General features: G+C 61.2%; 52 protein-coding genes (2 of these 52 only partly in view). 20 read left to right on the forward strand and 32 right to left on the reverse strand.

What is annotated here, in order from left to right:
* Nucleotides 1-1899, reverse strand: the 5' portion of a protein-coding gene (locus QN222_RS14755) for a DUF1217 domain-containing protein (RefSeq protein WP_283964903.1). 279 nt of this gene lie to the left of the window's left edge; only the first 1899 of its 2178 coding nucleotides appear in the window; it begins with the start codon at nt 1897-1899; its stop codon lies beyond the left edge, outside the window.
* Between the two features lie 314 nt (nt 1900-2213).
* On the opposite strand from QN222_RS14755, the gene QN222_RS14760 reads away from it, so the two are divergent.
* A complete protein-coding gene (locus QN222_RS14760; RefSeq protein WP_180940363.1) occupies nt 2214-2780 on the forward strand; it encodes a DUF6101 family protein in 567 nt (188 codons plus the stop codon).
* A gap of 510 nt (nt 2781-3290) precedes the next feature.
* On the opposite strand, the gene ubiA is transcribed toward QN222_RS14760, so the two are convergent.
* From ubiA to QN222_RS14775, 3 genes are all read right to left on the reverse strand, one after another.
* Entirely contained in the window at nt 3291-4250 is a 960-nt protein-coding gene (ubiA, locus tag QN222_RS14765; RefSeq protein ID WP_284005488.1) for a 4-hydroxybenzoate octaprenyltransferase, read from the reverse strand.
* Nucleotides 4251-4421: 171 nt separating this feature from the next.
* Nucleotides 4422-5225 (reverse strand): MipA/OmpV family protein, encoded by an 804-nt coding sequence (locus QN222_RS14770; RefSeq protein WP_283961876.1) that lies wholly within the window; start codon nt 5223-5225, stop codon nt 4422-4424.
* Nucleotides 5226-5492: 267 nt separating this feature from the next.
* Nucleotides 5493-6308: a helix-turn-helix transcriptional regulator gene (locus QN222_RS14775; RefSeq protein WP_283961875.1), complete on the reverse strand. Its 816-nt coding sequence runs from the start codon at nt 6306-6308 to the stop codon at nt 5493-5495.
* A 109-nt stretch (nt 6309-6417) separates the two neighbouring features.
* Here QN222_RS14775 and QN222_RS14780 point away from each other — a divergent pair, with 109 nt between their 5' ends.
* The 5 genes from QN222_RS14780 to QN222_RS14800 all read left to right on the forward strand — a co-directional run bounded on the left by QN222_RS14780 (nt 6418) and on the right by QN222_RS14800 (nt 13367).
* Nucleotides 6418-7614, forward strand: coding sequence for an MFS transporter (locus tag QN222_RS14780; RefSeq protein ID WP_283961874.1), 1197 nt, complete (start codon nt 6418-6420; stop codon nt 7612-7614).
* A gap of 146 nt (nt 7615-7760) precedes the next feature.
* Nucleotides 7761-8801, forward strand: coding sequence for a spermidine/putrescine ABC transporter substrate-binding protein (locus QN222_RS14785; RefSeq protein ID WP_283961873.1), 1041 nt, complete (start codon nt 7761-7763; stop codon nt 8799-8801).
* Entirely contained in the window at nt 8798-11170 is a 2373-nt protein-coding gene (locus QN222_RS14790) for a bifunctional diguanylate cyclase/phosphodiesterase (protein WP_283961872.1), read from the forward strand. Before QN222_RS14785 ends, QN222_RS14790 begins: the two co-directional genes overlap by 4 nt.
* Nucleotides 11171-11273: 103 nt before the next feature.
* Nucleotides 11274-12545 (forward strand): phosphoribosylamine--glycine ligase, encoded by a 1272-nt coding sequence (gene purD, locus QN222_RS14795; RefSeq protein ID WP_283961871.1) that lies wholly within the window; start codon nt 11274-11276, stop codon nt 12543-12545.
* A 303-nt stretch (nt 12546-12848) separates the two neighbouring features.
* Nucleotides 12849-13367, forward strand: coding sequence for a plant virulence effector HPE1-like domain-containing protein (locus QN222_RS14800; protein WP_283961870.1), 519 nt, complete (start codon nt 12849-12851; stop codon nt 13365-13367).
* A gap of 177 nt (nt 13368-13544) precedes the next feature.
* On the opposite strand, the gene QN222_RS14805 is transcribed toward QN222_RS14800, so the two are convergent.
* From QN222_RS14805 to QN222_RS14835, 7 genes are all read right to left on the reverse strand, one after another.
* Complete coding sequence (locus QN222_RS14805; protein ID WP_283961869.1) at nt 13545-14030, reverse strand: DUF523 domain-containing protein; 486 nt, start codon at nt 14028-14030, stop codon at nt 13545-13547.
* A gap of 45 nt (nt 14031-14075) precedes the next feature.
* Nucleotides 14076-14693 carry a LysE family transporter gene (locus QN222_RS14810; protein ID WP_284005489.1) on the reverse strand — a complete coding sequence of 206 codons (618 nt, stop codon included), beginning with the start codon at nt 14691-14693 and terminating at the stop codon, nt 14076-14078.
* Nucleotides 14680-15060, reverse strand: coding sequence for a cupin domain-containing protein (locus tag QN222_RS14815; protein WP_283961867.1), 381 nt, complete (start codon nt 15058-15060; stop codon nt 14680-14682). Before QN222_RS14815 ends, QN222_RS14810 begins: the two co-directional genes overlap by 14 nt.
* A gap of 183 nt (nt 15061-15243) precedes the next feature.
* Nucleotides 15244-16110 carry an AraC family transcriptional regulator gene (locus QN222_RS14820; protein WP_283961866.1) on the reverse strand — a complete coding sequence of 289 codons (867 nt, stop codon included), beginning with the start codon at nt 16108-16110 and terminating at the stop codon, nt 15244-15246.
* A gap of 82 nt (nt 16111-16192) precedes the next feature.
* Nucleotides 16193-18358 carry a glycine--tRNA ligase subunit beta gene (gene glyS, locus QN222_RS14825; protein WP_283961865.1) on the reverse strand — a complete coding sequence of 722 codons (2166 nt, stop codon included), beginning with the start codon at nt 18356-18358 and terminating at the stop codon, nt 16193-16195.
* A 103-nt stretch (nt 18359-18461) separates the two neighbouring features.
* Nucleotides 18462-20402: a DUF2207 domain-containing protein gene (locus QN222_RS14830; RefSeq protein WP_283961864.1), complete on the reverse strand. Its 1941-nt coding sequence runs from the start codon at nt 20400-20402 to the stop codon at nt 18462-18464.
* A 22-nt stretch (nt 20403-20424) separates the two neighbouring features.
* A complete protein-coding gene (locus QN222_RS14835) occupies nt 20425-20973 on the reverse strand; it encodes a LemA family protein (protein ID WP_180940348.1) in 549 nt (182 codons plus the stop codon).
* Nucleotides 20974-21221: 248 nt separating this feature from the next.
* Here QN222_RS14835 and QN222_RS14840 point away from each other — a divergent pair, with 248 nt between their 5' ends.
* Nucleotides 21222-21425, forward strand: a complete 204-nt coding sequence (locus QN222_RS14840) for a hypothetical protein (protein WP_283961863.1) — start codon at nt 21222-21224, stop codon at nt 21423-21425.
* A gap of 38 nt (nt 21426-21463) precedes the next feature.
* Here QN222_RS14840 and QN222_RS14845 read toward each other — a convergent pair whose 3' ends face one another.
* The 5 genes from QN222_RS14845 to QN222_RS14865 all read right to left on the reverse strand — a co-directional run bounded on the left by QN222_RS14845 (nt 21464) and on the right by QN222_RS14865 (nt 24924).
* Complete coding sequence (locus QN222_RS14845; RefSeq protein WP_283961862.1) at nt 21464-22426, reverse strand: glycine--tRNA ligase subunit alpha; 963 nt, start codon at nt 22424-22426, stop codon at nt 21464-21466.
* Between the two features lie 102 nt (nt 22427-22528).
* On the reverse strand, nt 22529-22720 hold the full coding sequence (locus QN222_RS14850; protein WP_180940345.1) for a hypothetical protein: 192 nt from the start codon (nt 22718-22720) through the stop codon (nt 22529-22531).
* Nucleotides 22721-22923: 203 nt separating this feature from the next.
* On the reverse strand, nt 22924-23790 hold the full coding sequence (locus QN222_RS14855) for a S49 family peptidase (RefSeq protein ID WP_283961861.1): 867 nt from the start codon (nt 23788-23790) through the stop codon (nt 22924-22926).
* Between the two features lie 86 nt (nt 23791-23876).
* Entirely contained in the window at nt 23877-24650 is a 774-nt protein-coding gene (locus QN222_RS14860; RefSeq protein ID WP_283961860.1) for a tRNA1(Val) (adenine(37)-N6)-methyltransferase, read from the reverse strand.
* A gap of 52 nt (nt 24651-24702) precedes the next feature.
* Entirely contained in the window at nt 24703-24924 is a 222-nt protein-coding gene (locus QN222_RS14865; protein ID WP_283961859.1) for a DUF2007 domain-containing protein, read from the reverse strand.
* A 109-nt stretch (nt 24925-25033) separates the two neighbouring features.
* On the opposite strand from QN222_RS14865, the gene QN222_RS14870 reads away from it, so the two are divergent.
* From QN222_RS14870 to moaB, 4 genes are all read left to right on the forward strand, one after another.
* Nucleotides 25034-26050: a polyprenyl synthetase family protein gene (locus QN222_RS14870; protein WP_283961858.1), complete on the forward strand. Its 1017-nt coding sequence runs from the start codon at nt 25034-25036 to the stop codon at nt 26048-26050.
* Nucleotides 26051-26201: 151 nt separating this feature from the next.
* Entirely contained in the window at nt 26202-28025 is a 1824-nt protein-coding gene (locus tag QN222_RS14875; RefSeq protein WP_283961857.1) for a tetratricopeptide repeat protein, read from the forward strand.
* 4 nt (nt 28026-28029) lie between these two features.
* The gene (locus QN222_RS14880; RefSeq protein ID WP_283961856.1) at nt 28030-28959 is read left to right on the forward strand and encodes a 4-(cytidine 5'-diphospho)-2-C-methyl-D-erythritol kinase; all 930 of its coding nucleotides are present in this window, start codon (nt 28030-28032) and stop codon (nt 28957-28959) included.
* Between the two features lie 87 nt (nt 28960-29046).
* Nucleotides 29047-29589, forward strand: a complete 543-nt coding sequence (gene moaB / locus QN222_RS14885) for a molybdenum cofactor biosynthesis protein B (RefSeq protein ID WP_283961855.1) — start codon at nt 29047-29049, stop codon at nt 29587-29589.
* A gap of 582 nt (nt 29590-30171) precedes the next feature.
* Here the strand turns inward: moaB and QN222_RS14890 are convergent.
* On the reverse strand, nt 30172-30702 hold the full coding sequence (locus tag QN222_RS14890; RefSeq protein ID WP_283961854.1) for a glycosyl transferase: 531 nt from the start codon (nt 30700-30702) through the stop codon (nt 30172-30174).
* Between the two features lie 181 nt (nt 30703-30883).
* Here QN222_RS14890 and QN222_RS14895 point away from each other — a divergent pair, with 181 nt between their 5' ends.
* Both QN222_RS14895 and QN222_RS14900 read left to right on the forward strand, forming a co-directional pair.
* Nucleotides 30884-32041 carry a PA0069 family radical SAM protein gene (locus QN222_RS14895; RefSeq protein WP_283961853.1) on the forward strand — a complete coding sequence of 386 codons (1158 nt, stop codon included), beginning with the start codon at nt 30884-30886 and terminating at the stop codon, nt 32039-32041.
* A gap of 198 nt (nt 32042-32239) precedes the next feature.
* The gene (locus QN222_RS14900; RefSeq protein ID WP_283961852.1) at nt 32240-32890 is read left to right on the forward strand and encodes a ribonuclease HII; all 651 of its coding nucleotides are present in this window, start codon (nt 32240-32242) and stop codon (nt 32888-32890) included.
* Nucleotides 32891-33239: 349 nt separating this feature from the next.
* Here the strand turns inward: QN222_RS14900 and QN222_RS14905 are convergent, their stop codons facing one another.
* The 12 genes from QN222_RS14905 to QN222_RS14960 form a co-directional block, all read right to left on the reverse strand.
* On the reverse strand, nt 33240-33725 hold the full coding sequence (locus QN222_RS14905) for a F0F1 ATP synthase subunit B (protein WP_283961879.1): 486 nt from the start codon (nt 33723-33725) through the stop codon (nt 33240-33242).
* 13 nt (nt 33726-33738) lie between these two features.
* Nucleotides 33739-34350 (reverse strand): F0F1 ATP synthase subunit B, encoded by a 612-nt coding sequence (locus tag QN222_RS14910; protein WP_283961851.1) that lies wholly within the window; start codon nt 34348-34350, stop codon nt 33739-33741.
* Nucleotides 34351-34427: 77 nt separating this feature from the next.
* The gene (locus QN222_RS14915) at nt 34428-34655 is read right to left on the reverse strand and encodes a F0F1 ATP synthase subunit C (RefSeq protein ID WP_012707029.1); all 228 of its coding nucleotides are present in this window, start codon (nt 34653-34655) and stop codon (nt 34428-34430) included.
* 84 nt (nt 34656-34739) lie between these two features.
* Entirely contained in the window at nt 34740-35492 is a 753-nt protein-coding gene (locus tag QN222_RS14920) for a F0F1 ATP synthase subunit A (protein ID WP_283961850.1), read from the reverse strand.
* A gap of 60 nt (nt 35493-35552) precedes the next feature.
* Entirely contained in the window at nt 35553-35912 is a 360-nt protein-coding gene (locus QN222_RS14925; protein ID WP_136507290.1) for an AtpZ/AtpI family protein, read from the reverse strand.
* A 292-nt stretch (nt 35913-36204) separates the two neighbouring features.
* Entirely contained in the window at nt 36205-37347 is a 1143-nt protein-coding gene (locus QN222_RS14930; protein ID WP_283961849.1) for a cell wall hydrolase, read from the reverse strand.
* Nucleotides 37348-37598: 251 nt separating this feature from the next.
* Complete coding sequence (locus QN222_RS14935) at nt 37599-39500, reverse strand: potassium transporter Kup (protein WP_283961848.1); 1902 nt, start codon at nt 39498-39500, stop codon at nt 37599-37601.
* Between the two features lie 17 nt (nt 39501-39517).
* A complete protein-coding gene (locus tag QN222_RS14940) occupies nt 39518-40495 on the reverse strand; it encodes a magnesium transporter CorA family protein (RefSeq protein WP_283961847.1) in 978 nt (325 codons plus the stop codon).
* A 302-nt stretch (nt 40496-40797) separates the two neighbouring features.
* Nucleotides 40798-41955, reverse strand: a complete 1158-nt coding sequence (gene apbC, locus QN222_RS14945; RefSeq protein ID WP_283961846.1) for an iron-sulfur cluster carrier protein ApbC — start codon at nt 41953-41955, stop codon at nt 40798-40800.
* A 671-nt stretch (nt 41956-42626) separates the two neighbouring features.
* A complete protein-coding gene (locus QN222_RS14950; RefSeq protein ID WP_336621029.1) occupies nt 42627-43382 on the reverse strand; it encodes a LuxR family transcriptional regulator in 756 nt (251 codons plus the stop codon).
* A gap of 156 nt (nt 43383-43538) precedes the next feature.
* Complete coding sequence (locus tag QN222_RS14955) at nt 43539-44279, reverse strand: autoinducer binding domain-containing protein (RefSeq protein ID WP_283961845.1); 741 nt, start codon at nt 44277-44279, stop codon at nt 43539-43541.
* 198 nt (nt 44280-44477) lie between these two features.
* Nucleotides 44478-45290 carry an IclR family transcriptional regulator gene (locus QN222_RS14960; protein WP_283961844.1) on the reverse strand — a complete coding sequence of 271 codons (813 nt, stop codon included), beginning with the start codon at nt 45288-45290 and terminating at the stop codon, nt 44478-44480.
* 128 nt (nt 45291-45418) lie between these two features.
* Between QN222_RS14960 and QN222_RS14965 the strand changes: the two genes are divergently transcribed.
* The 6 genes from QN222_RS14965 to QN222_RS14990 all read left to right on the forward strand — a co-directional run bounded on the left by QN222_RS14965 (nt 45419) and on the right by QN222_RS14990 (nt 51656).
* Entirely contained in the window at nt 45419-46189 is a 771-nt protein-coding gene (locus QN222_RS14965; RefSeq protein WP_284005490.1) for an SDR family oxidoreductase, read from the forward strand.
* On the forward strand, nt 46189-47106 hold the full coding sequence (locus QN222_RS14970) for a 2-dehydro-3-deoxygalactonokinase (RefSeq protein ID WP_283961842.1): 918 nt from the start codon (nt 46189-46191) through the stop codon (nt 47104-47106). Before QN222_RS14965 ends, QN222_RS14970 begins: the two co-directional genes overlap by 1 nt.
* 13 nt (nt 47107-47119) lie before the next feature.
* Nucleotides 47120-47755, forward strand: a complete 636-nt coding sequence (locus QN222_RS14975) for a 2-dehydro-3-deoxy-6-phosphogalactonate aldolase (RefSeq protein ID WP_283961841.1) — start codon at nt 47120-47122, stop codon at nt 47753-47755.
* The gene (locus QN222_RS14980; protein ID WP_283961840.1) at nt 47755-48639 is read left to right on the forward strand and encodes an SMP-30/gluconolactonase/LRE family protein; all 885 of its coding nucleotides are present in this window, start codon (nt 47755-47757) and stop codon (nt 48637-48639) included. Before QN222_RS14975 ends, QN222_RS14980 begins: the two co-directional genes overlap by 1 nt.
* 82 nt (nt 48640-48721) lie before the next feature.
* Entirely contained in the window at nt 48722-50446 is a 1725-nt protein-coding gene (locus QN222_RS14985; RefSeq protein WP_283961839.1) for an IlvD/Edd family dehydratase, read from the forward strand.
* Between the two features lie 574 nt (nt 50447-51020).
* A complete protein-coding gene (locus QN222_RS14990; RefSeq protein ID WP_283961878.1) occupies nt 51021-51656 on the forward strand; it encodes a PRC-barrel domain-containing protein in 636 nt (211 codons plus the stop codon).
* Between the two features lie 69 nt (nt 51657-51725).
* Here the strand turns inward: QN222_RS14990 and QN222_RS14995 are convergent, their stop codons facing one another.
* Nucleotides 51726-53774 (reverse strand): NADH:flavin oxidoreductase, encoded by a 2049-nt coding sequence (locus QN222_RS14995; protein WP_283961838.1) that lies wholly within the window; start codon nt 53772-53774, stop codon nt 51726-51728.
* A gap of 28 nt (nt 53775-53802) precedes the next feature.
* On the reverse strand, nt 53803-55350 hold the full coding sequence (locus QN222_RS15000; RefSeq protein ID WP_283961837.1) for a trimethylamine methyltransferase family protein: 1548 nt from the start codon (nt 55348-55350) through the stop codon (nt 53803-53805).
* Nucleotides 55351-55440: 90 nt separating this feature from the next.
* On the opposite strand from QN222_RS15000, the gene QN222_RS15005 reads away from it, so the two are divergent.
* Nucleotides 55441-56412, forward strand: a complete 972-nt coding sequence (locus QN222_RS15005; RefSeq protein WP_283961836.1) for a LysR substrate-binding domain-containing protein — start codon at nt 55441-55443, stop codon at nt 56410-56412.
* On the opposite strand, the gene QN222_RS15010 is transcribed toward QN222_RS15005, so the two are convergent.
* Nucleotides 56385-57671 carry the 3' portion of a bifunctional diguanylate cyclase/phosphodiesterase gene (locus tag QN222_RS15010; RefSeq protein WP_283961835.1) on the reverse strand. 60 nt of this gene lie beyond the right edge of the window, so the window shows 1287 of its 1347 coding nt (coding positions 61-1347); its start codon lies off the right edge, out of view; its stop codon occupies nt 56385-56387. The two genes, QN222_RS15005 and QN222_RS15010, sit on opposite strands and share 28 nt — an antisense overlap.

Genomic DNA, 57671 nt, shown 5'->3' on the forward strand with positions numbered 1-57671 from the left:
GCTGTCGGCAAGAAGGTCGTAAACCGTGTTGACGTCGGAAGCCATGCGCTTGAAATAGAGTGCCAGGCGGACACCGGCATTGTCCGCGCCGGCGTTTTCTTCCAGCGTCTGGTTGAGGTAAAGATCCATCGTGGCAATGATCCCGCGGCGGGTCTGGATCTGACCTGCGGCTCCGCGAGCAAGCTTTCCCTCGATATCGAAATTGAAAGAGGCGACGAGCTCGCGATAGCGGGTATCGCTCTCCGTGTTGATAAAGCTTTCCGGATCATCGAGATCGGAGAGAAACATGTCCCTGAGGTAGCTGGTCTCGACAGTCTCCGGGTCGATGCCCGCGGCGACAAGGACGAAATCAACCAGGCGCCGGTTACCGAGCAGGTCGTCGAGCGTTTCGATCTTCTGGATCTCGGCGCTATAATATTTCGCCTCTTCCTGCGCCTTGGTCTTGTCTTCGTCAGTGCCAAAGCGGCTCTTTTCGATGACATAGGCCTTGGACGTATTGAGGATTTCGGCCTCGGACTGTGCAAGCTTCGGCGCGCCAAGCGAGCCGTCGGGCTCGAAGTTGAACGCCTTGGCAAGCTTAACGTAACGCTCGTCCTTGAGCGAGTTGGCATAGCTGTCGGGGTCGCTCAGATCGCTCGTCAGGACCTTTCTCAGCTTGCGCACGCTGTCCCCCTCCTCCTCAAGGCCGAAGGCGCGCAGCGTAAGCGTCATCATGCTGGGATCGTTTAGCAGATTATCGACGCTCGTCAGCGCGTTGATCAGCATCTTGAAACGCGAAATCAGCGCCTCGTCCGCGGCATCGTCCTTGTCGTTGTAATGGACCATATAGCCATCGGACGTGGTGGCCATCTGCGCTGCCGTCTGCGCGCTGTCGCCGCTCGCGAGCGTCCCGTCGGTCTGGAAATTGAAGGCGGCTGCCATGGCCTTGTAGGCCTTGTTGTACTCGCCGCCCATCGTGTTGGCGTAGCTGTTGGGATCGTCGAGGTCACTGGTCAGGATGTTCTCGACGGTTGTCGTCAAGGTGCTCGGCGGCAGCCCGAAGGCGGTCACCACGTAGTTGAACAGGCGCGTATCGGCCTTCAATGCGGCGACCGTCGTGATGCTGCCAATCTTCGCCTCGTAGTAGCTCTTGTTGAGCAGAGCTTCGGCCGAGGTCACGCGGTCGCTGGCGTTAAGGATGTAGCTCTCGTTGATGGCACTCTTCTGCGTCGCGCTCTGCGGCAGCGTGTTGGCGGGCAGGCTCCCGTCGGTCTGGAAATTGAACGCCTTCGCGAAATTCAGCGCAGAGCTGCTGCCCAGCTTGTTGACGTAGCTGTTCGGATCGTTGACGTCGCTGGTCAGAATCTGTCTCAAATGGGAATAGGATGTATATTTGGGATCGAACCCGAAGGCCTTCATCGCATAGGTCCTGAGGCGCTCGTTCCCCAGGAACTGATCGACATTCGTCACGGTATCGATCACCGCGTTGTAATAGCTCGTCTCGGCATTGAGCACGTTCGACTGGTTGGCGATCGTCTCGCTGTAAAGCCCGATCAGTGCATCGGTCTGGGCGTCGGTCTGCGCAACGGCGGTCGACGAGCCAAAACTGAACGCTTCGGCGAAGTTGCGGTATCGCTCGTCCGTCAGGCGATTGGCAAAGCTGTTGTCGTCCTTCAGGTCGCTCTCGAGCACCTTGCGCATGAAGGCCACCGCGTAGGTCATGTCCTCAAGGCCGTGGGCCTTCATGGCGTAGGAATAGAGACGGTAATCGTCGAGAAATTCGTCGACCGAAGTCACCTTGCCGATGTTCGCTTTGTAATATTCGGCCTCGCGCGCAACCAGCGGCTGGATCGACACCCGATTGAGACTGGCCCTCATGTCGCGGGTGATGAGATTGTAGTCGATATAGGTCGAAACCATGCCGCCGCCTTGTCGATTGCCAGAGGGCCAAGCCCACCAAAACAGAATTCTGACGCCGCATCATGTCGCCGGAGACTTGTGTGTGGCTTTTCCGGCATGCGTTTGCGGTTCAAAAAAATCCCGGCAATTTCGTTGACGAAGAAGAAACCTTGGCGGGTCGACTTTTGCTAACCATGGGGCCACGCAAGGTCTTTTTAACCGCAATTTTTAAGCCGTCCGGAAGAGCGGCTGCCTATCCTGCTGCCCATAGAGGACGAAAAGTCCCGACGAGAAGACCGGGAACCGGCTCTCAAGGAAAAACAAGGGCGATTGAAATGCGCAACACACTTTCTCAACCGGCCTGGGTTGAAAACAAACTGAGGCTCGATCCGAAGCGTTTTCCGCAGCATGCAACCTACGCCTTGCGCGGCCATGCGGGTAATGTCACCATCAGCCTCGACGAACGTGGCGCTGTTTTGCGCAAGGTGCTACCATCGAGCGGCTTGCCGCTTTCGATCGCGCTGCCTGCGCGGGCGTTCAAGGGTGTTGCAGCGCGGGCCATCGACCACGGCGACGGAGAGGTTACAGTGACGCTCGAACTCCATCATGACGATCCGGATCTTTGCATCCCGCTGCTCGTCGCCCACGACCTTTCCGACATTGCAGCCGACTGGCGGGCCTGGGCGGAAGCCTACCGCATCCCGATGCTGATGGTGGAAGCCGACGGTGTCGCCCGCCCGCTGGAAGAGCACCTCGGCGATGTTCGCACCGCTCCGGCGAAACCGCGTCGCCGCCACTCTTTTTTCGCCGAGCGCCGCCCGCGCTTTCTCGTGCGCCGCTCGACCGGGACACTCGGCGTTCACATGAAAATCGACGGGCGCGAGATTATCGCCCGGACCTGATTTCCTCTCCGATCGACTCCAGTGCGAGGACCGGCCGAGCCCCTGCGGCCGGCCTTCGTCTTTTCGCGTTGGCGATGCCGCTCCCGCCTGCACGCTACTGCATGTTTCCTTAAATCGTAGCCGATTTGCGGATAAAAACATGCAGCAATTCAAAGTGCTACAGCGTCCTTTGCGCGTCTGATCAGATGCGCGGCGCTGTAGTGGAATTTGCCGTGGAGGTTTTCCACATCTTGCGGGCAAATGTTACCGCAGAAACAGTGGGTTCGCCTTCTTCGTGCCATATGCGCTCCATAGCCAAAGGCACGAATGAAGGAGATATCGCATGCGCAAGCATCTGCTCGCCGTCCTCATCGCCATTCGGGCCGCTTTCCGCGCGCGTGCTGCCGTCAAGCCGCGCAAGCCCGATAGCGGACCAAGCTGGGCATAAGGAGGCCCCGCCAATGGATTGGCTTGACCGAATGCCGGTCGCACGAAAGTCCACACGTCCTCCGGACCCAGCCGGAGGATTTTTCATATGAGGCGTACGAGAAGCGTCAGCACAAGGCCGGCAAAAACAATGAGGCCGACGACGCTGTTGAACTTGAACAATGCCAAGCATTGCAACGGGTCATGGATATTCAGCACCAGGATCTGATAGCCAAGCATCACCGCCGCGACCAGGAGAGCCGCATAAGCGAAGAAGCCCGCGCCCGCCGCGACAAAGGCCAGCAGCATCAGCAAGACGGCTAATCCGTAGAGCCCGATCAGCCATGGCCGCGGATTGTCACCGAACCGGCGCGCGGTCGAACGGACGCCGATCAGTTCGTCATCCTCCCTGTCCTGATAGGCGTAGATGGTGTCGTAGCCAATGGTCCAGGCGATCGCGGCACCGTAGAGCAAAATGGACGCAAGCGAGAGTTCGCCGAACTCCGCCGACCAACCCATTATGGCGCCCCAGGAAAATGCGAGGCCGAGGAAGAATTGCGGCCAGTCCGTGAAACGCTTGGCAAAGGGGTAGACCGCCACCAGGGCCAGCGACAGAATACCGAGGAAAACGGTGAAGCCGTTGAACTGCAGCAGGACGAGAAGACCCACAAGGGCCTGCAGCACCATGAACGCCTTGGCCTGGAAACGCGTGACACGCCCGGAAGGCAGGGGACGCGACCGCGTGCGCGCCACTTCCATGTCGATATCGTGGTCGACGATGTCATTGTAGGTGCAGCCGGCACCGCGCATCGCGATCGCGCCGACCGTGAAAAGAACAACGTGGAGCAGGAAACGGCTTGCCGAGAAGCTGCCGAGGCTTGCCGCCGCCGTGGACGCCAGCGCGGCCGACCAGAGGCACGGCCATAACAAAAGCTGCCAGCCGATCGGCCTGTCCCAGCGGGCAAGCTGCGCATAGGGCCAGAATACGCGCGGCAATACGCGATAAACCCAGTTGTTGGACGGTGCGTCGTGAACGCGGCCGGAATCTAAAGAGGAAGTGTTCATCGCTCCTGTTTGGCTCCCCGAGGCCGGGCGGTCAAGCGGCGGCACTCCGTTCCACAGTCGGTGCCGCATGTTTCCTTAAATCGTAGCCGATTCAAGATAGAAACATGCAGGAATTCAAAGTGGTCCAGTGTCCTTTGCGCGTCTGACAAGACACGGGGGCGCCGTCGGCCGTCAAGGAAGCGTGAAGTCGAAGCGGTAGGTCGCTGAAACCCCGACCAGAAGCTGATTGCGGCTGCCGCGTTCACGTACCAGGCTCGAATCGGCGGCGGGACCCATCAATCGCCGGTATTCGGTATAGGCGCTGGTCTCCAGTTTCTCGGTCGCCTGCCAGGTAATCGCCGCGCCGACGCCGGCGGAGTGGATGCCGCCTCCCGGATCATAGGCGCTCAGGCCGGATGCAGCCGATTCCCTGTTGTTTACACCGTAATAGGTGTCGAAATAATCACTCGTCGCCGCCGTCAGCCGCGGCCCGCCGGAAACCCGTACTGTGTCGCTGACATCGACGAAGGCGTCTGCCGCAACGTCCGCGACGACACCGTGATGACTGCGGATACCCTGGCGGACCTCGGCGCGCAGACGCATCCAATCGGTCGGATAAACCTCGGCGAAGCCGCCGAGTTCGCCACCGAACTTGACTGGATCGAGGCCCTTGAGATCGCTCGACCTATCCTCGTCACGCTCGAAGATCAGCTTGCCCACGACGCCTGCCCGGAACCCGCCCTGATCGAGGAGCGCGTAGGACATATTGTCGTTGCGCGACGAGAAACGCACGCTGCTGCCGGCTTTGCCGAGCGAAACCAGCGGCGCTGCCTGGAACATCCGATCCGAAGCGCCTTCATATTTCGGGCCGATGAAGCCGGTGGCACCGACTTTCAGATACCAATCGCCCGACCATATGAAGCGACCGTCTTCGGCCGACGCCGCGCTGGCCACCAGAAGAAATGTTCCAGAAAGAAAAGCAAGATGGATACGCAATGAACAACTCCGGGTGAATCATTCGCGACCGCATGATTCCTTAAATCGGAATCGATTTAAGGACAAAATCATGCAGCAATTCAAAGTGCTACAGCGACCTTTGCGCGTCCGATTGGACGCGCGGCGCTGTAGGCGGGTGGATCGCGCCGGGGCACGAGCCAGGGAGAAAGCTCGGATGTAATACAACCGCCGCTTTATCTGTGGTCTGTTCCTACGATTCCGTTAACCAGGTCAACCCAGCTTTCGTTTCCCATGGCACGTTATCGGTCAGCCTGACTGGTCACGCAAATAGAGGCTTGGCGGCGCGCCAAGCATGCGCCGGAACATGGTCGTGAACGCCGCGACATTCTCGTAGCCCGCGTCGAGCGCCACGGTGGTGATCGGCTCGCCATCGGCAAGGCGCGGCAGCGAGCCGAAGATGCAGGCCTGCTGCCGCCAGGTGACGAAACTGATGCCGGTTTCGTGCCGAAAAAGGCGCGTGAAGGACCGGCGGCTGATGCGCATGCGATTGGCCCATTGATCAATCGTTGCTGTCGCCGAGGGTACCTTCAGGAACTGCCGGCACAGGGAGGCAAGCCGCTGGTTCTGCGGGAAAGGCAAGCCCAACGGCCGCTCCGCGAGCCGCGGAATCTCCGCGAGCAACAGATCCATGATCAATTGCTCCCGTCGCTCGGACGACGCTTCGTCCCGAGCACAGACCAAAGCGTCAATAAGGCTGCCGACGAGCGCGGTGATCTCGACCACGAGCGGGCGATCGGCGCGGCTGGCGGCCGCGGAAATGTAGATCGAATGCATCCGGACATCGCTCACCATTTCTGCCGAGTGGTCGGTGCCGGCCGGAATGAGCAAGGCGTGCCCCGGAGGGATCATCCAGCGCCCCCTTGGCGTATGTACAAGGACGACTCCGCAACGCGCCCACCACAACTGCGTCCGGCTATGGCTGTGGGGAGGGATCCTCAAGCCAGCGGCGTAATCCTTGCCAATCGCCAGGACGGAAGCGTTCGCGCTCTCGATCCACTCCAGGCTTCTGAAATGATCCGCATCCGGCAATTGCGACAGGTAATCTCTTCTCGTTTTCGGCATTTGGCCCACTCGCGAAAGAATTGGACCAAATCACAAAAGCAGGCCAGCAACAAGCCGTCTAGAGATGATCGGCAGCTCAACCGGTGAGCCGTTCGCAGGGAAACATCTCATGGCTTCAGTAACATCGACGGGCAGCATCAGTCCCGAAAAGACCGCCTTCTCCGTCATTCTTGCGGTCAGCTTCTGCCACATGCTGAACGACATCATGCAATCCCTGCTGACCGCACTGTACCCGTTGCTGAAGGCGAATTATGCGCTCGACTTCGTCCAGATCGGTCTCTTGACCTTCACGTTTCAATTGACCGCATCGATGCTGCAGCCGGCTGTGGGCATTGTTACTGATCGATGGGCCCTGCCCTATTCCCTGCCGGTGGCCATGCTTTCAACCTGTTCGGGCCTCATTCTCCTTGCAAACGCCAGTCACTTCTGGGTTCTGCTCTTGGCGGCGAGCCTGATCGGCGTCGGTTCCGCGATTTTTCATCCCGAATCTTCGCGCGTGGCCCGGCTCGCGTCCGGTGGCCGCCACGGACTGGCGCAATCGCTCTTCCAGGTTGGCGGCAATGCCGGCAGCGCGCTGGGACCGCTGCTTGCGGCCTTCATCGTCATTCCGTTCGGCCAGGGCAGTCTCGCCTGGTTCTCGATCGTGGCGATTACCGGCTTCTTCGTGCTTTCCTGGGTCAGCACGTGGTACGTACGGCACCGCCGCATGACCATGAACCGACCCGCTCCAAACCGGACGCTTCCCTTGCCGAAAGGCCGGGTTCTCTGGGCAATCGCTATCCTCGTCCTGCTGACCGCGACGAAGAACGTCTATCTCGCCTCCATATCCAGCTACTTCACTTTCTTCGTGATCGAGAAGTTCGGCACGAGCGTGCAGCAGGCCCAACTGATGCTGTTCCTGTTCCTCGGCTCGGCGGCCGTCGGAACCTTCCTCGGCGGCCCGATCGGCGACCGATATGGCGCACGCTTCGTCATCTGGTTCTCGATCCTCGGCGTCATTCCGTTCGCGCTCATGCTGCCCTATGCAAGTCTGTTCTGGACGTGCGTCCTGAGCGTTCTCATCGGCCTCATCTTCTCGTCCGCCTTCTCCGCCATTGTCGTCTTCGCGCAGGAACTCGTTCCCGGCCGCGTGGGCCTGATCGCCGGTGCCTTTTTCGGCTTTGCCTTCGGCTTCGGCGGCATGGGCGCCGCGGTGCTCGGCATCTTCGCCGACCGGCAGGGCATCGCGTTCGTCTACGAGATCTGCTCCTACCTGCCGCTGCTCGGCATCCTGACGGTCCTGCTGCCAAAGCTTCCGGCAAGATAGGACGCGGCTCATGCAGTCCCGGCGGAGGACATCCGTCCAGTTACCGGTCGCGTCGACGTCAGTATCCGCCGACGCGACCCTCTGTAATCATTCATAAATTATTGCGCGGTACCGTTATCGGATGGGGGCTTGGGCAGAGGCATGAAATGAGAGGGCGCGCGGTCTTTTCCGTCTTCCTGGCGACGCTGGCATACGCGTCCACTGCTCGCGCCGAAACGCTCAACCTGCTCATCTGGGAATCCTACATCGACCAGGAAATCGTCGACCGCTGGACGGCAAAGACCGGCGTCGCGATTCATCAGGTCAACTATGACAGCGGGGACGCCCGCGACGAGATCCTGGCGGATCCGGGCAGCAACATAGATATCGTCGTCGTCGGAGAAAACGGTGCGGCGCTTTTCGGCAGGAAGGGTATTCTCGAACCGCTTACCGAGGCCAATGTCCCCTCCCTCAAGGACTATGCGCCCGAATGGCGCAAGCGCTGTGCCGGACACGGCCTGCCCTATCTTTGGGGCACGATGGGCATTCTCTATCGTTCCGATGTCGTGAAGGAGCGCCCGACCTCCTGGCGGGACCTGATGCGCCCGAAGCCGGCGTTGAAGAAGCACATCGCCATGTTCGACGACCACAACGAGACCTTCGTGGCCCCTTTGATGCTGCTCGGCGCGTCCATCAATGCCAACGACAACGAGACGCTGAAGGCCGCCTTCGACCTCATGAAGGAACAGGCACCGTCCGTATTGACCTACGATTATGTGATCACCTCAATCCAGAACCCGGCGATCGGCAGAAACATTCACATGGCGCTTGGCTACAGCGGTGACCAGCTTGTGCTCAACGACAAGGTTGGCACTCCCGATCTCTGGCACTACTCGGTCCCGAACGAAGGCACGCTTTCCTGGCTTGATTGCATGGCCGCGACGGCAGGGTCGCCGAACAAGCGACTGGCGCTGGAATTTCTCGACTTCATCGGTTCCGCGGACAGCGCTGCCGCAAACGCCGTGGCACTGACTATGCCTACAGCAAGCAGCGCAGCGCTCAAGCTCCTGCCCGAAGCGATGCGCTCCGACCCGGCGGTCTATCCCCCTGCGGAAATACTGGCGAAAAGCCAATATCAGCAAGAACTCTCTGTCCAGTCGGTCCAAGCACGCCGACGCATCATCAGTACGTTGGCGAATTTCCAGTGACACTCGGCAAGCGCGCGCTCATCCTCATCTTCCCTGTGGTGCTTGCTGGCTACCTCCTCGCTGCCTTTTCGGTTCACGTCGCCCAGAGCCGATCGATCCGGGCGCTGGAACACGCCAAGCTGTCGCAAAGGCTCGAGCATGCGGCCGCGGTCTTTCAGAACGAAGTCCGACGAAGCAAAAGCTTCCTCAACGCTCTGCTGAACAGCAATGCGCTGCGCCAGTTCGTATCCGAAACGGACAAGACCTTTCGCGCCAACGCGCTCGGCGTACGTCTGCAGGAAAGCGTAAAGTCGCTCTCGGACGACCCAATGGGTTTCGTCTCGCTGGTCATCCTGACCTCCAAGCTGGAAACGGAATATTACTTCGAAAACAGCTGGGATCCGTTCGCGGAAGTCGACCAGGCACAGGTCGAACTCGCCAGGCAACTCGTCAAGGGCAGCAAGCTTACGGATTGGACCTACCTCCACGACGTCGGCGGACGTCCCAGAATCGTCTACTCCCAGTTCATCGATCCGATCACCTTGGGCCGCCCCCTGCCCAGCAACAAGGCGAACGCGCTTCTGATGCAGGTCGCCGTGCAACCCGACCGGTTCCTTCAGATGCAGACCGCGCTGAAGAAGGAATATGAGTCCGACATCGTTCTCCAGCCATGGCCCCTCGCCGTTACCGATGACCTTTCGGCAAGCGCACCTCTCGGACCGGCGCTCTATGCGACGCTGACCATTTCGGACGCGCATTTCGACAGCCAGATGCTGCGCCAGAAGACGTTGCTGGCGCTTGGTGCGGTGGCCATGGGCCTTTTCTCCATTTGGCTGATCGTCGTCCTGATCCGCCGCTTCATTACCGAGCCGATCGCCACGCTCGACGCCAATGTCATGGCGGTCATGGTCGGGGCACGCGACGAAATCGTCGATCACGACGAAGCGGGCGAAATCGGCCGACTGACCCAGAACATCCGTGAATTGCACCGCCAGTCGGTCCAATCGCTGGAGCTCGTGCAAAAAAGCTCCTGGACGGACACGCTTACCGGCATCAGCAATCGCGCACACTTCAACACGCTTGCTACCGATGTCGTGCAGGACGCCATGTCGTCCGGCGAAAAATGCAGCTTGCTGTTCATCGACATCGACAACTTCAAATTTGTCAACGACAAGCATGGGCACGCGGTCGGCGACGAACTCCTCAAGACGCTTGCCGCCCGACTCGCAGACCATGTCGACGCCATCACGCGGAGGCGCGGACAGAAGCCGGCGATCTTCGCCCGCCTGTCCGGCGACGAATTTGCTGTCCTGGTGCGTTCACGACCGGGTGACGGCACCGTCAGGGAGATCGCGGCAGCAATTCTCGCTCTGTTCGACGACGGCTTCGAGGTTTCCGGCAAGCGCTATCCGGTGACGGCGAGCATCGGCGCCGCAATCTGTCCGGACGACGCCGGCAATGTCGCCGAACTGATCTCCAATGCCGACGCCGCCATGTATCAGGCCAAGAGTGCCGGCAAGAACCGCTCCAGCCGTTTCTCGCGCGCCCTCCATGACAAACGCACACGGTTGCGCCAGATTCAGGAGGAACTGCGCTCTCTCGATCCGGATGAGCAGTTTCACCTGGTCTACATGCCGATCGTCGACACGAAAGGCCGCGTCACCGGCTGCGAGGCCCTACTGCGCTGGCACTCCCCCATACTCGGCAATGTCACTCCGGACGAATTCGTGCCGATCGCGGAAAGCTCCGGCCTGTTTTCCAAGATCGACTGGTGGGTCATCAACCAGGCGATGTCCGATTGCCGCGAGTTGAAAGCGCTTTTCGGATCCGACACTGTGCTGGCGATCAACATTTCCTCCGCTGAACTGCATTCACGCTCGATCAGTGACTACTTTTCCGATTGTGTCGAACGCCATGGACTTCAGCCGCAGTCGATCGATATCGAACTGACGGAAACCTTCGCGGTCAAAGTGAGCGATCAGCTGCGGCGGAACATCGAGGAACTGCGCCAAAAGGGCTTCCGCCTCTCCATCGACGACTTTGGCGCAGGCTACACTTCGGTTCAGCAAATCATCGACTATGCCGCGGACACGATCAAACTCGACAGAGCGCTCGTCTCCAACCTGACCGCATCACAGTCCCTGCCGGTCCTCAAGGCCGTCGTCGCGCTCTGCCACGCGAAGGATATGGCCGTGGTTGGCGAAGGCGTGGATACGCCGGAAAAGCTCGCGATGCTGACCGCAGCCGGCTGCGACCGGTTTCAAGGCTATCTGATCAGCAAGCCGCTTTCGCTCGACGATCTCGGAATCTGGGCACTGACGCGAACGGCGCGCCCCACGGCCGAAGCGGTTGATGGCAATGCCGAGGAATGGCGCACGGCCGCCGGCTGACCCGGTGTCGATTTGAATCCATCGCGGAACCGCTTTTTCCTTGACCTTACCCCGCCTGCCGTCCTAACCGCAGCGCAGCAATTACCTGATGGCGAGGTTGGCAATGAAGGTTCTTCTGATCGGATCGGGCGGCCGCGAACATGCGCTTGCGTGGAAAATCGCACAATCTCCGAAACTGACCGCGCTTTATGCCGCGCCGGGAAATCCCGGTATCGCCGAAGAAGCGACAATCGTCGTCCTCGATGTCGACAACCAGCAGTCAGTGGTCGATTTCTGCCAGCGGACGGCGATCGATTTCGTCGTCGTCGGCCCGGAGGCGCCGCTCGTCGCGGGGCTTGCGGACGCGCTCCGTGCTGCAGGCATTGCGGTCTTCGGTCCGTCTGCAGCCGCTGCCCAGCTCGAAGGCTCCAAGGGCTTCACCAAGGATCTCTGCGCGAAATACGGCATTCCGACCGGGGCCTACAAGCGGTTCACCGAAGCGGCAGCGGCCAAGGCCTATGTGCGCGAACAGGGTGCGCCGATCGTGATCAAGGCCGACGGGCTCGCTGCCGGCAAGGGCGTGACGGTTGCGATGACGCTTGAGGAGGCGCTGGCCGCCATCGACGAGTGCTTTGCAGGCGCCTTCGGGTCCGCCGGCGCCGAAGTCGTCGTCGAGGCCTATCTCGACGGCGAGGAAGCGAGCTTCTTCTGCCTCTGCGACGGCAAGAACGCCCTGCCGCTTGCTTCGGCACAGGATCATAAGCGCGTCGGCGACGGCGACACGGGACCGAATACCGGCGGCATGGGCGCCTATTCGCCGGCGCCGGTGATGACGCCAGAAATGGTCGAGCGCACGATGAAGGAGATTATCGAGCCGACGATGCGCGGCATGGCCGAAAGCGGCTATCCGTTCGCCGGCGTCTTTTTCGCAGGGCTGATGATCACCCGGAACGGCCCGGAACTCATCGAATACAATGTCCGCTTTGGCGACCCCGAATGCCAGGTGCTGATGATGCGCATGAAGAGCGACCTGTTGCCGCTGCTCTACGCGGCAGCGACCGGGACGCTGGGCGAGATGAGCATTGAATGGCGCGACGACGCCGCGCTGACGGTCGTCATGGCCTCGCGGGGTTACCCAGGCGCTTACGACAAGAACACGCCGATCACAGCCCTTCCCGGCGAGTCCGCGACGACCAAGGTGTTTCATGCTGGCACGGCGGTGAAGGACGATCAACTGGTTGCGACGGGCGGCCGCGTATTGAACGTCACGGCCATGGGCGAAAGCGTCAGCAAGGCCAAGGACGCCGCCTATGAAGCGCTGCGCAGCGTCTCATGGGAAAACGGATTCTATCGTCGCGACATCGGCTGGCGCGCCGTCGCGCGGGAAACCGCCTAAAGCGCGCGCCGTTCAATCGGACTCCTGCGTCGCGCGTTAGGTCATTGCTTTTATGCATGTCGTTGTCCCAAAACCGCTGCACACTTTGGGCGACATGCATTAGAGCAATTCCAGGAAAAGTGTGTAACGGTTTTCCGTCCGGAATTGCGTAGTTTCAACGAGTTAGATCATTTCATTGTTTCAATGAAACAATGAAATGATCTAGGCGAAAAACGCGGCATCATTCAATTTTTACCAATCCCCCTGACGGGAAGGTAAGGGAAAACGCATACTGTCGCTCTCGATAGTTTCGAGGAGAATCCAATGCGCTCCCTGCTTATCTCTGCTGCTTTCGCGCTTCTCGCCGGTACGGCCGCCGCGTCCTCGATCGAAGACGTCGTCTCCGGCAAGGCGGTCAACTCCAGTGTCGCTGCGGTTTCTTGCGCGGACTGCCCGCCGCTGCAGCCGAAGAAGAAGTCCTCCTATGTCGTCCCCGAGATCGCCCCCGGCACCGACAAGGTCGAACTGAAGCAAATCGACGGCGAGGTGAAGCTGGTGCGCACGGAAGCCTGGCTCGGCGGGTCACCGGTCGTCTTCGTCAGCAAGGCACCCGAGGAAGTCGTGAGGGCGGCGGCGATGAAAGTCGAGCCGGCAACGGCGAATGCCTCCGCAAGCATCGATCTCAGCCGGCCCGGCACGCATGAAGTCGTTTCCTCGGAAATCGATGAGACGGCCAAAACCGCCGCCGTTCATGCGGTCTCGCGCGCGGAACCGGTTGCCGCCTCGATGGCGGGCAACTCACAGGAATTTGATCCGGATGGATTCGAACTTCGGCTAGACTAAAACCATATAAATACAGTTCCCTGCCCCGTCCAGCTAACCCCTGATTCACGGCTGGCGGGCCTTCGCTGCAATGGCGAGAGATTGCGCCCCTGAGAGAAGCAGGGGCGTAATCTTTTGCGGGGTACCGGGCAGCCGCATTCCCCGTCCTGCCTGACGAGACGCGCAGCGCTGTGGTTTTCACCCTGCTTTGTCTACCAGACGGTCTATTTCGCTGTCGGAATAAACCTCGATGCCGTTCTGACGCAGCAATGCGGCGGTCACGCCCATGCCTGAATGCTGCGCGCCGCTGAAACTGCCATCATAGATGAAGCCTGAACCGCAGGACGGACTGCCGTCGATCAGCAGCGCGAAGCGACAGCCGGTTTCGAGCGCAAGCGCCAGGGCATTTTCGGCAGCTCGAACAAACTCGTCCGTCACGTCGCGGCCGGTCTTTTCAACCACACGGGCCGTTCCTGAGAGCACGTCGGATCCCGCCTGTCCGCCCGCAATCTCCGCCGGCGGGCGTGGAACCGGCATGCCGGCTGACATCTCCGGGCAGATCGTTACAAGCCGGCCATCGCTGCGCCAGCGATCGATCGCCGGGTGAGAAAGCGGCTTCGATGCGCCGTCATAGCGCACCGCATGGCCCATGAGACAGGCACTGACGAGGATTTTGGCGGTCATGCCCCTTCATAGACGGCCACCACATGTCTCTTCAAGGGGGCGAATCTACCGAAGCAACGGCAAGGCGATGGAGGCCAGCAAAAGAAAAGCGAAGATCAAGTTCGCGACGCGCGCCTTTTGCGGATCATGGAGGATCGACGCGATAGCGGCACCAAACCAGAGCCAGGTCGTATTGACGGCGATTGCGAGGATGCTGAGGGCGATAATCTTGGCAATGGCGCCTTCGTCCGTGCCCGTAGCGCTGCCTGCATAAACGGCGCCGATCGCTGCATAGGCCTTGGGGTTGGCGATCGCGAGTACCAAGCCGCTGAGGAAGGAGGGAGCGCCTGAACCCTGTTCTTGGGCGGCAACAGGCGGCGCGGTGGCGATATGCCATGCGAGGTAGACCATATAAGCGCCGGCGAGAATCATGAGCGCCGGCTTCATTCCCGGCAGTTCGAGAACGATGGCGGTTACGCCCGCGGCGATCGCCAGCACGACGGCAATGGTACCAATATTGACGCCCGCGGTGTAGTGCGCGCTCAGGCGCATGCCGTGGGCCGCGCCCATTCCGGCGAGGCTGAGCGTCGCCGGGCCTGGGCTGCCCATCAGCGGCAGCGCCGCAAGAACCAGGAGCGCGAGATCGCCGACCATGGCCGCATCTCCGGTGTCAGATCCAGACATCGTTTTCAGCCGTGCGCTCGCCGCCCTCGTGGCCGGTGTTCAGGATGCCGCGCGGTTCGATGAGCAGCATCTTCACTTCACCTTGAGCATAGGGCTTGTGCTCGACTCCCTTCGGCACGACGTACATCTCGCCCGGTCCGACGGTGACCGAGCCATCGCGGAAATCGATCCGAAGCGTGCCGTCCAGAACGATGAAGGCCTCGTCCGTTTCCGGATGGTCATGCCAGACGAAATCGCCCTCGATACGAACGATCTTGACCTGATAGTCGTTGATTTCCGCGATCACGCGCGGCTGCCACTGGTCGGAAAATAACGCGAGCTTGTCCTGAAAATTGACTGGCGCATAGGTTCGCTTCGACGCATCCATTGCCTCTTCCTCCTGCCACTTCGGGCGAGGTTAAGGCGATCACGGCACACGGTATTGAACAATTGTGCAAGGCAGGGATGCTCAGAGCGGGATGAGTCGAAGTGTGCGCGGTTTTCCGCCCGCTAACTTATTAGGATCGATCACGTTTATGGTTTTGGCGATTCAACCCAAAATCATCGTGACCTAGCGTTGGACGGACTTGCCCGCTATCCGCAGCCAGCGTCCGGGCGAAAGACCGAAGGCCTTCTTGAAATGGCGGTTCATATGCGCCTGGTCGGCAAAACCGGCATCCAGCGCGGCTTCTGCGGGCGATATCCCCCGCCGAAGATCGGCTTTCACAGCCTCCAGGCGGCGTTGAACGAGATAACGATACGGACTTGTGCCGAACAGCCGCCGGAAGTCGCGGCTCAGGCCCCAACGGTCCCGGCCGCTGATCGTCTCAAGCGTCTCCAGCGTCACCGTACCCTCCGGCAAATCGTGCAGATAGAGCCGCGCGCGTTCCGCCGCACGGTAGTCGAGCGCCCGACCGCCGGGCAAGGATCCGCCGGCCGCGGCCTCAAGCGCATGGGCAAGCTCGAAAAGGCCGTCCTCGAACTCCAGCGCTTCGATCCGGGCGTCGGTTGCAGGCAGCAACGCGCGAACCGCTGCAAAGAGCCGCGGATCGGGTGAAATGCCGCCGCTGATGAAGGGCAGCGGACGGCCACCCAGGATACTTTGGATGGCGGCCGGTTCGATATAGATCATGCGATAGCGGAAACCGTCATCGCTGCCCGCATGGCCGTCGTGCAGTTCGTCGGGATGGAGCACCATCGTCCTGCCGGGAAGGCTGAAGCGATCGGCGCCGCGATAGCGGAAGCTCTGCACGCCCGAAAGCGTCTGCCCGATGGCGTAGGTATCGTGCCGGTGCGGCTCGTAGGCTGGCCCGGCGAAGAAGGCCTCGATGCGTTCGAACGGCACATCGTCCTCGGCGACCGCTATCCAGTCGCCTCGACGCTCACGGGCCGGCGGTTCGATGATGCCTTCACCTGCACTCGGGTGGTCACTCGTCATGCCCTACGAGATAGGGCAACTGCTTTCGATTGTCGATGCAATGCGGCCGGTCGGAACGCGCAACCGCACGAGAACGCGATCGTTATCCCGCAATCTTCGAGAAATCCGCAACCGCCCCCGTGGCGGAGCGAATGAGCCCCAGCAATGCCAGGCGGTTGGCACGGATCGCCGTGTCCTCGTCATTCACCAGGACATCATCGAAGAATTGATCGACTGGCTCGCGAAGTTTCGACAACGCCGCCATGGCTGAGCGGAAGTCCTCCTTGACGATCGCGTCACGGGCATCGCCGGTCGCGACCTTGATGGATGCGTGGAGCGTCCTTTCCGCATCGAGCCTGAAGAGCCGCTCGTCGACGGAAGCGGCGACTTCCGTGCCCTTTTTCTCCTCGGCCGCCAGAATCTGCGTTGCGCGCTTGGTGCCCGCCAGCAGGTTCTTGCCCTCCTCGGCGGTAATGAAGGCCGTCAGCGCCTCGACACGCCGCGCGATCAGCAGCAGATCGTCGGCGTCCGGCGCCAATACGGCGTCGATCAGATCGTAGCGTGCTCCGAGGTCACGGAGATAAACCTTCAGCCGGTCATGGAAAAAGGCAAGCAGATCGGCGGAAATATCGCCGGCGACCTCCGGCCTCTGCTCCTTGAGCCCGGCGAGCGCGATTTCGAAAAGCGGCCGGAGCGGCAGGCGCGCCTTGCCTTCCAGGATGAGCCGGATGACGCCGAGCGCGGCGCGGCGCAGCGCGTAGGGATCCTTCGAGCCCGTCGGCTTTTCGTCGATCGCCCAGAAGCCAACGAGGGTGTCGAGCTTGTCGGCCAGCGCAACAGCCACGGCAACGGGATCGGCCGGCACTCGGTCGGACGGTCCCTGCGGCTTGTAGTGATCCTCGATCGCATTGGCGACGGCGGATGTTTCGCCCTGCAGCACCGCGTATTTGTGACCCATGATGCCCTGAAGCTCGGGGAATTCCCCGACAGCCTCGGTGCGCAAGTCCGCCTTGGCGAGCACTGTGGCACGGTCGACCTCAGCGACGTCCGCGCCCGTCACCCTGGCGAGTTCTGCGGCCAGCGAGCGAATGCGGGCGACGCGTTCGCCCTGCGTTCCGAGCTTGGCGTGGAACGTCACGTTCAACGCATCGAGCTTTGCCATGCGCTGGTCGAGCGGCTTCTCGAGATCGAGCCCGAATTTCTTCGCGGACGGCTCGAGCGTTTCGAGATCCGGCAAGTTGCCCTGGTCCCGCTTCCAGAAATGCGCCGCGTCCGAGAGGCGCGCGCGCACGACCTTACCGTTGCCGTGGACGATTTCCTTACCGCCGTCCTTGGCCTCGATGTTCGACACGAGGATGAACTTGTTCGACAGCGTCTCGGCGCCCGGCTCGCGGGTGACGAAGCACTTCTGGTTGGTCTTGATCGTCAGACGGATGATTTCCGACGGGATTTCGAGATAGCTCTCCTCAAAACTTCCCATCAGCACCTGTGGCCACTCGACGAGGCCCGACACTTCCTCGAGCAGGCCTTCGTCCTCGACGAGTTCCAGGCCGCTGGCGAAGGCGACATTGTGGGCGTCGGCGGAGATGATCTGCTTGCGGCGCTCGGCATCGATCGCGACCTTCGCACTCTCGAGCTTCTCGGCATAATCGGCAAAGCGGCGAACGGTGATCGCCTCGGGCGCATGGAAACGATGGCCGTAGGTGACATTTGAAGCGACGATGCCGTCGACCTCGAATGGAATGACCTTGGTTTCCTCCGTCTCGGAACCGAAAGTGCAGACGATCGACTGGAGCGGGCGCACCCAACGCAGGCTTCCGGGCCTCGCGGAGGCGGCACCGGAGCGCATGGATTTCGGCCAGGGGAAATTGCGGATGATCCCTGGCATTACCTCGGCGATGATTTCCTCGGCGGCCCGGCCGGGCTTGAGGATATGGGCGACGTAGAAATCCCCCTTTTTCGGATCGCTGTGGACATGCGCCTCGCTGATCGAGGAGAGGCCCGCGCCGCGCAGGAAGCCTTCGATCGCCCTTTCGTTCGCATCGGTGCGCGGTCCCTTGCGCTCTTCGCGAATATCGGCAGAGCGCGCATTCAGGCCGCGGATATCGAGCGTCAGCCGGCGCGGCGTCCAATATTCACGCGCGCCTTCATAGGTCAGACCTGCCTCGACCAACGCATCCGTCACAAGCTTCTTCAGGTCGCCCGCCGCCTTGCGCTGCATGCGGGCGGGGATTTCTTCGGAGCGCAGTTCGATAAGAAGATCAGGCATGGGACTCTGGACTTTGTTCTGTTCGGACGGTTGCGGCGGACTTAGCAAGCTCCGATGGAAAAGTCACCAAGCCCGGCAAGGAAATTGGCTGGTTGCGGCGCGACTACCAGCCGCCACCACCACCGCCGCCGCCGCCACCACCGGAAAAGCCGCCTCCCGTGGAAAAGCCCGAGGACGAGCTTTTGGGCGGGGGTGGCAGGGACGACGTCATGGTATCCGCCATCGAACCGGCGAACCCGCCGATCCGGTCGCCGAAGGAACCCGGGCCAAAGGAATCGCCGTGATACCAGCTCGGTTGATAGGCAGCGGCAGCAGCGGCGCCCGCGGACGCGGCAAGCAGCCAGCGGTCGAACGTCTCCGTCCACGGCTTTTCCACGCCGAGCGCCACGGCATAGGGCAGCAGCGTCTCGAAATGCCGGGGCGACATTTCCGGCGCGCCCTGGAGGTTCATCCGGTCCTGCTCTGCGAGCGTCATATATTGCCGCAGCCCGTCGATGCCGTCCATCATCCGTGTGCCAAGTGGCGTCGGAGCTCCCATCAGGAAGAAGAAAAGCACATTGACGAGCACGATGCCGCCAACCGCGAAAAGCAGCGGCAGGTCGTCCGCCCCGGTCGCCGAGAAGACGATGGCAGCCAGGACCCCGGAAAATATCGTGAGGAACACGAATGCAAAAAAGGCCAGGACTACGATCGACATGATGCGGCGCGCGAGGCTCGACCCACGCCGCAACGACTTGCCGAACGAAACGGCGAAAATCGAGACGAAAAAGGCGATGAAGACCGGCACGATGACCAGCGGAATGCTTTCCTCGCTGAGATCGCCGAAGATGAAGAGCGCCGCCAGGGCAAGCAGCGAAAGCAAGACGCCACCGACAATATATGCCGTGTTGGCGCGGTAGTATTTGCCGCGGTGTTCCCGCTCCATCGAACTGCGGAAGGCGGACCCCGCCGCCGCGACCTTCTTGCCGTTCGCCCGGTCGATCGTGAGTTTGCCGCCGGCCGTTCCGATCGCCTTCATCAGCGTCGCCTCGCCGGTCGGCAGCTTTTCTGCTCCTCCCTTGCCTGTCGCGGTGATGACGATCGCCTTCTTCAGGTCGTTGAGAACGACGTGACCCTTGACCGCGAGGTTGAGCGCGGCGGCCGACAGCGCCGTCCAACCCTCGCCGGAAAACCCCTTGTTGTCGATGTAGTTGACCAGCGCCGGCGAAATGCCATCCGGCGCGTCCCAGCGCGGCACCATCACCCCGCGCGCCGGATCGCGACCGACACGCACCCAGGCGCGTCCGTAGTAGAGCGCGACAAGGACCAGGCCCGCAGCGGCAATGACCAGGGCCAGATGGTCACGCAGCCACCAGATGTTTTCCCGGGAGGCGCTTGGCCGATCGATGCTACCCTTCGGCAGCTTGACCGCGATCGTCAGGCCTTCCTGTGGGCGAAGTCGCCGCGTGGTGGCGAAGAAGATCTCGTCGCCCTCCTCCACCGCCCGCGCATCCTTGCCCGTCGCACCATAACCGCCGGTAAACACGTCCAGCGCCTGCGCCTTCACGCCTTTCGGCAAGGTGACGGTGGCCGTCGCCTCCTCGATCGGGAACGCCCATTCGGTCCCGGTCACGTTCCAATAGAGTTCGTCATGGTCGTCGAAAAAACGGATCTGCCGGCTTGTCTCGTAGGTGATCTGGAACGTGTGCTCGCCGCGCGGCAGAAACACATCGGCTTTGCCGGTATAGATGCGGATACCGCCGTCGATCGTTTCGGTGCGGTAGCTTTCCTCCTCGCCGTCGCGTTCTACGGAGATGAGATCGAAATCCACCTTGCTGCGGCGGCCGCTTGCGTCGATGAAGGTCAGCGGAAAATCGCGGTAGATGCCACGCCTGATCTGGCTGCCTTCGACATTGGCGGCGATCGTCTCGGTAACGGTGAGCGTGCCGTCCTTCGCAACCTCGATGACCGAGTGGAAGGAGGAGATGATCTCTTGCGCGGCTGCAGTAAGTGGCCAGACAAGAACGAGAAGAACAAGCGCAACCGCTGCGGAAAGCCGCTTCATCGCAATTCCCTTCTCCGCATCGTCAGAACTTGACCGATGGCACCGCCCGGTCCGCTTCATTGGCAATCTCGAAATAGCCGGCCTTGGCAAAGCGGAAGGCATTGGCGATCAGATTGGACGGGAAGCTTTCGACCTTGACGTTGAGATCACGGGCAGCGCCATTGTAATAGCGTCGCGACATCTGGATCTCGCCTTCGATCGTCTCCAGTGTCTGCTGGAGCTCCGCAAAATTCTCGTTGGCCTTGAGGTCCGGATAGGCTTCCGCGAGCGCAAAGAGCTTGCCGAGCGCCTGTGACAGCGCTCCTTCAACCGCCGCCCTGCCTGCGACATCGCCCTGCGGCATGGCTTGCGCTCGATTGCGCAAAGAGACGACTTCTTCAAGCGTCGACTTTTCGTGCGCCGCATAGCCCTTCACCGTCTCGATCAGATTGGGGATCAGATCAGCGCGCCGCTTCAATTGCACATCGATGCCGGACCAGGCCTCTTCGGCGACCTGTCGCGCCTTGACGAGGCCGTTGTAGACGAAAACCAGATAAAGGATCACCGCGACGCCGATTGCCAGTCCGATCATGAAAGCCCCTCCTTGAGAATCCGCCAGAGATTAGCACCGGCTTTCCAGCTTGAAAGGCATTTTTTTCAATCAAAGCAACGGCGACCGCAAAGATGCGGGCAGCTCGTCTGGCTCGCGCGAGATCGATTTCCTTGCATCGGAATCGACGACTGGCTGCAACTACAAAGCTGTTCCGCCGGGAACGGCGCTGAAACTAAAGATAGGCGAAAGTCGTCTCATCGAACAACTCAAGACGCAAAGCCAGGACCATGAAAACGCTCGCAACTCCCATCAACGTACTCGCCTTCCTGGCCCTCTTCGTTGCCTATGCGAGCGGAGCCCAGGCCGACAGGCCGAACGGCGTGCGCCGGGCATTGCAGACCTATGGCGGCCAGTTGTCGCTCGAGGCATTTCCGGTCGCCGGTCTTCTTCTGACGGATACCCGCCGATGCGCGCGAGGCCCTTGCCGCTGACGGTCTGTCGATCGAAACGGAAGGTGCCACCCCGTCGACTATGCTGCTTCCCTGTTCCAGTTCGCGCCGCCTGCATCGGTCAGCAGGAACGCCTCTCCGCAAGCCTTTGCCAGCGTACGGACGCGCAGGATGTAGGTCTGGCGCTCTGTCACGGAAATCACGCCGCGCGCATCCAGCAGATTGAAGACGTGGCTCGCCTTGATGCACTGGTCATAGGCGGGGAAGACGCATTTATGCAGCCGATTGTTGCTGCTATCGCCGGGAGCGCCAGCCGCCAGCAATGCGAGGCACTCCTTTTCGGCGTCGATGAAATGCTGATGGAGCATCGCCGTGTTGGCATATTCGAAATTGTGCCGCGAATATTCCTGTTCGGCCTGCAGGAAAACATCGCCATAGCTGATCTTCTCGGCGCCCTCGCGACCATTGAAGTTCAGGTCGTAAACATTGTCGACGCCCTGGACATACATGGCGAGGCGCTCGAGACCATAGGTCAGTTCGCCCGACACCGGCGAGCACTCGATGCCGCAGACCTGCTGGAAATAGGTGAACTGCGACACTTCCATGCCGTCGCACCAGCACTCCCAGCCGAGACCCCAGGCGCCGAGCGTCGGGCTCTCCCAGTCATCTTCGACGAAACGGATGTCGTGCAACAGCGGGTCGAGGCCGATCGCGCTCAGCGAGCCGAGATAGAGTTCCTGCAGGTTGGACGGATTCGGCTTCAGGAGCACCTGATACTGGTAGTAGTGCTGAAGCCTGTTCGGGTTCTCGCCGTAACGCCCGTCGGTCGGGCGGCGTGACGGTTGGACGTAAGCCGCACGCCACGGCTTCGGCCCAAGAGCGCGCAGCGTCGTCGCCGGATGAAAGGTGCCGGCGCCAACCTCCATGTCGTATGGCTGGAGCACGGCGCAGCCCTTGTCAGCCCAATAGTTGTGCAGCGTCAGGATCAGGGCCTGAAAGGAGCGCTTCGGGTTCATATGGTCCGGGAGGGAGGCGGTGGTCATGGGATCACGTCCGAATTCTTCAAGATTTGCCGGACAGGTGCCACGCCGCACGGCAAGGGTCAAGCGTCTTGCCCGATCCACGTCGGGACGAGGGGGAAGCCTTCACTCGTCGTCGCGCTTCAGGCGGTATTCTCCGGTCTTCGGATCCTTGACAAGCGTTCCATTGGCGCCGGTCTGTTGCTCGCGGCGCAGACGCTCGCGCTGCCGCGCCAGCTTCTCGGCATCGGCAATGAATTTCCGATAGCCGATCCAGGCGACAACAGCGATGATCACGAGCAGGATAAGCTGCGGCATAGTTCCTCCTCTGCACGCTCCTCCAATCGAACCCGAAGCGATGCAGCCTTTCAAAGTGTAACAGCGACCTCATGCGCCTGCCAGACGCGGGTGGAGGATCATCTAACGCATGCGCCCAAAAGCGTGCAGCGGTTTTGGGCGGGCGACATGCATGAAAACAGAGACCTAAAGCGTCGCATGAGGCCGTTTAAACGCGACGCGCTTCAGAGCCCGTATCGCGCCCACAGTGCTCTTTCCTCGAGCGCTTCGGCAAGCCCCGCAGCCGCAGACGCCGCCAGGGGCGCGGCGACCGCCGCGGCAACGGCCGCGCCCGGCTGGCGGCGACCGAAGAGGCTGCGGGCCGGCTGGATCAATTCGAGGCGTGTTTTTGCGCCATAACGTCTCTTCACCTCTCCACGCATGTCGCCGAGAGCGTCGACAAGGCCGAGTTCCTGCCCGCGCCGACCGGTCCAGAAAAGGCCGGAGAAAATATCGGGGTGGTCGGCCAGAAGAGATCCCCGGCGGGTCTTGACCATCTGGATGAACGTGTCGTGGATCTCGAGTTGCAAGCTCTTGAGGAACTCGACGTCGCGCTCTTTTTCCGGCTGGAACGGATCGAGCACCACCTTGTTTTCGCCGGCCGTATAGACGCGCCGTTCGACGCCGATCTTTTTCAGTAGTTCCGGGAAACCGAAGCCGCCGGAAACAACGCCGATCGAACCAACGATCGAGGTCGGATCGGCGATGATCTCGTCGCCGGCGAGCGCGATCATGTAGCCACCGGACGCCGCCACGTCCTCGACGAAGATGAGGACGCGCTTCTTCTTTTCTTCCGCAAGGTCTCGGATACGCTGGTAAATCAGGCGCGACTGCACCGGCGAGCCGCCCGGCGAATTGATGGAAATGGCAATCGCCGGCGCCTCCTTGACCGAAAACGCCTTGTCCAGAAGCGGGGCCACGGTCGCGAGGTTGAGAACCGGGCGGAACTGGCCGCCACCGGCCATGATCGCGCCGTGAAGCCGGATCGCCGGGATCGTCAACCCCTCCCCGCGGAACCGTCTCGGCATCAGCCTTTTCAAGAATCCGGCCATTTCAACTCCTGCCCGTCACAAACCCTGCTTTGCATGTATGCACTGCCGCCGCAAACGCAATGCTCGTTCTCATCCGTTACGCTTTATCACCGGCGGCGGTAGGCCGCGCGCCCATTGTTGAGGTCGTCCACCTCCGGGGAAAACCGGTGCGTTCCCTCGTCATGCATGATGAGCGGCGCGCGCAGAACCAATCGCTTGCGGCTCTGCTTGATCGCCGTCACGAGAATGCGCACGGCATTCTCGCCTGCCCGTGGAAGAAGCGGGGTGATCTCGATACCGCCGAAACGCCGACCGCATGCCGCGATGATCTCGGCGATCGATTCCGGCCGGGCAATGAGAGACAGCTGCCCGCCTGGCTTCATGATCGCCCCAGCGGTCTTGATCCAGGCCTCGAAAAGATCGCCGGTCATCGCGTGAGCCTCGGCCTTCAGGCTGTCCGGCGTCTTCCGGTCCGCAGCGTCGTTGAACGGCGGGTTCATGATCACATGATCGAAGGCATCGTCCGGCAGGCCCGCGGCGGCGCGCGCCTTGCCGTTCAGCGACACGTCCGCCTCGAGCACCGAAACCCGCGAGGCGAAGTGTGAATTCTGCGGCAGTGCGAGGCTGCGGCGAGCGAAGCCGGCCATGATCGCCGAACGCTCCACCAAGAGCACGTCAGCCTCCTCGAGCCTGGAGGCGACCGCCATGCCGGCTGCACCCGCGCCTGCGCCGAGATCGGCCACGCGGCAACGGTCGCGACAGGAAACGAGGGAGGCGAGGAGCATCGCATCCATGCCGGAGCGATGCCCTTGGCCCAGGGGCTGAATCAAGTGAAATCGGCCCCGGTGGAAGGCGTCCATGGTTTCCGGCATCGTCGTCATCGCGCCGCCCCTTCGGAAGAAAGGTCGCAAGTGATCTGCGGAAAAGCCGAAGTCACTGCCGCAATTCCCCTTCCAGGCCCGCATCGATCAGGATCCGCCGCGCCTTCTCGGCGTCATCCTCCGCAACCAGGAAACGGCGCGGCAAAAGGCCGAGCGAGCCCTCAAGGATACTCATGCCCTGATCGGCAATGAGGCAGCCGATGCCGGCATCCTTCATCAGGCTTTCGGCGAAGGAGAGAAGTACGGCGTCGTTGGTGCGGATCAGTTCCTTCATTCGGCTCGGTTTTCCTGTCTTATTTCAAGCAAGCGAGGCAATTCGCCTCTTGCCGCCTGAAAGCCCTCTTTCTATTGTCGAAATCGACGATGAAACAGGAGTCCGGGCGTTGGGCGTAGTGATACCGCTGGAAGACAATAAAAACAAACAGGCGTCTGTGAAGCCGCTCGTCGACCTGACCATGTCCGACATGGAACGGGTCAACCAGCTCATCCTGTCCAAGGCGGGCTCTGATGTCCAGATGATCCCGGAGGTCGCCAACCATCTGATTTCGTCCGGCGGCAAACGCCTGCGCCCCATGCTGACGCTCGCCGCCGCCGCGCTGTTCGGATACGAGGGCGACGCCCACGTCAAGCTCGCTACCAGCGTCGAATTCATGCATACGGCGACGCTGCTGCACGACGACGTCGTGGACGAAAGCGATCTCAGGCGCGGAAAATCGACGGCACGCACGATCTGGGGCAACCAGGCAAGCGTGCTCGTTGGCGACTTCCTGCTCGGCCAAGCGTTTCGCATGATGGTCGATGTCGGCTCGCTCGAAGCCCTCGACGTGCTTTCGACGGCAGCCTCGGTCATTGCCGAAGGCGAAGTCCTGCAGCTTTCGGTCGCCAAGAACATGGAGACGACCGAAGACGACTACCTGCAGGTCATCCGCGCCAAGACGGCGGCACTCTTCGCCGCGGCGGCGGAAGTCGGGCCGATCGTGGCAGCGACCAGCAAGGCGAACCGCAACGCGCTGAAGTCGTACGGCATGAACCTCGGACTGGCCTTTCAATTGGTCGACGACGTCCTCGACTACGGCGGTTCTTCGAGCGACCTCGGCAAGAACGTCGGCGATGACTTCCGTGAAGGCAAGATCACGCTTCCGGTCATCCTCTCCTATCGCCGCGGCACGCCGGAGGACCGCACCTTCTGGCGCGAAGCCATCGAAGGCGGAAACAATGATGGTGCCAATCTCGAAAAAGCGCTTGGCCTCATCCGCCGCTATGGCGGGCTTACCGACACGATTGCGCGCGCGCAGCATTATGGCACGATCGCGCGCGACGCCTTGGCGCCGTTGCCGGTTTCTCCCTGGAAATCAGCGCTGATAGAGGTGATCGATTTCTGCATCGATCGAGTGAGCTAGACCGGCGGACATTCCATTTTAGGAATTTCTTGCCGCGTTGCGCCAAAAAAGCCATTCTGTTCCTCAAGACTTGCTTCCGGCAATCTCTAATCGATCCGGAACAACCAGCGACGGTGCGGCAAAACGTACCGTCGGCAATGAAAGGTTTGATATGCGGCAAAATACATTCCTTCGCCTTCTTAGCGGCGCGGCACTGCTTGCTCTCGCATCGGTGACCGGCAGCTATCAGGCATTTGCCGAGGAAAAGGCGGCGGTCGAAGACACGAAGCCTTTCGACATCAGATCGGTCGACACCTTTTCCGGCGCTTTTCTGGCTGCCCGCACGGCCGACGTGGATCGCGACTTCGCGTCAGCAACCGAACTCTACAAGATTGCCCTGCAGTTCGAACCGGACAACAACGACGTCAAGCAGCGGCTGATGATCACGCTGCTCATGGCAGGTAAGCTTGACGAGGGCGTCAAGATCGCAGAGGACCTCAAGTCCGATCCGGCGGTCGAACGCATCACGACGGTCGTCCGCGCAATCGAAGCGATCCGCAAACGTGAGTACCGCAGCGCGCAGAAGCTGCTCGCCTATGACGGCCCGAACGATCTAGACCGGATGATGAATACGCTTCTGTCCGCCTGGGCCAGGTTCGGCCAGGGCCGGCCGAAGGAAGCGCTGGCGCAGATCAAGGCGCTCGATGGTCCGGAATGGTTCCGCGTCTTCAAGAACTATCACGCCGGCGCGATCGCGCTTGCCGCGGGCGACAAGGCAACAGCACGCGCACGGCTCAACGACGCCATTCTCGACCGCGAAGGCGGCAGCGCGGCTCCCGACACGTTCATGCGCTCGGTCGAGGCACTGGCACGCTTCGAGGCCCGTGAGGGTAACAAGCAAAAGGCGCTCGACACGATTGCTGTCGGCGAAGGCATGGTCAACAACTACACGCCGCTCGAAGCGCTGAGAAAGAGCATCGAAGAAGGCAAGTCCCAGGAGCAGCAGGTTCGCAACGCCGTGCAAGGCGCCGCCGCAGTGCTCTTTTCCGTCGGAGGCGCACTCAATCGCGAAGGCGCGGAAGACGTCGTTTCGCTCTACCTGCAGACCGCGCGCCAGCTCGATCCGGAAAGTGCCGACATCCTCGTCATGCTCGGCGGGATCGCCGAAAACCTGAAAAAGGAAGAGGAGGCGATTGCGCTTTACAAGAGCGTGCCGGAAGGTTCGCCGATGCGCCGCCTCTCCGAGCTTCAACTTGGCCTCAGCCTTGCCAGCATCGGCAAGGTCGATGAGGCCAAGAAGCACCTGAGGGCGCTGATCGACGTCGATCCCAAGAATATCCGCAACTATCTTGCCTATGGCAGCGTGCTTTCGGACGCCAAGGACTACAAGGAGATGGGCGAGCTTTACGACCGAGCCGTGGCCGCCATCGGCCCCGTCCCGAAGCGCGGCGACTGGACCGTATTCTTCCAGCGCGGCATCGCCTACGAGCGACAGAAGATCTGGGAGAAGGCCGAGCCGAACTTCCGCAAGGCGCTGGAGCTCAATCCGGATCAACCGCAGGTGCTGAACTATCTCGGCTATTCCTGGGTCGACATGAACATAAATCTCGACGAGGGCCTCGACATGATCCGCAAGGCGGTCGAGCTCAAGCCCGATGACGGTTACATCGTCGATTCGCTCGGATGGGCCTATTTCCGTATGAACCGGTTCGACGATGCCGTGACTGAACTCGAGCGCGCGGCCGAATTGATGGCCGGCGACGCCACGATCAACGACCACCTGGGCGATGCTTACTGGCGGGTCGGACGCAAGCTCGAAGCAGTGTTCCAGTGGAACCAGACACTGGAGTTGAAGCCCGAGGAAGCGGAAATTCCGAAGATCAAGGCCAAGATCGAAAACGGCTTGCCGCCGCTCAAGCCGCAAGTTCCGGCCGCGGCCGACGCCAAGGAGTTGCCGAAGAAGACGGGCCCCGCGACGCCGGACAAGAAATCCTGAGAATATGCATCGGGACGGCATTCCGGGCTTCGCGCTGACATGCGCGGCGCCCGCCAAGATCAATCTCGCACTGCATGTCGTCGGACAACGCGCCGACGGCCACCATCTTCTGGAAAGCCTTGTTACTTTCGCGGATTGCGGCGACCGGATCGGTATTGCATTGGCTGATGCCGACGGCTTCACCGTGTCCGGACGTTTCTCGGATGGGTTGCCGCTTTCAGCGGAGAACAAGGGTGGCAATCTGGTGTTGCGCGCGCGCGATCTGCTGCGAAGCGAGCTGACGTCACGAGGCATCGCCGCCGGTCCGGTCCATCTCCATCTCGAAAAGAACCTGCCCGTCGCCTCCGGCATTGGCGGCGGCTCGGCGGATGCGGCGGCAACCCTTCGGGGTCTCCTTAGGCTGTGGGACGCGCCCTTGGAGCCGGCTACGCTCGATGCCGTTGCGCTCGCGCTCGGCGCCGACGTGCCGATGTGCCTCGACGGCAGACCGCTTCTTGCCGAGGGAATCGGCGAGAAGATCACCGCCCTTCCAGATCTCCCGTCCTTCGCGATCGTCCTCGTCAATCCACTGGTCGCCGTTTCGACGCCGATGATCTTCCGGACGCTCGTCAACAAGGCGAATCCATCGCTCGACCTGCCGAAAGGCATGAACACAGTGGCCGAATGGTTGTCGGCGATGGCCGATATGCGCAACGATCTGGAGAGGCCTGCGCGGGCCCTCGTTCCCGCAATCGAGGAGGTATCAGGAACCCTGAAGGCCGAGGATGCCATGCTTGTGCGCATGTCCGGCTCTGGCGCCACCTGCTTCGGGCTGTTCGACAGCGACGAAAGAGCGCAGCGGGCGGCCGAGCGTATTTCCGCCAGCCATCCGGAATGGTACGTTTGCGCGGCGCGAACCACAGCGCCGCGTGTCCAATCGGACGCGCAAAGGTGACTGTAGCACTTTGAATTGCTGCATGATTTTGTCCTTAAATTGATTCCGACTTAAGGGATCATGTCGTGAGGGAGAGGATAGCATCCAATGCCAGGCATCGACGAAGGCCGCCGCTTCATTCCCGTCGGCATTGCCGTGCTCACGGTGTCCGACACGCGGACACGCGCCGACGACAGGTCAGGCGACACACTTGAAGCGCGCATCCGCGAGGCCGGCCATCGGCTCGAAGCACGGGCGATCGTCCGGGACGACCGGCAGAAGATCTACGATCAAGTGAAGGCCTGGACGCTGGACGATGCGATCGACGTTGTCATTACCACCGGAGGCACCGGCTTCACCGGCCGCGACGTGACACCGGAGGCGCTTGAGCCCCTCTTCGAAAAACGCATGGACGGCTTTTCCGAAGTGTTCCATCGGATCTCCTACGAGAAGATCGGCACGTCGACGATCCAGTCGCGGGCCACCGGCGGTGTCGCCAATGCCACCTTCATCTTCGTCCTGCCCGGATCGCCGGGGGCCTGCAAGGACGCCTGGGACGGTATCCTGAAGCAACAGCTCGACTATCGGCACATGCCCTGCAATTTCGTTGAAATCATGCCGCGGTTGGACGAGCACCTCAAACGCGGCTAGATGTGAGCAATTCCAACTGAAAGAGCATGTGACGGCGCTCCTTCGGCGTCCTCAAGTTGTCGGCACCGAACTCGCCTCGAGATTTTTCCTCGTTCACCTGCGGGTTGTTCCCAGCGAAACAGCCAACCTCGATCAACCCCGGTAGATTTCTTCTCGTCAGCCGGCGTGGGGGTGGCCGAAGGCGAGACCGATCATCCATCTCAAGCGCAGCGAAGACAAATCATCCCACGACACGGGCGGGGGAAGAGCAGGATGCATACGACATGCCGTCCCCTGGATTGCATGGAAAGCCATTTTCGCCAGCAAGGTCATTTGAGAGCCGCTTCGGGGGGTGCCGCTGACAAGACAGGCACCCCATTCTTGCGACCGATACCTACAGCGCCGCGTGTCCTATCAGACGCGCAAGAGACGCTGTAGCACTTTGCATTTGCTGCATGTTGTATCTTCAAACCGGCTAGAGCAATTCCAGGAAAAGTGTGTAACGGTTTTCCGTCCGGAATTGCGTAGTTTCAAAGAGTTAGATCATTTCGCTGTTTCAGCGAAACAATGAAATGATCTAAGAGTTAAGGAAGCAGCCAGCCGCTAGTCCGTAGCCGAACGATTGCCGGCCGCCACCCAGGCGGGAACAAGTTCGGTCGCCAGTTTGCGCACTGCACGCACATCGGCCATGTCGCTCAGCCGCATATTCGCGCGGGCGACGGCAATCGCATCGCGCTTCTGCATCAGAAAGCCTGTCTCAAGGGGGCGTGTCCTGCGCGACAGGCGACTTAGGAGCGGGCGGCGATGCATTCGTGAGGGAGAGAACCGAGCCGGATTTCTGTTGAGCGACACATATTCAAGAAGCTCGTCCACCCAACGCCCCGTAGGCCGCGCGCCCGGTTCCAGGAGCATCAACCATTCGCCGCGCGCCGAACGCACAATGTCGTCCAAGTGCCAATCGACGCAGAAACGGCAGCCGGCAGCATCCGCAACCCGCAACGAACCGTCTTTCGAGCCGTGATCGAGAATGATGACGTCGCTGACGAGGCCCTCCACGGCGCCGGCAACAAGGACAGCCAGCGTTTGTGCGAGTTCGGCCTCGTTGTCCCGTGTTTCCATGATAATCGTCAGCATAGTCGTTCCTATCGCATTGCACTCACAAATGCTACAGCCATCGGGCTTGCCGGCTTCGCCGCTCCGGTGCGATCTCCCCCTCACTCACATACCCAAGTTTTGTTCTTGATTTGTTCCCGTTTCTGCGATAGGAAAATAATCAGGACGAAACGGAGCCCCGTCTGTTTCCGAGGAGATATCGATGACCGAGCTGTCTCAATTGAGGCAGGGCGCTTTTGCGCCCGCCAACACCGCGGACATGGCCGAAGCAATGATCAAGGGAACGGGCCTGAGGATCGACATCGATCGCCGGCGCGGCCGCGGCGCTGGCCTCAACATGACGGGCCGCTTCGAACCGCAAACGCGCGAGGTCTTCGACGACGGTTGGGAGAGCATCGAGGATCTGCCGCCGTTCAAAACGGAGGTCCAGGTCGAGAAGCCTCGGGCGGTCATCACGCGCAACGAGTCCCCGGACATCGGTTTCGACCGCTCGATCAATCCTTACCGCGGCTGCGAACACGGCTGCATCTATTGTTTTGCGCGGCCGACCCATTCGTACATGGGCCTTTCGGCAGGCCTTGATTTCGAATCCAAACTTTTCGCCAAGCCGGACGCTCCGCGTTTGCTGGAGCGCGAATTGGCAAGGCCCGACTACAAGGTTCGCCCAATTGCGATCGGCACCAATACCGACCCTTATCAGCCGATCGAGAAGGAATGGCGGATCATGCGCCAAATTCTCGAAGTGTTGAAGGCGGCAAACCACCCGGTGATGATCGTCACCAAATCGGCAATGGTGACACGCGACATCGATCTGCTTGCCCCGATGGCGGAAATGGGTCTCGCGCGGGTCGGCATTTCGGTAACCACGCTCGATCGAAAACTGGCGCGCACGATGGAGCCGCGGGCCTCGACGCCGACAAAGCGGCTTGAGGCGATCCGCGCCATCTCGGATGCGGGTATTCCCACCGGTGTTCTTGTTTCACCGATCATTCCGGCGCTGAACGACCATGAGATCGAACGCGTGCTTGATTCGGCGAAGACGGCGGGCGCGTCGGAAGCGAGCTACGTGCTGTTGCGGCTGCCGCTCGAAGTGAGCCCGCTCTTTCGCGACTGGCTGCTGCGCAATTATCCGGACCGTTACCGCCACGTCATGTCGCTGATCCGCTCCATGCGGGGCGGCAAGGACTATGACACCGAGTTCGGCAAGCGCATGAAAGGGGCCGGTCCGTATGCCTGGCAAATCGGCCGGCGCTTCGAACTCGCTGCCAAACGCCTGGGCCTCAACCTGACGCGCCGGCAATTGCGGAATGATGTCTTCGTGCCGCCACTCGGAATGGGAGTCCAACTGTCGCTGCTTTAGGTCGGCGAACACCTGAGACTTCCCGCCAATGCAAGCCGATCTCCTCCCCGACAGGAGTTCGATAGCATCGTTCGTGCAAAATTTCGGTTCCGGCGCCCTCCCCTGCCTTGTGATGGCGCTGGCTTTCCTCCCGGTCACCGCCGCACTCGTACCGGGAGGGCTTGAAGGGAATCGGGCGAATATGCGAGGGTCCCCCGCATGTCACGTCGCAAGTCGCCCGATTCCCCACTGTTTCCCATCGAGCTGCCAGTCCCCGATTTCAGCTTCGAGCTTGCTGCCCGGCGAGACGGCTTTTGGCCTGTCGCCGGTGCGGACGAGGCGGGGCGCGGCCCTTTGGCCGGTCCCGTCGTTGCTGCCGCGGTCATCCTCGATCCGGACGCCATTCCGAACGGTCTCAACGACAGCAAGCTCCTGAGCCCGGAGCAGCGCGAAGCACTGTTTGAGCAAATTCTTGCGACGGCGACGGTGTCGATCGCCTCGTCTTCGGCGACACGTATCGACACGACCGACATCCTCAAGGCAAGCCTCGACGCTATGCGACGGGCCGTCGATGGTCTTTCCACGACCGCGCGTTTTGTGCTCGTCGATGGCCGTGATGTTCCGCCGGGCATCTCCTGTCACGCCAAAGCGATCATCAAGGGCGATTCCCGATCGATGTCGATCGCCGCCGCATCGATCGTCGCCAAGGTGACCCGCGATCGCATGATGGCCCGCGCCGACGCCACGTTCCCGGCCTACGGCTTCGCCGTTCACGCCGGCTATGCCACCGTAAAGCATCGAAACGCGATCGACAGCCACGGCCCGTGCTCGCTGCATCGAATGAGCTTCCGCCCCTTTCGCCAGGTCTGATGCTCCGTATTCCGCCTGAGACCGGCAGGCGCGCTGCCCGGTGGTGGCGCGTGTGTGAGACCTGATACGCGCCCGCTATTGCATGTTCCTTAAAATCGTATTCGATTTAAGGACAAGAACATGCCGTGATTCAAAGTGCGTCTGAAAAGACGCACGGCGCTGTAGAGCATTTGCAGTCAGGTGGAATCACCTCACGTCGCACAAACGCGGCAAAGACAAGGAGATAGAGCGGTAGTGCGAACGCATGTGAGCGCATCCCCCCTCTATCTCACGCGGAATACCGGTACAACCAACAAAAAAAGCCCCGCCGAGGCGGGGCTTCCTTCGGATTTCAGGGACCGTCGTCGTCTCAGTTGAGCCGAGACTTGACCTCGCCGAGCGCCTTCTTGAACAGCGTATCCTGCGCACCGGCATCGGTCTTGGCCGACAAGACCTTTTCCGCCGCGCTGATCGCCAGATCGACGGCTGCCGAGCGGACCGCGTTGATCGCGTCGCTTTCAGCCTGCTTGATCTTCTGTTCGGAAAGTGCCGTGCGGCGCGCGACATATTCCTCGGTCTTCTGCTTGGCTTCCGCCGTGAGCATTTCCGCTTCTCGCTGGGCTGCGGCAACGATGCTGGCGGCCTCGGCTTCGGCGTCCTTGCGCTTGCGCTGATATTCGGCGACCAGGCTCTGGGCCTCTTCGCGGAGGCGCTTGGCCTCTGCCAGTTCGTTGCCGATCTTGTCGGCGCGCGCGTCGAGCGCCTTGGCGATCATGCCCGGAACCTTGAGATAGGCAATGAGGGCAAGGAAGAGGATCAGGCCGATAAGGGCATAGAAAGTCGCATCAAGAGCCATCATTCATTGCTCCTCAGTTGCCTGCCGATGCCTTGACGGCGGCAGCGATCTCGGCCTTGGTGACGGTTCCGCCAATCAGCTGCTTGACGACGGCGGTTGCCGTTTCCTCGGCGATAGCGCCGACATCGGCGAGCGCCTTGGACTTGATATCGGCAATGCGCGTCTCAGCGGCGGCGATCTTCTTCGCAAGATCGCCCTCGACCGCGGTCCGGTCGGCCGTTGCCTTCGCCTTGGCAGCTTCGCGCGCGGTGTCGGCGATCGAATGCCCCTTGGCCCTGGCGCTTGCAAGTTCCTGCTCGTAGGACGCGATGGCAGCGTCAGCTTCGCCCTTGAGGCGCGACGCTTCATCCAGATCCTGAGCGATCCGGTCGTGGCGGGTTTCGAGAATGCCGCCAATGCGCGGAATGATGACCTTCGACATCAGCAGATAGAAGAGGCCGAACGTGATCGCGAGCCAGAGCACTTGCGATGCGAAATGGCTCGAATCGAAAGGCGGGAACACGCCCGTGCCGTGTTCGCCTTCGGGGGCCACACCCGTTTCGGTGTGCACCTCGCCGGCCGCAGCGGGATCGTGTGCTTCGCCTTCAGGGGTGGTTGACTGGGCATAAGCCGCGGTCACAAACATGCTCACCTCCAGGTGCACTCAAGAATATGCGCGACCGCGGCCCCTGAGCGAGGCCGCGGCCAAAACTTCGGTCCGTATTAGACGGCGAAGAGGAGGAGCAGGGCTACGAGCAGCGAGAAGATGCCCAGAGCTTCCGTAACGGCGAAGCCGAATACGAGGCGGCCGAACTGGCCGTCAGCAGCCGACGGGTTGCGCAGCGCGCCGGACAGGTAGCTGCCGAAGATGTTGCCGAGGCCGAGAGCCGTGCCGGCCATACCAAGGCATGCAAGACCTGCACCGATGAACTTTGCTGCTTCCGCTTCCATGATTGAACTCCTTCGAAATGGTGTTGCGGCTAGGATTTGTGCCTCCGCCGGAGGACCCGGGCGGAAGCCAGCGACTGTTATTCCTTAGTGGCTTCCCGGGTGGACGGCGTCGTTGAGGTACATGCAGGTCAGCACCGCAAAGACATAGGCCTGGAGGAAGGCGACCAAGAATTCAAGACCGGTGAGAGCGACGGTCATGAGGAGCGGCAGGACCGCGCCGCCGATGCCGAGCGCGCCAAACGCGCTGAGCGAGGCGACGAAGCCTGCGAAGACCTTCAGCGTGATATGGCCGGCCAGCATGTTGGCGAAGAGACGGACCGAGAGGCTGATCGGACGGGAAAGGAACGAGATGACTTCGATCGCCACCACAAGCGGCAGAAGGGCACCCGGCACCCCATGCGGCACGAAAAGCTTAAGGAAGCTCAGACCGTGCTTGTAGAAGCCATAGAGAATGACCGTGCCGATCACGAACACGGCGAGCGCGAACGTAACGATGATCTGGCTGGTGACCGTGAAGAAATACGGGAACATGCCGAGCAGGTTCGCCGTCAGGATGAACATGAACAGCGAGAACACCATCGGGAAGAATTTCATCCCGTGACTGCCGGCGCCCTCGCGCAGCATCGAGGCGATGAATTCGTAGGACATTTCCGAAACCGACTGCATGCGTGTCGGGATCAGGCCACGCTCCGAGGTCGTCAGATAGAGAAAGCCGGCAGCTGCACCGACGGTCGCGACCATGAACAGCGACGCATTGGTGAAGGAAAAGTCAATTCCGCCAATTTCGATCGGGACAATCTTGTTGACCAGGAACTGGTGGGTCGGATCGTTTGACACCGCGCTTCTCTTTCATTTTGCCCGCCCGCAAGCGGAAACCGTGTTCTTTCGGGCGGCGCCTCAGGCGCCATCCCCGTCCTTCTTGTCATTTCCAGGGCTGCGTCGTCCCTGATCCGGCGTCGCCACCAGCCCGGCCGACCGCAGCACATTCAAGACGCCGGCACAGAAGCCCAGCAGGAGCAAGACGATCATGCCCCACGGCCCTGTACCCGCAAAATGGTCCAAAAGATAGCCCAGAAACGCCCCGACAACGATCCCGGCGATGAACTCGCTCGAGAGCTTCATCGCCGCCGCGTAACCTTGCCGGCTTTCCGCAGCGCGCGTCTCGACGTCGTCCGACTTGTCCGTCCGCTTGGACGCGATGTCGTCGCCAAGGCGCTTCAGCCGCGCTTCCAGACTTTCTTCCGGCTTCTCCGTCACATGGCTCCCCTTTGCAGCCCCACGCGGTCTTAAACGCGATCTCGGTCATACAAACGGCCGGTGTTCAAGCCACGCTTCGGCCCCATTTGAAGTCGCGCGCAACATAGTTTTAGGCACCCGCATAGTCAAGGCATGGGAGCGCCTTGTGCGTGGACAATATTTCTTCGTTATTTCAGATACTTAGCCATAAATTTGGCAAGCTGCGGCAAAGCGGCAACGGGAATCGGCGGCGACCGCACGGTCCTAGCTCGCCCTTCGGCGTCTAGTCACCCGGCGGAATCGAGGCTGTCGATCAGCTCCAGCCGCCGCCGTAAGTGCGATAGAAGACGTGCAGCCCGATCTTGCCGACCCGCTTCATGGTTTTCGCCCAGGCAGGCTTCACATAGGTCGCGTGATAGTGCGTGGCCGACCCCACCTCCGGCAACCAGATCTTGCCGGCGGTGACGGCCATCGCGACTTCCTTGGCGGTCTTCCAGTGGGAGCGCGAATAAATGAGGTCACGGATCATGTCGCAGGCGAACGAGAACTGGCAGCGGTTGCGCCAGGCCTTGTTCTGGTAAACGACGCCGCAAATTGTCTTCGGGTAGGTCGGGTTGCGCACGCGATTGAGAATGACCTGAGCGACCGCGGCCTGACCCTTGACGGACTCGCTGCGGGCCTCGAAGTAGATCCCCTCGGCGAGGCAGGTCTGCTCTTCCTTGCTGAAGACAGTGGCGGGCAAGGCGGTTGCCGCCCAGGCATGGTCGTCGGGCGCGATTTCCGGAATGAAACGGCCCGCGTTCTTGTCTTCCCTGAGGATCGAATCGAAAGGCGACTCACGCGCATAGTCCGGCTCGGGCCGGACATAGGCGGTTGCGAGAATATCGGCCTTTTCGTTGGTAATCAGCTTGGCGAGCATCGGCGAAACGCCGGGCTCCGCCTTTGGCGGCTTCTTTCGGTAGAATGCCGTGGCGATCTCGATCTCCTTGCCCATGATGCGCGGTTTCGCGAAAACCATCTTCTCGGCCCCGTCGAAGCCCGGTTCCATCAGCGAGCTCGTCCGCTGGAGAATCGAACCGGCGGTAAAGTCCTTCGGCGGCATCACCGGGGTAACGGCAATGATCCGACCCTTCTTGAGCTTGCGGGTCACGCGGTCTTCGTCGGGCGTCTCGCCCTCGTGTTTGGTTTCCGCGGTCAGCGCCACATGGCTACCGTCGGGCATGGTGACGCCTGCACCGCCGTCCAGGGCACCGGTGGTGACCGGATCGGCGAACACCATCTCGACCTCATGCAGCGAACCGGCAGGCGACTGCGTGAGATACATCCGCCAGCGCTCGCCACCGCGGTTGATGCCCGACAGGAAGGTCGCCAGGTCGGAATAGGCGACCGCTGAAGGGAAGCTCAGGAAAATGGCAATGCCGATCAATGCGGGCGCAGCCCAGGCCGGCAAAGACATACGAGACTTGCAACGCGACTTCTGGCTCTTACGCACCAACCGGCTCCACGCGACACTTACTCGGGCACGCGTTCTCGCAAGCCGGCGAAGGGCCAGCTCCAGGATTCCGTGCAGGAGGCTAAGATTTGGAAGCGGTCGGACAGCGCACCGGAACCGCTTCGTTCGAGCCTAGAAAATGAAGCATTAACCTTGATGTTTGGTTAATGCGGCTGTGATGTTTCAGTCGGAGGAAGGTGCTGTTCTCAGGGCGCTCAGATGATCACGTGAGAGCCGAGTTCGACCACGCGGTTGGTCGGCAGACGGAAATAGTCCGACGGGTCGATCGCCGCACTGGCGAGCGCAATGAACAGACGGTCCTGCCAGTGCGGCATACCGGACTGCGCGTCGGGCACAAGCTTGCGGCGACCGAGATAGAAGGACGTCGACATGATGTCGAATTTCAGCCCCGACTTGCGGAAGAGACCGAGCGCCTGGGAGACGTTCTGGGTCTCCATGAAGCCGAACTTCATCTCGAGCAGGGTGAAGCGTTCGGACAGAGGCCTCACACTGACGCGTTCCTCCTTGGGCACTTTCGGTGTGTTGGCCGTGCGGATCGTCAGGATGAAGTTCTGCATGTGCAGCACGTGATTGTGCTTGATGTTGTGAAGCAGCGCCGCCGGCGTCGACTCCGGGTCGCTCGTCAAGAAGATCGCCGTGCCGGGCACGGCCACCGGCGCATGCTCGCTCTTGCGTTCGATCGACTTGATGAAGCTCGACAGCGGAATGTCGATATGCCGCGTCTTGGCATGTAGCAGTTCCGTGCCTCGCTTCCAGGTCCACATGACTATGATGAAGGTCGCTGCGATCAATATCGGCACGTAGCCGCCATCATGGATTTTCAGCATGTTGGCGCCGAGGAAGAAGAACTCCAGCATGAAAAGCGGAAACAGCGCGCCGGCTGCCCACCAGGCCGACCAGTTCCAGCGGGCGCGCAGGAACTCGAAGGAAAGGATCGTCGTCACGACCATGGCACCGGTGACGGAGATACCATAGGCGGTCGCCAGGGCCTCGGAGGAGCCGAACATGAAGACCAGAGCCATGACGCCGAACATCAGCAGCGTGTTTACGTTCGGCAGATAGATCTGGCCGGTGTGGGTTTCGGACGTATGGAAGATCGCCATGCGCGGAAGGAAGCCGAGATGGATTGCCTGACGCGTCAGGGAGAAAGCACCGGTGATCACGGCCTGGCTGGCGATGATCGTCGCTGCCGTCGCCAGGATGACGGCGGGAAGCAGCGCCCATTTCGGAAACATCAGGAAGAACGGATCGGACATCGCCTCCGGGTTCTTGAGCACGAACGCACCCTGACCGAGATAATTCAGCGTGAGTGCCGGGAACACGACAGTGAACCATGCCCATTGGATTGGCCGGCGACCGAAATGGCCGAGGTCGGCATAGAGCGCCTCCGCCCCGGTCACGGTCAGAAAGACCGCGCCGAGCACGATCATGCCGACAAAGCCCTCGTTCAGCATGAACGTGGCGGCATAAAGCGGATTGAACGCAGCGAAGATCGACATGTCGTCGGCGATGTGCATCAGACCGACCGCGCCCATCACCAGAAACCAGACGACGGTGATCGGCCCGAAGAAATTGGAAACCGCGGCGGTCCCTTTCGACTGAACCGCGAACAGCAGCAGCATGATGACCACGGCGATCGGAACGACATAGTCCGTAAGCGCAGGTGTCACCAGCTTCAGCCCCTCGACGGCCGAGAGCACCGACAGCGCCGGTGTGATCATCGCATCACCGATGAAAAGGGCCGCTCCGGCGATCCCCATGAAGAAAAGGATCGCGGCGTGTCCATTGGCGGTCTTCATCAAAAGAGCAAGCAGGGAGAGCGTGCCGCCCTCCCCCTGGTTATCGGCCCGCAACAGGAAGAGCACGTACTTGATCGTGACGATGATCGTCAGCGTCCAGATCATCAGCGAGATCAACCCGATGATCTCAACGTCCGTGACGCCGTCGTGCGAAACGGGCCGCAGCGCCTCGCGGAATGCGTAGAGAGGGCTGGTGCCGATATCGCCATAGACGACGCCGATCGATCCAAGCCCGAGGACGAGCAGGCGGCGCACATTCTCGGACCCGTGTACGGCAGGGGCAGACGATTGAGACATACGTGTCCAACAGGCTCTTAAAGCCAGCCTTTCCAACGGAAAAAGAAGAAGGGTATCACGGCCGAAATCACCATCGCCGCTAGCGCCCACGGATAGCCTAGCTGCCAGTCAAGCTCCGGCATCACGCGGAAATTCATTCCATAAATGGAAGCCACGAGGGTGGGCGGCAAGAGGACAACCGAGGCGATCGAGAAGATCTTGATGATCGCATTCTGCTCGACATTGATAAGACCAAGCGAGGCGTCCAGCAGAAACGTGATGTTTCCCGAAATAAACGCCGCGTGCTCGGAGAGCGATTGTATGTCCCGAGATATCGAGCGGCAGATTTCGCGGCTGTCCTTGTCTTCCTGCACGACGGGTACAGTGTAGACGAAGGTCAGGAGCCTTGAAAGCGAGGCGAGGCTGTCACGCGTTTTTGCAACGAGCCTATGGTGACCCGCGACATCGCGTAGCCGTGCCTCGAGCAAATGCGGTGGCCGGCGTTTGGCTGCCGCCTTGTCACCGAAAACCTCGATCGACAGGTCGTCTAATTTGTCCACGGCCTGTTCCAGGATTTCCGCGGTCCGGTCGGCAATCGTCTCGAGCAGCCGGGTGAGCAGCACGGCGCCGTTGCGGCAGCCGCCGGGAATCCGATGCATGCCGGCTTTGAACAAGCCGAACGCCCTGGGCTCCGCGTAACGGATCGTCACCAGCCGGCCGCCCGAAAGAATGAAGCCGACATCGGTCAGGCCGGGAATTTCCGTGTCGCTGCGATAGACCAGCGACGCCGTCATGAACACCGTGTCGTTCTCGGTATAGAGGCGGCTTGACGGCTCGATATCCTTCAAGTCGTCCCGCGTCGGGATGGAGATCCCCAGCAACTCCTCCATCATCAGATCTTCGGCCTTGCTCGGCTCGACAAGATCGATCCAGACGATATCGGGCCGCAGTGACGCCGGCGGCTCTGCCGCTGACAAGGCAACGGCGTCACCGTTCTTACAGTATCCCGTGATCATGCCGCTGCCCTTTTCATGCGGCCGACAAAAGCAAACCACGAGGCTCTGAAGCGATCATTCGCCACACGATTTCCATAATGCAGATTCATCAGATGAAGCGTCCGCCCTGCACGACAAATCCTCAATCGTTTGTCGCGGGAGCCCATAGTCTCCGGCGAGAGGCGCTGAGCCGATCACCCTGCACAGGGGCGGCAAGGCATATGGCGCAACACGCACGCAAAATCAATGCTCCTTTGCGCATGCCTGTCCCAGCAGGATTTCATTTCGGGGCAAACTAGCCTGCTCGGACGAGCGACGCAAATCTATTCAAAGACGATGTCGGGCATCGTTCTGCTCTTGCTCTGGCGAGCCGCCGAAACCTGCTCCCACACCTTCGCTGCGATATTCCGGTAGATGCGCGCGACCTCGCCCTCGGGTTCGGAAACCACCACCGGCGTTCCCGCGTCGGAGGTTTCGCGAATGCCCATGGTCAAAGGTACCTCGCCGAGGAACGGCACACCGATGCGCTCGGCTTCCTTGCGCGCGCCGCCGTGACCGAAGATGTCGTAACGGTTGCCCGTGTCGGGCGCCACGAAGTAGCTCATGTTCTCGACAATGCCGAGAACCGGGACTTCCACCTTTCGGAACATCGTAAGGCCCTTGCGTGCATCGACCAGTGCGAGGTCCTGCGGTGTCGAGACGATAACGGCACCGGCCAGCGGCACCTGTTGGGCCATGGTCAGTTGCGCGTCACCGGTGCCGGGCGGCATGTCCACGACGAGAATGTCGAGCTCGCCCCAGGCCACCTCGCGCAGCATCTGCAGCAGGGCCGACTGGATCATCGGACCGCGCCATATCATGGCAACTTCCTCGTCGACGAGGAATCCCATCGACATGACCGTCAGCCCGTAGTTTTCCATCGGGCGAATGAGCCGCCCTTCGATCTGTTGCGGCCGGCCGCTGATTTTCAAAAGGCGCGGCATGGAGGGGCCGTAGATATCGGCGTCAAGCAGACCGACCTTCAAGCCGTTTGCCTGCAGTGCGAGCGCCAGGTTCACCGATGTTGTCGATTTGCCGACACCACCCTTGCCGGAAGCAACAGCGATGATGGCGCCGACGCCGGGGATACCCGCCTTTGCCGGAGCGCCACCGGCCGGACGCTGACCGTGCCCGTGGCCCGCTGGCGGTACTTGCCGCGGTGTCTGGACCGGCGCCGCTTGCGGTGCTGCCTTGCGATCGGCCGTCAGCGCGACCATCGCCGCCTTGACGCCCGGTATTTCGCGCACGACCCTCTCCGCCGCGGCACGCATCGGCTCCAACTCCTTCGCCCGATCGGCCGGCACGGTGATCGAAAAATAGGCCTTGCCGTCGGAAATGAAGACATCGGAGACAAGGCCGAGGTCGACGATGTTGCCCTCCATGTCCGGGCCGCGCACGGTGCGCAGCTTTTCAAGAACCGTTTCCCTGGTTACGTCCGGCATGCCGCCCTCTTCATCTGTCTTCGTTACGGCGCCTGGAGTCGTTCAGGCGGTAACACTTTGAACCACTACAGCGCCGCACCTCTTCAGACGCGCAAAGGACGCTGTAGCACTTTGAATTGCTGCATGTTTTTATCCTTAAATCGCCTACGATTTAAGGAAACACGCAGTGGATAATCTATCCCAAAATCTGACCCGATTTAAGGAACTATGCTGTAGATAGTCGAGGCGGAGCGGTTCGCCAATGCGACAGATTAGGAAAACAGGGCCGCCAGCCGATCGTCGTGTCCGTACATCCGGGATCACGAACGACTGGCGGCGGCCCTGCTTCCTCGCAACCTTCTTGGGCGCTGTTTTATTGTAGTCCCCTCTGGACACGAGAGCACATATGCACAACGCGTGCCAGATTCCCGCCTTGCTGGGAAATGTAATCATTTCAATTGGATGAACCTTACGCGCATTGAATATGCAGGCTGTGTCGGCTGCACTATTTCTGAGCAAGCAAACCATATTCGCACAATGGCGAGGCGTACGGACAGCAATCCTTGCACACGTGAAGGAAGCCTGCTGCAGAACCAGAACGCGCCTGACCGCATGGTGCAGGAATTCAAAGTTCAACAGCGATCTTTGCGCGTCTGATTAGCCGTTCGGCGCTGTGGAGCCCGCGCCGGCGATCAGCTGATGTAGCCCTTCTTCATCGCCTTCACGACCGCCTGCGTGCGGTTCACCGCGTCGAGCTTCTTGGTAACGTGATTGAGGTAGTGATTGACGGTGTGCTCGGAGAGACCGAGGATACCGGCGATTTCGGCGCTGGTCTTGCCGGCCGCCGTCCAGCTCAGGCACTGGATTTCCCGCTCGGACAGGGCAGTGTTGGTGTTCTTCCAGACGGAGCCGATCTCTGCCAATCGATTGTAGACGTGGATCGCGATCATCTGCAATTCCATCGCCGCCGTCATCGGCAAGTCCATCTCCGGTCCCATGAGAATGACCGCACCGCGACCGCCCTCGGCGTCATGGACCGGGAAGTAGTTTGCCTGGAAAATGCCGTTCTCACGCAGCATGGCGATGTAATCTGCGGCCGATGCCGGCTTGCCACCCTCTTGTTCCCAGTCCTCGAGCATGATCTGGAACGGCGTCGTGGTTTCCCTCAAGCGACGCACGCCCGTGCTGAAGCGCAGCATCGACAGGCTGTCGTACTTGTTGAGCAGTTCGGCCGGCATGTTGGATATGACGGTCGTCGCCGCCAGCCTCTCCACCTCGATGGCGGGAATCGAACAGATGAGAAAAACCTTGAAACCGAAGAGCTGCGTGACCCGCCGCATGTAGCGGATGATATCGAACTGGGTCTCAAGCCTTGCGATTTCAGACGCGAAATCACCGCCCCGGGGCAGATCGGTATCAGTCATCCCGGCCGTCATCGTATCTTGCATTCGCGCGTTCCATGGCATTCATCAACAACCAAATAGCCCGAGCAGTCGACCAATGCCAACAGATGATCGACTTTCGATGCTATTCATGCGCAAAAGGCTGTGTATTTCCCTGCTTTGCGAGCCGCATATGCCGTCCAGCCCCTCCGAAAACGAAATTCAGTTGATCAGCCCGGCACGCATGGCCTTGGCGACGGTCTGAACACGGTTGACGGAATCCAATTTGCGCGTCGCGCGATTGAGGTAATGGTTCACCGTGTATTCGGAAAGCGCCATGATTCTCGCCATCTCCATGGTCGTCTTGCCCGCGGCAGCCCAGCGCAGGCACTCGATCTCGCGACGGGAAAGGCTGCCGGCTCCCCGCCTGTCGCGTCCTCGCACCTCGCTCAGCCGGCTGTAGAGAAGGCCCGCCCAGAGGTTGAGCGCCTGCATTTCGTCATTGGACACCAGCTCTCTGTTCCCGCCAAAGGCGATAGCGGCGCGGCGTCCCGACGCGTCATGAACCGGCAGATAAAGACCACGCGGCAGTCCGGCCGCTTCGAAAACACAAACCGCAGCATCACCCTTGCCGTCGAGCCGCCTGCGCGCAAGCTGGTGGGCATCGTAGGTGAAGGGGATCGTGCTCCGGCGCAGTCGCTGGACGACAGGGCTTCCATCGATCAGACGGGCGCTGTCGTAGCGCCTGAGGAACTCCGATGGCCAGGTCGTCATCAGCGCCTGTGCGCCCAGGCTGTGGCATCCGGCATCCGGGATCGACAAAACCAGGAATCCGCGAAAGCCGTAAGCGTCCGATATCTGAGCAAGAACCCGCTTGATATCGTCTTCGTTGCCCAGCGCTCCCGCGACTGACCGCCCGCCCGGGAGAATCAATGAGGATATAGTCGCGCTGAAATCTACCACCCGCTCGTCTCCCACATCCCGCGCCCGATCGAGCGAGGCCGCTTTCGCCGTGATATAATTACGTCAAAACTTCCGCCAAAAATCAAATTCCGCTGCGGCCGCCTGCAACCGGCCGTAGCGGCGTGTCTGATATATCGCAAGCTAACGATCTCGAAACACCACGTCCAGTCGAAGTTCCTAATTTACCGTAAAGCGGAGTTAACGTCCATTGCGCCCAGGGCCGAGCCGCATTCGGACCTCCTCCTCGATCTTTCCTGCTGCCTCCCGGACGACGTTGGCCCAGGCCGCCAGCTGTGCCATGTTGACCCGATACGCGGGGCCGGTGACGGATACGCCCGCAACCAGATCGTGTTCCGGAACGAAGATCGGGGCGGCGACGCAGCAGATTTCCGCCTCGTGCTCCTCCCGGTCGAACGCGTGCCCATCACGGCGAATTTCGTCGATTTCTGCAAGCAGGCCGGCTGCGGAGCGATGCGTGTGGGCCGTGAACGGGTGGAATCTCGTTTTTGCGGCAATGCGCAGCAATTCCGGCTGCGACAGCGACGACAACGCCGCCTTGCCGATGCCCGTGCAATAGGCCGGCGACGCCTTGCCGATCTGCGAGCTCATCCGCACCGTCTGCCGGCTCTCGACCTTGTCGACATAGATGATCTCCGTTTCCTGCAGGACGCCGAGGTGAACCGTCTCGCCGGTGAGTTCGTGCAAACGCAACAGATGCGGTTCTGCGATGTCACGGAAGCGGTTGCCCGACCAGGAACGATAGGCGAGCTTCAACAGGCGAAGGCCCGGCTCGTAAGAGAGATCACGTCCCTGTGCGAGCAGACCCTCCTCGACCAGGTGACTGAGCAACCTGTGCACCGTACCGCGAGGCTGACCGACGGACTGAACGATATCCGTGAACCGCTGCGGGCCGCCGGCCGTCACGACCGCCTCGAGGACCGCCATGGCCTTGCCGAGCGTACCGGTTCCGGCGATTTCACTGTCTGCGTCGGTCGTCTTGGTTTCGTTCATATCATCAGGCTTCGATTAGCGGCATCGTGCCTTGACAGGATAAAAGCAATGGCGCGATAATTCCAGATAATAAAACAGAGTTCCACATAATGGAACTGACTCATCCCAGAACCAGCACAGGGGAAGCCATGCCATTGCCGAGCGGTCAGTTTCCCGACCTGCAAAACAACGGTGTGCTCGTAACCGGCGGCGGGTCGGGCATCGGCGCTGCCCTGGTGGGAGCCTTCCTGCGGCAAGGTGCGCGCGTGGCCTTCATCGACATCGCAGAGGAAGAGAGCCTGGCGCTTTGCGAGAAGCTGGCCGCCGAAACGGGAAGAAAACCGCTATTCATTTCCGCCGATCTCAGGCAGGTCCCCACCTTGAAAGCGGCCGTCGATGCCGCTGCGAACACGCTCGGCTCGATCCGTGTGCTCGTCAACAATGCCGCACGTGACGACCGGCAGCCGTTGGAAGCGGTCACCGAAGCGAGCTGGGACGAAAGCCTGTCCGTCAATCTCAGGCACCTCTTCTTCATGTGCCAGGCAGTGGCGCCCCACATGCGGCGCGCCGGCGGCGGGTCGATCATCAACTTCTCGTCCATCGCCTTCATGCTCAACATGCCGGATGTACCCGCCTATGCGACGGCGAAAGCCGGCATCGTCGGGCTCACCAAGTCGCTCGCCGGGAAACTCGGGCCGGACAATATTCGCGTCAACGCGATCCTGCCCGGCATGATCGTTACCGAACGGCAGAAGCGGCTTTGGCTGGACGATGACGCGATTGCGCGCATGCAAGAGAGACAGTGCCTGAAACGCATGCTGATCGCCGACGACCTCGTGGGGCCTTGCCTCTATTTGGCGTCGGACTGCTCGGCGGCGATGACGGCCCAGACCATGATCATCGATGGAGGCGTATTTTGATGACGGCAGGCTATTATGCTGCGGTCGATTGGGGAACCACGAGCTTCCGGCTGTGGATCATCGGCGAAGATGGTGCCGTCCTTGCGGAACGCCGCAGTGCGGAAGGCATGACAACGGCGGCGAAGGTCGGTTTCCACGCAGTTCTCGACGCCCATCTCGCCGCCGCCGATGCTCCCGGCCATCTTCCGATCGTCATTTGCGGCATGGCCGGTGCCCGCCAGGGTTGGAGGGAGGCCGGTTACCTCGATACACCGGCCGCCCTCAGCGCGATCGCCGGCAGCGCTATTTCCGTCCCGGACGTTGACCGCGATATCCGGATACTTCCGGGCCTCGCCCAGCGCGACATGCGCCATCCGGATGTGATGCGCGGCGAAGAGACCCAGCTTCTCGGCGCCGCCGGTACGCTCAGCACCGGGCGGCACCTCGTATGCATGCCGGGTACGCACAGCAAATGGGTCCGCTTGAGCGGCGAGACGGTCGAGGGCTTTTCCACCTTCATGACCGGCGAGCTGTTCGATGTCGTCTCGCGTCACTCAATTCTCAGCCATGCCGTATCGGACGGAGGCGCCTTCACCGGCAACGATCCGGCCTTTCTCGAGGCTGTGTCCGAGGCGACGCGGAATCCGGCGCTCGCCACGAACCTGCTTTTTTCAGTCCGGGCGGGACAGCTTCTCCACGGGATCAGCGCCACCGACGCCAAGGCACGGCTCTCCGGCACCCTGATCGGCATCGAGATCGCAGGCGCCCTCGCAACGGCCGGATCGATCGACGGAATTTGCCTCGTCGCATCGGGCCCGCTCGGGGCACTTTATCATGCAGCTTTGGAAGGCCAGGGCCTCAAAGTTCAGCATGTCGACGCCGACGATGCCGTGCGGGCCGGCCTCTCCGCCGCCGCCGGCGCGATTTGGCCCCTTTGACGAAAGAAAGAAGATGAATCGCATCCCCTTCCCACCGATGAAATATCCGCTGGTCGCGATCTTGCGCGGGCTCAAACCCGCCGAAACGGAAAGCGTCGTCGGCGCGCTGGTCGAGACGGGCTTCACTGCAATTGAAATCCCGCTGAACTCGCCCGACCCGTTTCGCTCCATTGAAATCGCCGTGAAGATGGCGCCGGCCGGATGCCTGATCGGCGCAGGAACCGTGCTGACGACGACGCAGGTGGAACAACTCGCCGACGTCGGGGGGCGGCTGATGGTGAGTCCCAATGTCGAACCGTCGGTGATCAGGCTTGCCGCGGCGAAAGGCATGGTCACGATGCCGGGCGTGTTCACGCCGACCGAGGCGCTGGCCGCCGCGGGCGCGGGGGCAACCGCTCTCAAGTTCTTTCCTGCGAGCGTACTCGGCCCCTCGGGCATTGCGGCGATTCGCACCGTTCTTCCAACCGATGTCGAGGTCGCAGCCGTCGGCGGCGTGTCTGAGAGCAACTTCGCCGACTATGCCAAGATCGGCATTCGCAGCTTCGGCCTCGGCTCGAGCCTCTACAAGCCCGGCATGAACGCCGCGGAGGTTGAACAACGGGCGAAAGCGACACTGGAAGCCTATGACACTGTCTATGGAGGCCAGTGATGACAGATCCCGTTCCCTTCTCCGGCCGCGTTCTCTGCGATTTCGGCTCCGAGCTCGGCGAGGGTCCGACCTTCGATCCAGGCAGCGGCACCGCCTGGTGGTTCAACATCACGGGCCGGGAACTGCATGAGCTGCACGTCGAAAGCGGCCGAAAGACGGTTCACACCCTGCCCTTTCTTGGCAGCGTGCTTGCCGTCATCGATCCCGCCCGACAGTTGATTGCGTCGGACCAGGGACTTTTCCTTCGCGACACGGAAACTGGCAAGCTCTCCCCTTTCGCCACGCTTGAGGACAAGCCGGCCAACCGCTCCAATGACGGGCGCGTCCATCCATCCGGCGCTCTCTGGATCGGCACGATGGGACGGAAGGCCGAAAAGCATTCGGGTTCGATCTACCATGTCGCCGGCAACCGCGTGACCAGGCTCTACAGCAACATCAGCATTCCAAATGCAATTTGCTTCTCTCCCGATGGGGCCACCGCCTATTTCGCCGATACGGCCGTCAACCGCCTGATGCGCGTCGATATCGACTCCGCCACCGCTCTTCCGACCGGCGACGCCGTTGTTCTTTCCGACGAGAGCATTTCGCCCGGCGGCCTCGACGGCGCAGTCTGCGATGCCGACGGGCTGATCTGGAACGCCCGCTGGGGCGCGAGTTCCGTGGACGTCTACAAGCCGGACGGTCAAAAGATCGCCCGCTATGCCGTTCCCGCGACGCAACCGAGCTGCCCCGCCTTCATCGGAGCGAAGGCTGACCGGCTGCTCATAACCTCGGCCTCGCAGGGGTTGGAGGAGGCCGCGCGGGCGGCCGATCCCGATGCCGGAAAGACCTTCGACCTCGGCATCGAGGTCAAGGGCCGTTTCGAGCCGGCGTTTCTGCTCTGACCTCATAACAAGTGCTGGTATTCGGGCCGCCAAAAAGTAATACAAATAGCCATGCGATGAATCGCCATGGAAGGAGGCTCGGATGAGCGAAAAGAAAAAGGAACTGAGAAGCCGCCACTGGTATGGCGGAACGCACAAGGACGGCTTCATCCATCGGTCCTGGATGAAAAACCAGGGGTTCCCGGATCACGCTTTCGACGGGCGCCCGATCATCGGCATCTGCAACACCTGGTCCGAGCTCACCCCCTGCAACAGCCATCTGCGCGTTTTGGCCGAAGGCGTCAAACGCGGCGTCTGGGAGGCCGGCGGTTTTCCGGTCGAGTTCCCTGTTTCCTCGCTTGGCGAGACGCAGATGCGCCCGACCGCCATGCTTTTCCGCAACCTTCTGGCGATGGACGTCGAAGAGGCGATCCGCGCTCATGGGATCGACGGCGTGGTGCTGCTCGGCGGCTGCGACAAGACAACCCCGGGCCAGTTGATGGGCGCCGCCTCCGTCGACCTGCCGACGATCGTCGTTTCCTCCGGGCCGATGCTGAACGGCAAGTGGAAGGGGAAGGACATCGGCTCGGGCACGGATGTATGGAAATTTTCAGAAGCCGTGCGGGCCGGCGAAATGAGCCTGCAGGAATTCATGGCTGCCGAAAGCGGAATGTCGCGTTCGCCCGGCGTCTGCATGACGATGGGCACTGCAACGACGATGGCCTCGGTGGTGGAAGCGATGGGCCTTTCGCTCCCCACCAACGCGGCCCTTCCTGCTGTAGACGCGCGCCGCATGGCGCTCGCACACATGACCGGCAAGCGGATCGTCGAGATGGTGCACGAGGACCTTCGGCTGTCGAAAATCCTGACGAAGAAGAACTTCGAGAACGGCATTATCGCAAACGCCGCCGTCGGCGGATCGACGAACGCCGTCGTGCACATGCTCGCGATTGCCGGACGCGCCGGGGTCGACCTCTGTCTCGACGACTTCGATCGCGTCGGCGGCCAGGTCCCCTGCATCGTCAACTGCATGCCATCGGGCAAGTATCTCATCGAGGACCTCGCCTATGCGGGCGGGCTCCCGGCGGTGATGAACCGTATCCGACATCTGCTCCATGCAGACGCGCCGACGGTTTTTGGCGTGCCGATCAGCAAATATTGGGAAGGTGCCGAGGTCTACAATGACGACGTCATCCGCCCGCTCGATAACCCGCTGCGCGCCGCCGCCGGCATTCGCGTGCTGAAGGGCAATCTCGCCCCGAACGGGGCGGTCATAAAGCCGTCGGCAGCGAGCGAGCACCTGCTCGCGCACGAGGGCCCGGCCTACGTCTTCGAGACAATCGAAGACCTCAAGGCCAAGATCGACGATCCGGACCTGCCGGTAACCGAGGATACGATTCTCGTGCTCAAGGGCTGCGGCCCGAAGGGTTATCCCGGCATGGCGGAAGTCGGCAACATGCCGATCCCGCGCCGGCTGGTCGAAAAGGGCGTTCGCGACATGGTGCGCGTTTCGGATGCGCGCATGTCGGGCACCGCCTTCGGCACCGTGGTCCTGCACGTGAGCCCGGAGGCAAATGCGGGCGGTCCGCTTGCGATCGTGAAGACCGGCGACCGCATCCGCCTCGATGCCATGAAGGGCGAGTTGAACCTTCTGATCAGCGAGGAGGAGTTCGCGGCGCGCATGGCCGCCTGGCTGCCGCCGGAGCAGAAATGGCAACGCGGCTACTACAAGCTTTATCACGAGACCGTGCTGCAGGCCGACAAGGGCGCCGACCTCGACTTCCTCGTCGGCAAGAGCGGCAGCGACGTGCAACGCGAGAGCCATTAGATCATTTCATTGTTCCATTGAAACAGTGAAATGATCTAACTCTTTGAAACTACGCAATCCGGACGGAAAACCGTTACAAACTTTTCCTGGAATTACTCCGTGCGCGATGAGGAAAGATGCGTGCGGTTTTCCGTCCGCATCCCGCTCCGGCTTATTAAAATCATCGTGATCCGAGACGTCATCAGACGCTACCACCGCAACCCATTTACCGGCAGAACTTCAAGATCCCGGGATCAATCTCTATCCGGGATCTATAAAATGACTTTCGTCGCTATCTCAAGTATTCCCCAAGGATGGCCGGAGAACACATGCCAGCCAGTCTAGATTTAGCTACACCTAAACAAAGAAACAACTTTATTAGCCGACTTTGCGAAATACAGTGACCGGCCGATCGATGCTGCCAAGACAAAGTGTCCCAAGGTAGAATCGTCGTCATTGCCTTGTACGGACGTTTGCATTTTTTACGGAACTGATTTCGCTGCCGGACGTTGCTTGAGTATCACCAGCGCGGCGGGGCATGCCGCCCGCCAACGCCGCGGGGGTGATCGACAACGTCAACGAAAGGCAGTCTGATATGACAAAGAAACTTGTATCTTCCGTTGCGGCTGGCGCGCTTCTCGTGGGCGTTACCTTCGCCCCGACAAGTTTCGCGCAGCAGACAACCACCCCGCCTCCGGCCGATCCGGCAGCACCCACGCAGACGCAGCCCGGTGGCACGACCCCGCCTGCCACGGAGCCTCCGGCCGACCAGGCTCAGACTCCTCCACCCGCTGAAAAACCTGCGGATACTGCGGCCGCTAAATCGGACTATCTGACCGAGCAGGCCGACGATCAGATCGCTACCAGTACTTATGTAGGCCAATCGGTTTACAATGCCGCCGATGAAAGCATCGGCGAGATTAACGATCTGATCATCAAGAAGGACGGTGGTGTCGAAGCAGCCGTGATCGGTGTTGGCGGCTTCCTCGGAATTGGCGAGAAGAACGTTGCTGTCCCGTTCGACCGGATCGAGATTTCCGAGCAGGCCGATACAGCAGCGCTGAAGCTGACCACGACCGAAACGGCCGACACGCTGAAGGCAGCGCCGGAGTTCAAGACGAAATCGCAGATGATGGCGGAGCGCAATGCAGCGCAGCCGGTAGACACATCGACGACCTCGTCGACCGGTACAACGCCGGCAACACCGACGCAGCCGTCACCTCAGCAGTAAACTGAACACGGAGCGGGACATCTCGCTCTCAGCCTGAAAAGCGGCGCGATGCGCCGCTTTTTTATGGCCTCAGAACAGAACGCCGTATCTCAATGCATCGTAGATGCCCGCATGGATATTGCGGCTCGCCACCGCGTCGCCGATCCGAAAGAGGTCGAACGTCCCCTCGGGATTGCGCACGGCAATCGGGTCTTCGCGACGGATAAGAGCCTTGTAGTCGACTGCGCCAAGGTTGCGGGACAGTGGCTTGAGATCGAGATAGAGGTCGGCCATCGGCACAGTGCCATGCTCGACCACCACCTGCGCCACCCGACGCTCGATCGAAGCGGTCTTCGAAAAATCCGAAAACAAGGTCGCAACCAGCGAATTGCCGTCGCGTCTTACCGATTTCAGCCGCGTGTTGATCGTTACCCGCACATTCTTCTCGGCGAAGATCTTCGCATAGGGAACATGGTTCATCCCGCCGATCTCGGGCGCGAACATGCGCTCTGGCGAAACGATTTCGAGTTCGATGCCCGCCCTGGCTATCAGTTCGGCAGCAGTCATGCCGCTGTGCGCGCCGTTGTCGTCATAGAGCAGAACCGGTCCCTCGGGCTTCACCGCACCCGCGATGATATCCCAGCTCGAAACGACGAGGTCGCCGCCTGTCTCAAGCGCGGGATTCTGGGCGATGCCGCCGGTGGCAACGACAACGAGATCCGGCTCGCGCGCCAGCACGTCCTCCACGCCGGCGAAGACGTTGTAATGGATCGGAACGCCGAGCCGCCCAAGTTCGGAAAGCCGCCAGTCGACAATGCCGATCATTTCCTTGCGACGCGGGTTTCGCGCCGCAAGCAGGATCTGGCCGCCGGCTTCGCTGGTTGCCTCCAGAAGCTGGACCGAATGACCACGCTCGGCGAGCACGCGCGCCGCCTCGAGGCCGGCGGGTCCCGCCCCGACGACAACCGCACGCCGGCGGGCGCCGTCGCTTTTCGAGATGACGTGCGGCACGATCGCCTCGCGTCCGGTGGCCGCGTTGTGGATACAAAGCGCGCCTCCGCCTTCATAGATGCGGTCGAGACAGTATGTCGCGCCGACGCAGGGACGGATCTCGGCCTCGCGCCCTTCTTCGATCTTCCTGACGATATACGGGTCGGCGATGTGAGCGCGCGTCATGCCGACCATGTCGAGCTTGCCCTCGGCGATCGCATGCCGCGCCGTCGCCACATCGGCGATGCGGGCGGCATGGAACACCGGAAATTGCGTCGCTGCGCGAACCTCTCCGGCAAAATCGAGATGCGGCGAGGCAGCCATGCCCTGGATCGGGATCACCTTGGTGAGCGGGGCGTCGTGCTCGAGATGGCCGCGAATGATGTTCAGGAAGTCGATCTTGCCGGAAGCGGCGAGTCGCCTCGCGATCTCCACACCGTCCTCCTTTGACAGGCCCTTGTCCCAGTCTTCGTCCGCGACCATGCGCGTGCCGACGATGAAATCCGGACCAACCGCCTTGCGCACGGCGTCAACAACCAGATTCATGAAGCGCAGGCGATTGTCGAGCGAGCCGCCATATTCGTCGTTACGATGATTGGTGGCTGGCGACCAGAAGCTATCGATCAGGTGGCCATAGGCCTCGATTTCGATACCGTCGAGACCGGCGGCCTGCACGCGACTGGCCGCCGCTGCATAGTCGCTCACGATCCGCTCGATATCCCACTCCTCGATTTCCTTCGGAAACGACCGGTGCGCCGGTTCCCGGACGGGAGAGGCGCTCAGCACCGGCAGCCAGTCACCCTTGTTCCAGCTTGTGCGGCGACCGAGATGGGTCAACTGGATCATGACCGCAGTGCCGTACTCGTGACAGTCGTCGGCGATCTTCTTGAGCCAGGGCACGATTTCATCGGCATAAGCATGGAGATTTCCGAAAGCCGGCGGAGAGTCCTCGGAAACGATCGCCGATCCGGCCGTCATCGTCAGCGCTATTCCGCCCTTGGCCTTTTCCAGATGGTAGAGCCGATAGCGGTCCTTCGGCATGCCGTCTTCGGAATAGGCCGGCTCATGGGCCGTCGACATGATCCGGTTCTTGAGGGTCAAGTGCTTTAGACGATAAGGCTGGACCAGCGGGTCCTTCGAGAGGGTCATTCAACGGTCCTTGAGGCTTTCAAGCCGGTCAGTACCAGGCGTCGGGCATGCTGTTTTTCCGGCTGGCGACATAGTCCGCCAGAGCCTCGTCGATTGCTATATCCAGAGACGGCGCTTCGTATTCGGCAAGCGTCTTTTTCCAGTGCCGGTTGGCGCGCGTCGCCATGTCCGTCTCGCCCTGCTCGACCCACTTCTCGAACGGCTCGTTGTCGGAAAGTGCCGAGTCCCAGAACGCGGTTTGATAGTTGCGCATGGTGTGGTCACAGCCCAGAAAGTGGCTGCCCGGCCCGACCTCCAGGAAGGCGTCCATGGCAAGCGCATTGTCATCGACGACGACGCCGGCGAGATAGGAATGGAGTGCCCCGCAGAAATCGGTATCCATCACGAACTTCTCGTAGGACATGGCGAGCAGGCCATCGACGAAACCGGCGGAATGCAGGATGAAATTGGCACCGCAGTGGACTGCGGACAGCATCGACATGACGCCCTCCTGCATCGCCTGCGCATCCGGCCTCTTCGAATTGGAGAAGTTGCCGGCGCAACGCAGCGGCAAGCCCAGCCGGCGGGCAAGCTGACCGACGACCATGCTGCCGATCGCCGGCTCCGGCGTGCCGAAGGTGGGCGAGCCGGAGCGAAGCGACATCGACGAAAGGAAGTTGCCGAAGATCACCGGCGCCCCTTTTCGTTCAAGTTGCGTCAGCGCACAACCGGCGAGCGTTTCGGCATAGGACTGGGCGATGGCGCCGGCATTGGTCACGGGCCCCATGGCCCCGCCCAGGATGAAGGGCACGATGACTGCCGCCTGATTGGCGCGCGCATAGGCGCGCAACGATTTCGTCATCGTCCCGTCCCAGACGAGCGGCGAATTGACGTTGACGTTGCCGAGGATAACGCAATTTTTGTCGACGAAATCGGCACCGAAGAGAATGCGCGCCATCTCGATCGAATCCTCGGCGCGCTCCTCGGCCGTGATCGAGCCCATGAAGGCACGGTCGGAATATTTGATGTGGCTATAGACCATATCGAGGTGGCGCTTGTTGACCGGCACGTCGACCGGCTCGCAGATCGTTCCGCCCGAATGGTGTAGCCACGGGCTCGACTGGGCGAGCTTGATCAGATTGCGGAAATCCTCGATCGTGCCGTAGCGTCGGCCCTTGTCGAGGTCCATGACGAAGGGTGAACCATAGGCCGGGGAAAAGACGACGTTGCGGCCGCCGATCTCGACGCTGCGGGCGGGATTGCGGGCATGCTGGGTGAACTGCGACGGTGCGGAACGGACGATCTCCTTCAGCATGCCGGGCTCGAAGGTCACGCGGACGCCATCGACTTTCGCGCCGGCGCGCTTCCAATGGTCGAGTACCACAGGATCATCGCGAAACTCGATGCCGACTTCGGCGAGGATGCGATCCGCGGTCCGCTCGACGCGCTGCAGGCTTTCCTCGCCGAGAATATCGTAGGTCGGTATGTTGCGGACGATATAGGGGACGCCGAGATTGTTGCCCCCTTCCCGTCGCTGTGCTCTCGCACCTCGTGTTCTCCGAGGTGTCTCAACTGTTGCTCCCGACGTCGATTCCATTGCAAGCCTCCCATCATTTGTCATGATGCTAGTGACGATCAAGACCGTTGTAACGGTGGAAAAATTCGACGCATGCTATAAGCTGCATTTATGGAAAACCTGCGCCGCCTCCTTCCGTCCGCCGCCAGCCTCATCGTTTTCGAGGCGGCCGGCCGCCATCAGAATTTCACCCGTGCCGCCAACGAACTCGGGATGACGCAAGCCGCCGTATCCTACGCCATCCGAGGTCTCGAGAACCAACTTGGCGTACCGCTGTTTCACCGCGTGCACCGGGCGGTCGAATTGACCGAAGCCGGCGAGAAATTCCATGCGGACGTCTCGGTCGGCCTGTCGCGGATCCAGAAATCAGCCGAAGATATCCGCTCGAAGGGCCGCGAGACGAATGTTACCCTCGCAGCTTCCACCGCTTTCGCCTCGATGTGGATGCTTCCACGGCTGAACCGGCTACGCGAAGACTTGCCGGAAATCGATCTTCGCATCCAGACCAGCGTGCGCGATCTCGACCTCGACGAAGAGCCGATCCCCTTGGGCATCCGTGGCGGTGATCCTGTTCACTGGCCGCGCTATCATGCCGCCCTTCTGGCCGAGGAAGTGGTCAATGCCGTCGCGACGCCCGCCTATATCGAAGCGCACGGCCTGCCGGAGACGCCGGCCGACTTGTTGCGACACAATCTCATCCATCTCGAGGAACCCGTCCGGCGGGCCTGTGATTGGACAGAGTGGTTCGCGAGTGCGGGACTTTCCTATCCGGCCCAGGGACGACGGCTGTCGATCAACGACTACGTGCTGGTGATCCAGGCAGTGCTTGCCGGCGAAGGAATCGCACTCGGCTGGGAGCACTTGATCGAGCGGCAGGTCCGCTCCGGTGCGCTTGTTCCGGTGGGCGGGCACGTCCTGAAGACCGGACACGCATTCTACGTCGTCTGGCCGCGGTCGCGCGAACTCAACAGCCAGGCACGACGCATCAGGGATTGGCTTTTGGACGAGGGATTGCGTGACCGCTCCGACGCGGGCGGAGCTGATGAAAGCAACCGTCAGCGGGATGCCGCGACGTCGCGATAGCGATCCGAAAGATAGCGCATCGTCGCCACGGCGTCCGCCGGTTTGCCGTAGAAATAGCCCTGCCCCATGCCGCAGCCGAGCGCTTTCAACTTCAGCGCTTCGGCGAAATCCTCGATGCCTTCGGCGACGACTTCAAGCTCCAGCCCCTCGCACATCGAAACGATGGCCTTGATGATATGCTCCGATGCACGATCGGCGGAGATGCGGGAAACGAAGGCGCGATCGATCTTCACCTTGTCGAAGGAAAAATCGCGCAAGCGACCGAGGCTCGATTGCCCCGTCCCGAAATCGTCGAGCGACACGCGCACGCCGGCCGCCCGCAATTCGGAAACGATCTTCTGCGCCACATCGGCGTCCGCCATTACTGCTGTCTCGGTAATCTCGAGTTCCAGTCGGCGGGGGTCGAACCCGACCTGATGGATGATCGACAACAGACGCGAGCTGGTCGCCGGGTCCATCAACTGTGCCGAGGACAGGTTGAAGGAAAGGAAGAGTTCCTTCGGCCAGGACAGGGCTGCCTGGGCCGCCTTGCGCAACAACGTTTCCGCCAACGCCTCGATGAAACCGCGCTCTTCGGCAAGCGGCACGAAAATCGAGGGCGACACATAGCCGAGATCCGCGTCGCACCATCTTGCCAGTGCTTCGAAGCCGACGACGGAGTCGCTGCGAAGATCGACGATGGGCTGGAAATGCACATCGACCTGGTCGGCGATGATCGCGTTGCGCAGCGCCTGTTCAATCTGCGTCGCGCGTTTCATTTCCTGGGCGATCTCCTGCGAGTACACCGTGATCTGGCCACGCCCGCGCCGCTTCGACCGATAGAGTGCGGTGTCGGCGCTCTTCAGCAGGTCTTCAAAGCTGTTGCCCGCAAAAGGGTAGACCGCGAAACCGAAGGACGCAGACAGGCGCACGTTGCGGTCGCCAAGATCGAAGGGAGCCGATAGCACCTCTTTCAGCACCCGGCCCAGTTTTTCCGCGGCCTTACGCTCGAAGATCAGCGGTAGCACGAAGGCGAACTCGTCGTCCGTGGTGCGTGTCACGGTCGCACCTTCCGGGACGCAAGCTTTGAGACGGTGCGCGACCTGGCAGAGGATCTGATCGCCGGCCTCCGGCCCGAACAGATCGTTGATCGGCTTGAAGCCATCGAGATTGGCAAGGCCGATGGTGAAGGGTGCCGGGTCGCTCGCGCGTTCCGCGGCAAGTTCACAAACCGTCTGGCGCAAATGCCGGCCATTGCCGAGGCCGGTGAGTTCATCAAG

This window comes from Sinorhizobium sp. 6-70, from assembly GCF_030124375.1.
Lineage (GTDB): Bacteria > Pseudomonadota > Alphaproteobacteria > Rhizobiales > Rhizobiaceae > Sinorhizobium.

Bases quoted from the DNA above. Each gene is read 5' to 3' on its own strand.
- QN222_RS14760 (WP_180940363.1), top strand. From the start codon at position 2,214: ATGCGCAACACACTTTCTCAACCGGCCTGGGTTGAAAACAAACTGAGG.
- ubiA (WP_284005488.1), bottom strand. From the start codon at position 4,250: ATGAACACTTCCTCTTTAGATTCCGGCCGCGTTCACGACGCACCGTCC.
- QN222_RS14775 (WP_283961875.1), bottom strand. From the start codon at position 6,308: ATGCCGAAAACGAGAAGAGATTACCTGTCGCAATTGCCGGATGCGGAT.
- QN222_RS14780 (WP_283961874.1), top strand. From the start codon at position 6,418: ATGGCTTCAGTAACATCGACGGGCAGCATCAGTCCCGAAAAGACCGCC.
- QN222_RS14785 (WP_283961873.1), top strand. From the start codon at position 7,761: ATGAGAGGGCGCGCGGTCTTTTCCGTCTTCCTGGCGACGCTGGCATAC.
- purD (WP_283961871.1), top strand. From the start codon at position 11,274: ATGAAGGTTCTTCTGATCGGATCGGGCGGCCGCGAACATGCGCTTGCG.
- QN222_RS14800 (WP_283961870.1), top strand. From the start codon at position 12,849: ATGCGCTCCCTGCTTATCTCTGCTGCTTTCGCGCTTCTCGCCGGTACG.
- QN222_RS14805 (WP_283961869.1), bottom strand. From the start codon at position 14,030: ATGACCGCCAAAATCCTCGTCAGTGCCTGTCTCATGGGCCATGCGGTG.
- QN222_RS14810 (WP_284005489.1), bottom strand. From the start codon at position 14,693: ATGTCTGGATCTGACACCGGAGATGCGGCCATGGTCGGCGATCTCGCG.
- QN222_RS14815 (WP_283961867.1), bottom strand. From the start codon at position 15,060: ATGGATGCGTCGAAGCGAACCTATGCGCCAGTCAATTTTCAGGACAAG.
- QN222_RS14820 (WP_283961866.1), bottom strand. From the start codon at position 16,110: ATGACGAGTGACCACCCGAGTGCAGGTGAAGGCATCATCGAACCGCCG.
- glyS (WP_283961865.1), bottom strand. From the start codon at position 18,358: ATGCCTGATCTTCTTATCGAACTGCGCTCCGAAGAAATCCCCGCCCGC.
- QN222_RS14830 (WP_283961864.1), bottom strand. From the start codon at position 20,402: ATGAAGCGGCTTTCCGCAGCGGTTGCGCTTGTTCTTCTCGTTCTTGTC.
- QN222_RS14835 (WP_180940348.1), bottom strand. From the start codon at position 20,973: ATGATCGGACTGGCAATCGGCGTCGCGGTGATCCTTTATCTGGTTTTC.
- QN222_RS14840 (WP_283961863.1), top strand. From the start codon at position 21,222: ATGAAAACGCTCGCAACTCCCATCAACGTACTCGCCTTCCTGGCCCTC.
- QN222_RS14845 (WP_283961862.1), bottom strand. From the start codon at position 22,426: ATGACCACCGCCTCCCTCCCGGACCATATGAACCCGAAGCGCTCCTTT.
- QN222_RS14850 (WP_180940345.1), bottom strand. From the start codon at position 22,720: ATGCCGCAGCTTATCCTGCTCGTGATCATCGCTGTTGTCGCCTGGATC.
- QN222_RS14855 (WP_283961861.1), bottom strand. From the start codon at position 23,790: ATGGCCGGATTCTTGAAAAGGCTGATGCCGAGACGGTTCCGCGGGGAG.
- QN222_RS14860 (WP_283961860.1), bottom strand. From the start codon at position 24,650: ATGACGACGATGCCGGAAACCATGGACGCCTTCCACCGGGGCCGATTT.
- QN222_RS14865 (WP_283961859.1), bottom strand. From the start codon at position 24,924: ATGAAGGAACTGATCCGCACCAACGACGCCGTACTTCTCTCCTTCGCC.
- QN222_RS14875 (WP_283961857.1), top strand. From the start codon at position 26,202: ATGCGGCAAAATACATTCCTTCGCCTTCTTAGCGGCGCGGCACTGCTT.
- QN222_RS14880 (WP_283961856.1), top strand. From the start codon at position 28,030: ATGCATCGGGACGGCATTCCGGGCTTCGCGCTGACATGCGCGGCGCCC.
- moaB (WP_283961855.1), top strand. From the start codon at position 29,047: ATGCCAGGCATCGACGAAGGCCGCCGCTTCATTCCCGTCGGCATTGCC.
- QN222_RS14890 (WP_283961854.1), bottom strand. From the start codon at position 30,702: ATGCTGACGATTATCATGGAAACACGGGACAACGAGGCCGAACTCGCA.
- QN222_RS14895 (WP_283961853.1), top strand. From the start codon at position 30,884: ATGACCGAGCTGTCTCAATTGAGGCAGGGCGCTTTTGCGCCCGCCAAC.
- QN222_RS14900 (WP_283961852.1), top strand. From the start codon at position 32,240: ATGTCACGTCGCAAGTCGCCCGATTCCCCACTGTTTCCCATCGAGCTG.
- QN222_RS14905 (WP_283961879.1), bottom strand. From the start codon at position 33,725: ATGGCTCTTGATGCGACTTTCTATGCCCTTATCGGCCTGATCCTCTTC.
- QN222_RS14910 (WP_283961851.1), bottom strand. From the start codon at position 34,350: ATGTTTGTGACCGCGGCTTATGCCCAGTCAACCACCCCTGAAGGCGAA.
- QN222_RS14915 (WP_012707029.1), bottom strand. From the start codon at position 34,655: ATGGAAGCGGAAGCAGCAAAGTTCATCGGTGCAGGTCTTGCATGCCTT.
- QN222_RS14930 (WP_283961849.1), bottom strand. From the start codon at position 37,347: ATGTCTTTGCCGGCCTGGGCTGCGCCCGCATTGATCGGCATTGCCATT.
- QN222_RS14935 (WP_283961848.1), bottom strand. From the start codon at position 39,500: ATGTCTCAATCGTCTGCCCCTGCCGTACACGGGTCCGAGAATGTGCGC.
- QN222_RS14940 (WP_283961847.1), bottom strand. From the start codon at position 40,495: ATGATCACGGGATACTGTAAGAACGGTGACGCCGTTGCCTTGTCAGCG.
- apbC (WP_283961846.1), bottom strand. From the start codon at position 41,955: ATGCCGGACGTAACCAGGGAAACGGTTCTTGAAAAGCTGCGCACCGTG.
- QN222_RS14950 (WP_336621029.1), bottom strand. From the start codon at position 43,382: ATGCAAGATACGATGACGGCCGGGATGACTGATACCGATCTGCCCCGG.
- QN222_RS14960 (WP_283961844.1), bottom strand. From the start codon at position 45,290: ATGAACGAAACCAAGACGACCGACGCAGACAGTGAAATCGCCGGAACC.
- QN222_RS14965 (WP_284005490.1), top strand. From the start codon at position 45,419: ATGCCATTGCCGAGCGGTCAGTTTCCCGACCTGCAAAACAACGGTGTG.
- QN222_RS14970 (WP_283961842.1), top strand. From the start codon at position 46,189: ATGACGGCAGGCTATTATGCTGCGGTCGATTGGGGAACCACGAGCTTC.
- QN222_RS14975 (WP_283961841.1), top strand. From the start codon at position 47,120: ATGAATCGCATCCCCTTCCCACCGATGAAATATCCGCTGGTCGCGATC.
- QN222_RS14980 (WP_283961840.1), top strand. From the start codon at position 47,755: ATGACAGATCCCGTTCCCTTCTCCGGCCGCGTTCTCTGCGATTTCGGC.
- QN222_RS14985 (WP_283961839.1), top strand. From the start codon at position 48,722: ATGAGCGAAAAGAAAAAGGAACTGAGAAGCCGCCACTGGTATGGCGGA.
- QN222_RS14990 (WP_283961878.1), top strand. From the start codon at position 51,021: ATGACAAAGAAACTTGTATCTTCCGTTGCGGCTGGCGCGCTTCTCGTG.
- QN222_RS14995 (WP_283961838.1), bottom strand. From the start codon at position 53,774: ATGACCCTCTCGAAGGACCCGCTGGTCCAGCCTTATCGTCTAAAGCAC.
- QN222_RS15000 (WP_283961837.1), bottom strand. From the start codon at position 55,350: ATGGAATCGACGTCGGGAGCAACAGTTGAGACACCTCGGAGAACACGA.
- QN222_RS15005 (WP_283961836.1), top strand. From the start codon at position 55,441: ATGGAAAACCTGCGCCGCCTCCTTCCGTCCGCCGCCAGCCTCATCGTT.